Origin of the sequence: Streptomyces sp. NPDC090088, from assembly GCF_044747345.1 — a bacterium.
Lineage (GTDB): Bacteria > Actinomycetota > Actinomycetes > Streptomycetales > Streptomycetaceae > Streptomyces.
This window is the reverse complement of sequence record NZ_JBIVDZ010000001.1, coordinates 1,344,115-1,400,003: the sequence shown is the minus strand read 5'-3', so window position 1 is coordinate 1,400,003 and position 55,889 is coordinate 1,344,115. Positions and strand designations below refer to the sequence as shown.

At 71.8% G+C, this 55,889-nt stretch carries 55 protein-coding genes (2 of these 55 only partly in view); 33 read left to right on the top strand and 22 right to left on the bottom strand.

Annotated features, from left to right (window positions below; translation table 11 throughout):
* The 6 genes from lpdA to ACIPSJ_RS06145 form a co-directional block, all read left to right on the top strand.
* On the top strand, positions 1-902 hold the 3' portion of the coding sequence (gene lpdA, locus ACIPSJ_RS06170) for a dihydrolipoyl dehydrogenase (protein ID WP_355726858.1). It extends 487 nt beyond the left edge of the window; the window shows 902 of its 1,389 coding nt (coding positions 488-1,389); its start codon lies off the left edge, out of view; its stop codon occupies positions 900-902.
* A 60-nt stretch (positions 903-962) separates the two neighbouring features.
* The gene (sucB, locus tag ACIPSJ_RS06165; RefSeq protein ID WP_401343914.1) at positions 963-2,783 is read left to right on the top strand and encodes a 2-oxoglutarate dehydrogenase, E2 component, dihydrolipoamide succinyltransferase; all 1,821 of its coding nucleotides are present in this window, start codon (positions 963-965) and stop codon (positions 2,781-2,783) included.
* A 159-nt stretch (positions 2,784-2,942) separates the two neighbouring features.
* Positions 2,943-3,566 carry a GntR family transcriptional regulator gene (locus tag ACIPSJ_RS06160; RefSeq protein WP_359225980.1) on the top strand — a complete coding sequence of 208 codons (624 nt, stop codon included), beginning with the start codon at positions 2,943-2,945 and terminating at the stop codon, positions 3,564-3,566.
* 475 nt (positions 3,567-4,041) lie between these two features.
* The gene (gene aceE, locus ACIPSJ_RS06155) at positions 4,042-6,744 is read left to right on the top strand and encodes a pyruvate dehydrogenase (acetyl-transferring), homodimeric type (protein WP_401343911.1); all 2,703 of its coding nucleotides are present in this window, start codon (positions 4,042-4,044) and stop codon (positions 6,742-6,744) included.
* Between the two features lie 170 nt (positions 6,745-6,914).
* Complete coding sequence (locus tag ACIPSJ_RS06150; RefSeq protein WP_359225976.1) at positions 6,915-7,904, top strand: WYL domain-containing protein; 990 nt, start codon at positions 6,915-6,917, stop codon at positions 7,902-7,904.
* A 56-nt stretch (positions 7,905-7,960) separates the two neighbouring features.
* Positions 7,961-8,479, top strand: a complete 519-nt coding sequence (locus tag ACIPSJ_RS06145; RefSeq protein ID WP_359225985.1) for a DUF4240 domain-containing protein — start codon at positions 7,961-7,963, stop codon at positions 8,477-8,479.
* 3 nt (positions 8,480-8,482) lie between these two features.
* Here the strand turns inward: ACIPSJ_RS06145 and ACIPSJ_RS06140 are convergent, their stop codons facing one another.
* Positions 8,483-8,731, bottom strand: coding sequence for a hypothetical protein (locus ACIPSJ_RS06140; RefSeq protein ID WP_359225974.1), 249 nt, complete (start codon positions 8,729-8,731; stop codon positions 8,483-8,485).
* Positions 8,732-8,803: 72 nt separating this feature from the next.
* The gene (locus tag ACIPSJ_RS06135) at positions 8,804-9,673 is read right to left on the bottom strand and encodes a peptidoglycan recognition protein (protein ID WP_401343908.1); all 870 of its coding nucleotides are present in this window, start codon (positions 9,671-9,673) and stop codon (positions 8,804-8,806) included.
* Between the two features lie 191 nt (positions 9,674-9,864).
* Between ACIPSJ_RS06135 and ACIPSJ_RS06130 the strand changes: the two genes are divergently transcribed.
* A complete protein-coding gene (locus tag ACIPSJ_RS06130) occupies positions 9,865-11,049 on the top strand; it encodes a MarP family serine protease (protein WP_359225970.1) in 1,185 nt (394 codons plus the stop codon).
* 21 nt (positions 11,050-11,070) lie between these two features.
* On the opposite strand, the gene ACIPSJ_RS06125 is transcribed toward ACIPSJ_RS06130, so the two are convergent.
* Complete coding sequence (locus ACIPSJ_RS06125) at positions 11,071-11,559, bottom strand: GNAT family N-acetyltransferase (RefSeq protein WP_359225968.1); 489 nt, start codon at positions 11,557-11,559, stop codon at positions 11,071-11,073.
* 74 nt (positions 11,560-11,633) lie between these two features.
* On the opposite strand from ACIPSJ_RS06125, the gene ACIPSJ_RS06120 reads away from it, so the two are divergent.
* Together ACIPSJ_RS06120 and ACIPSJ_RS06115 are read left to right on the top strand one after the other, a co-directional pair.
* Positions 11,634-12,527, top strand: a complete 894-nt coding sequence (locus ACIPSJ_RS06120) for a TIGR01777 family oxidoreductase (RefSeq protein ID WP_401343904.1) — start codon at positions 11,634-11,636, stop codon at positions 12,525-12,527.
* 160 nt (positions 12,528-12,687) lie between these two features.
* A complete protein-coding gene (locus ACIPSJ_RS06115; RefSeq protein WP_401343901.1) occupies positions 12,688-14,043 on the top strand; it encodes an NAD(P)/FAD-dependent oxidoreductase in 1,356 nt (451 codons plus the stop codon).
* Positions 14,044-14,296: 253 nt separating this feature from the next.
* Here the strand turns inward: ACIPSJ_RS06115 and ACIPSJ_RS06110 are convergent, their stop codons facing one another.
* Positions 14,297-15,778, bottom strand: a complete 1,482-nt coding sequence (locus ACIPSJ_RS06110; RefSeq protein WP_359225962.1) for a regulator — start codon at positions 15,776-15,778, stop codon at positions 14,297-14,299.
* A 247-nt stretch (positions 15,779-16,025) separates the two neighbouring features.
* Here ACIPSJ_RS06110 and lipB point away from each other — a divergent pair, with 247 nt between their 5' ends.
* The 6 genes from lipB (at position 16,026) to ACIPSJ_RS06080 (ending at position 21,435) form a co-directional block, all read left to right on the top strand.
* Positions 16,026-16,829: a lipoyl(octanoyl) transferase LipB gene (gene lipB, locus ACIPSJ_RS06105; protein WP_359225960.1), complete on the top strand. Its 804-nt coding sequence runs from the start codon at positions 16,026-16,028 to the stop codon at positions 16,827-16,829.
* Positions 16,830-16,904: 75 nt separating this feature from the next.
* Positions 16,905-17,870 (top strand): lipoyl synthase, encoded by a 966-nt coding sequence (lipA, locus tag ACIPSJ_RS06100; RefSeq protein WP_359225959.1) that lies wholly within the window; start codon positions 16,905-16,907, stop codon positions 17,868-17,870.
* A gap of 249 nt (positions 17,871-18,119) precedes the next feature.
* Positions 18,120-18,317, top strand: a complete 198-nt coding sequence (locus ACIPSJ_RS06095; RefSeq protein ID WP_089101191.1) for a hypothetical protein — start codon at positions 18,120-18,122, stop codon at positions 18,315-18,317.
* Between the two features lie 69 nt (positions 18,318-18,386).
* Positions 18,387-19,088, top strand: coding sequence for a DUF4191 domain-containing protein (locus tag ACIPSJ_RS06090; RefSeq protein WP_355726032.1), 702 nt, complete (start codon positions 18,387-18,389; stop codon positions 19,086-19,088).
* Between the two features lie 150 nt (positions 19,089-19,238).
* Entirely contained in the window at positions 19,239-20,324 is a 1,086-nt protein-coding gene (locus tag ACIPSJ_RS06085; protein ID WP_359225956.1) for a right-handed parallel beta-helix repeat-containing protein, read from the top strand.
* A gap of 115 nt (positions 20,325-20,439) precedes the next feature.
* Positions 20,440-21,435, top strand: a complete 996-nt coding sequence (locus ACIPSJ_RS06080) for a methyltransferase (RefSeq protein ID WP_393794113.1) — start codon at positions 20,440-20,442, stop codon at positions 21,433-21,435.
* Positions 21,436-21,510: 75 nt separating this feature from the next.
* Here the strand turns inward: ACIPSJ_RS06080 and ACIPSJ_RS06075 are convergent, their stop codons facing one another.
* The 7 genes from ACIPSJ_RS06075 to ACIPSJ_RS06045 form a co-directional block, all read right to left on the bottom strand.
* A complete protein-coding gene (locus tag ACIPSJ_RS06075) occupies positions 21,511-21,843 on the bottom strand; it encodes a TcmI family type II polyketide cyclase (RefSeq protein WP_355726025.1) in 333 nt (110 codons plus the stop codon).
* Between the two features lie 33 nt (positions 21,844-21,876).
* Positions 21,877-22,356 carry an SRPBCC family protein gene (locus tag ACIPSJ_RS06070; RefSeq protein ID WP_359225952.1) on the bottom strand — a complete coding sequence of 160 codons (480 nt, stop codon included), beginning with the start codon at positions 22,354-22,356 and terminating at the stop codon, positions 21,877-21,879.
* 1 nt (position 22,357) lies between these two features.
* Positions 22,358-22,609 (bottom strand): acyl carrier protein, encoded by a 252-nt coding sequence (locus ACIPSJ_RS06065; RefSeq protein ID WP_355726020.1) that lies wholly within the window; start codon positions 22,607-22,609, stop codon positions 22,358-22,360.
* A gap of 67 nt (positions 22,610-22,676) precedes the next feature.
* Positions 22,677-23,921 (bottom strand): ketosynthase chain-length factor, encoded by a 1,245-nt coding sequence (locus tag ACIPSJ_RS06060; protein ID WP_355726018.1) that lies wholly within the window; start codon positions 23,919-23,921, stop codon positions 22,677-22,679.
* Entirely contained in the window at positions 23,918-25,186 is a 1,269-nt protein-coding gene (locus ACIPSJ_RS06055) for a beta-ketoacyl-[acyl-carrier-protein] synthase family protein (RefSeq protein ID WP_359225948.1), read from the bottom strand. The genes ACIPSJ_RS06060 and ACIPSJ_RS06055 overlap by 4 nt, the downstream gene beginning before the upstream one ends.
* Positions 25,183-25,596 (bottom strand): cupin domain-containing protein, encoded by a 414-nt coding sequence (locus ACIPSJ_RS06050; RefSeq protein ID WP_355726012.1) that lies wholly within the window; start codon positions 25,594-25,596, stop codon positions 25,183-25,185. The genes ACIPSJ_RS06055 and ACIPSJ_RS06050 overlap by 4 nt, the downstream gene beginning before the upstream one ends.
* Before the next feature lie 39 nt (positions 25,597-25,635).
* Positions 25,636-26,706: a SchA/CurD-like domain-containing protein gene (locus ACIPSJ_RS06045; protein WP_359225945.1), complete on the bottom strand. Its 1,071-nt coding sequence runs from the start codon at positions 26,704-26,706 to the stop codon at positions 25,636-25,638.
* A gap of 212 nt (positions 26,707-26,918) precedes the next feature.
* On the opposite strand from ACIPSJ_RS06045, the gene ACIPSJ_RS06040 reads away from it, so the two are divergent.
* Positions 26,919-28,550, top strand: a complete 1,632-nt coding sequence (locus ACIPSJ_RS06040) for an FAD-dependent monooxygenase (protein ID WP_359225943.1) — start codon at positions 26,919-26,921, stop codon at positions 28,548-28,550.
* A 90-nt stretch (positions 28,551-28,640) separates the two neighbouring features.
* Here ACIPSJ_RS06040 and ACIPSJ_RS06035 read toward each other — a convergent pair whose 3' ends face one another.
* Positions 28,641-29,108 (bottom strand): RDD family protein, encoded by a 468-nt coding sequence (locus ACIPSJ_RS06035; protein WP_401343891.1) that lies wholly within the window; start codon positions 29,106-29,108, stop codon positions 28,641-28,643.
* A gap of 211 nt (positions 29,109-29,319) precedes the next feature.
* Between ACIPSJ_RS06035 and glnA the strand changes: the two genes are divergently transcribed.
* From glnA to ACIPSJ_RS06015, 4 genes are all read left to right on the top strand, one after another.
* Positions 29,320-30,729, top strand: coding sequence for a type I glutamate--ammonia ligase (gene glnA / locus ACIPSJ_RS06030; RefSeq protein ID WP_355726002.1), 1,410 nt, complete (start codon positions 29,320-29,322; stop codon positions 30,727-30,729).
* Between the two features lie 102 nt (positions 30,730-30,831).
* Complete coding sequence (locus tag ACIPSJ_RS06025; protein WP_359225939.1) at positions 30,832-31,089, top strand: hypothetical protein; 258 nt, start codon at positions 30,832-30,834, stop codon at positions 31,087-31,089.
* 144 nt (positions 31,090-31,233) lie between these two features.
* Positions 31,234-32,154 (top strand): zinc metalloprotease HtpX, encoded by a 921-nt coding sequence (gene htpX / locus ACIPSJ_RS06020; RefSeq protein WP_355725996.1) that lies wholly within the window; start codon positions 31,234-31,236, stop codon positions 32,152-32,154.
* Positions 32,155-32,156: 2 nt separating this feature from the next.
* The gene (locus tag ACIPSJ_RS06015; RefSeq protein WP_401344592.1) at positions 32,157-32,741 is read left to right on the top strand and encodes a hypothetical protein; all 585 of its coding nucleotides are present in this window, start codon (positions 32,157-32,159) and stop codon (positions 32,739-32,741) included.
* Positions 32,742-32,762: 21 nt separating this feature from the next.
* Here the strand turns inward: ACIPSJ_RS06015 and ACIPSJ_RS06010 are convergent, their stop codons facing one another.
* From ACIPSJ_RS06010 to ACIPSJ_RS05995, 4 genes are all read right to left on the bottom strand, one after another.
* On the bottom strand, positions 32,763-33,047 hold the full coding sequence (locus ACIPSJ_RS06010; RefSeq protein ID WP_401343888.1) for a hypothetical protein: 285 nt from the start codon (positions 33,045-33,047) through the stop codon (positions 32,763-32,765).
* A 268-nt stretch (positions 33,048-33,315) separates the two neighbouring features.
* Positions 33,316-34,656 carry a DUF2252 domain-containing protein gene (locus ACIPSJ_RS06005; protein ID WP_401343886.1) on the bottom strand — a complete coding sequence of 447 codons (1,341 nt, stop codon included), beginning with the start codon at positions 34,654-34,656 and terminating at the stop codon, positions 33,316-33,318.
* An 84-nt stretch (positions 34,657-34,740) separates the two neighbouring features.
* Positions 34,741-35,973, bottom strand: coding sequence for a transposase (locus ACIPSJ_RS06000; RefSeq protein ID WP_359225983.1), 1,233 nt, complete (start codon positions 35,971-35,973; stop codon positions 34,741-34,743).
* Between the two features lie 394 nt (positions 35,974-36,367).
* Positions 36,368-36,682 carry a hypothetical protein gene (locus ACIPSJ_RS05995; RefSeq protein WP_401343883.1) on the bottom strand — a complete coding sequence of 105 codons (315 nt, stop codon included), beginning with the start codon at positions 36,680-36,682 and terminating at the stop codon, positions 36,368-36,370.
* Positions 36,683-36,912: 230 nt separating this feature from the next.
* Here ACIPSJ_RS05995 and ACIPSJ_RS05990 point away from each other — a divergent pair, with 230 nt between their 5' ends.
* From ACIPSJ_RS05990 to ACIPSJ_RS05950, 9 genes are all read left to right on the top strand, one after another.
* Positions 36,913-37,281, top strand: a complete 369-nt coding sequence (locus ACIPSJ_RS05990) for an arsenate reductase family protein (protein ID WP_401343880.1) — start codon at positions 36,913-36,915, stop codon at positions 37,279-37,281.
* 119 nt (positions 37,282-37,400) lie between these two features.
* Entirely contained in the window at positions 37,401-38,117 is a 717-nt protein-coding gene (locus ACIPSJ_RS05985; RefSeq protein WP_401343877.1) for a hypothetical protein, read from the top strand.
* A gap of 287 nt (positions 38,118-38,404) precedes the next feature.
* Positions 38,405-39,436, top strand: a complete 1,032-nt coding sequence (glnII, locus tag ACIPSJ_RS05980; RefSeq protein WP_359225926.1) for a glutamine synthetase — start codon at positions 38,405-38,407, stop codon at positions 39,434-39,436.
* Positions 39,437-39,694: 258 nt separating this feature from the next.
* Complete coding sequence (locus tag ACIPSJ_RS05975) at positions 39,695-39,817, top strand: hypothetical protein (protein ID WP_355729704.1); 123 nt, start codon at positions 39,695-39,697, stop codon at positions 39,815-39,817.
* Positions 39,818-39,935: 118 nt separating this feature from the next.
* Entirely contained in the window at positions 39,936-40,526 is a 591-nt protein-coding gene (locus ACIPSJ_RS05970) for a winged helix-turn-helix domain-containing protein (protein WP_355729705.1), read from the top strand.
* A gap of 66 nt (positions 40,527-40,592) precedes the next feature.
* The gene (locus ACIPSJ_RS05965; protein ID WP_401343872.1) at positions 40,593-41,603 is read left to right on the top strand and encodes an NAD-dependent epimerase/dehydratase family protein; all 1,011 of its coding nucleotides are present in this window, start codon (positions 40,593-40,595) and stop codon (positions 41,601-41,603) included.
* Positions 41,604-41,776: 173 nt separating this feature from the next.
* Positions 41,777-43,057, top strand: coding sequence for a sensor histidine kinase (locus ACIPSJ_RS05960; protein ID WP_401343869.1), 1,281 nt, complete (start codon positions 41,777-41,779; stop codon positions 43,055-43,057).
* Entirely contained in the window at positions 43,042-43,692 is a 651-nt protein-coding gene (locus ACIPSJ_RS05955; RefSeq protein WP_359225918.1) for a response regulator transcription factor, read from the top strand. The genes ACIPSJ_RS05960 and ACIPSJ_RS05955 overlap by 16 nt, the downstream gene beginning before the upstream one ends.
* 174 nt (positions 43,693-43,866) lie before the next feature.
* Positions 43,867-45,438, top strand: coding sequence for a DUF1996 domain-containing protein (locus ACIPSJ_RS05950; RefSeq protein WP_359225916.1), 1,572 nt, complete (start codon positions 43,867-43,869; stop codon positions 45,436-45,438).
* A 111-nt stretch (positions 45,439-45,549) separates the two neighbouring features.
* Here the strand turns inward: ACIPSJ_RS05950 and ACIPSJ_RS05945 are convergent, their stop codons facing one another.
* A complete protein-coding gene (locus ACIPSJ_RS05945; protein ID WP_359225143.1) occupies positions 45,550-45,957 on the bottom strand; it encodes a hypothetical protein in 408 nt (135 codons plus the stop codon).
* Between the two features lie 157 nt (positions 45,958-46,114).
* Between ACIPSJ_RS05945 and ACIPSJ_RS05940 the strand changes: the two genes are divergently transcribed.
* From ACIPSJ_RS05940 to ACIPSJ_RS05925, 4 genes are all read left to right on the top strand, one after another.
* Complete coding sequence (locus ACIPSJ_RS05940) at positions 46,115-48,043, top strand: hypothetical protein (protein WP_401343864.1); 1,929 nt, start codon at positions 46,115-46,117, stop codon at positions 48,041-48,043.
* A gap of 79 nt (positions 48,044-48,122) precedes the next feature.
* A complete protein-coding gene (locus tag ACIPSJ_RS05935; RefSeq protein ID WP_401343861.1) occupies positions 48,123-49,028 on the top strand; it encodes a metal-dependent hydrolase in 906 nt (301 codons plus the stop codon).
* Complete coding sequence (locus ACIPSJ_RS05930; protein WP_401344590.1) at positions 49,028-50,059, top strand: PDR/VanB family oxidoreductase; 1,032 nt, start codon at positions 49,028-49,030, stop codon at positions 50,057-50,059. The genes ACIPSJ_RS05935 and ACIPSJ_RS05930 overlap by 1 nt, the downstream gene beginning before the upstream one ends.
* 56 nt (positions 50,060-50,115) lie before the next feature.
* Entirely contained in the window at positions 50,116-50,805 is a 690-nt protein-coding gene (locus tag ACIPSJ_RS05925; RefSeq protein WP_401343859.1) for a TetR/AcrR family transcriptional regulator, read from the top strand.
* 66 nt (positions 50,806-50,871) lie between these two features.
* On the opposite strand, the gene ACIPSJ_RS05920 is transcribed toward ACIPSJ_RS05925, so the two are convergent.
* From ACIPSJ_RS05920 to lanL, 5 genes are all read right to left on the bottom strand, one after another.
* Positions 50,872-51,228: a 5-carboxymethyl-2-hydroxymuconate Delta-isomerase gene (locus tag ACIPSJ_RS05920; RefSeq protein WP_401343856.1), complete on the bottom strand. Its 357-nt coding sequence runs from the start codon at positions 51,226-51,228 to the stop codon at positions 50,872-50,874.
* Positions 51,229-51,277: 49 nt separating this feature from the next.
* Positions 51,278-52,162, bottom strand: coding sequence for an ABC transporter permease (locus ACIPSJ_RS05915; protein WP_401343853.1), 885 nt, complete (start codon positions 52,160-52,162; stop codon positions 51,278-51,280).
* Complete coding sequence (locus ACIPSJ_RS05910) at positions 52,159-53,271, bottom strand: ATP-binding cassette domain-containing protein (RefSeq protein WP_401343850.1); 1,113 nt, start codon at positions 53,269-53,271, stop codon at positions 52,159-52,161. Before ACIPSJ_RS05910 ends, ACIPSJ_RS05915 begins: the two co-directional genes overlap by 4 nt.
* 76 nt (positions 53,272-53,347) lie before the next feature.
* Positions 53,348-53,503, bottom strand: coding sequence for a VenA family class IV lanthipeptide (locus tag ACIPSJ_RS05905; protein ID WP_165939227.1), 156 nt, complete (start codon positions 53,501-53,503; stop codon positions 53,348-53,350).
* Positions 53,504-53,549: 46 nt separating this feature from the next.
* A protein-coding gene (gene lanL, locus ACIPSJ_RS05900; RefSeq protein WP_401343847.1) for a class IV lanthionine synthetase LanL crosses the window boundary here: on the bottom strand, positions 53,550-55,889 show its 3' portion. 405 nt of this gene lie beyond the right edge of the window; 2,340 of the gene's 2,745 nt are visible here — the last part of the coding sequence; its start codon lies beyond the right edge, outside the window; it ends in the stop codon at positions 53,550-53,552.

The following is a 55,889-nucleotide window of genomic DNA, read 5'->3' as shown; positions in this document are numbered from 1 at the left end:
ACCACGCCCTCGTCCTGGACCGCGTGCCCAAGTCCGCGATCATCCTGGGCGGCGGTGTCATCGGCGTCGAGTTCGCCTCCGCGTGGAAGTCCTTCGGTGCCGACGTCACCGTCGTCGAGGGCCTCAAGCACCTCGTCCCGGTCGAGGACGAGAACTCCTCCAAGCTTCTTGAGCGCGCGTTCCGCAAGCGCGGCATCAAGTTCAACCTGGGCACCTTCTTCTCGAAGGCCGAGTACACCGCCGACGGCGTCAAGGTCACCCTCGCCGACGGCAAGGAGTTCGAGGCCGAGGTCCTGCTGGTCGCGGTGGGCCGCGGGCCCGTCTCCGCCGGTCTCGGCTACGAGGAGCAGGGTGTCGCCATGGACCGGGGCTACGTCCTGGTCGACGAGTACATGCGGACCAACGTCCCGACCATCTCCGCCGTCGGCGACCTGGTCCCGACGCTCCAGCTCGCGCACGTCGGCTTCGCCGAGGGCATCCTGGTGGCGGAGCGCCTGGCCGGTCTGAAGGCCGTCCCGATCGACTACGACGGCGTGCCGCGGGTGACGTACTGCCACCCCGAGGTCGCCTCCGTCGGCATCACCGAGGCCAAGGCCAAGGAGATCTACGGTGCGGACAAGGTCGTCGCGCTGAAGTACAACCTGGCGGGCAACGGCAAGAGCAAGATCCTCAACACCTCCGGCGAGATCAAGCTCGTCCAGGTGAAGGACGGTGCCGTGGTCGGCGTCCACATGGTCGGCGACCGCATGGGCGAGCAGGTCGGCGAGGCCCAGCTGATCTACAACTGGGAAGCGCTGCCCGCCGAGGTCGCCCAGCTCATCCACGCCCACCCGACGCAGAACGAGGCGCTCGGCGAGGCCCACCTGGCCCTGGCCGGCAAGCCCCTGCACTCGCACGACTGACCCTCGGTCGACACAAGCGACGACTCAGACTTCCGCAATTCGTAAGGAGCAACCGAAACCATGGCGGTTTCCGTAACCCTTCCGGCGCTCGGCGAGAGCGTCACCGAGGGCACTGTCACCCGCTGGCTGAAGGCCGAGGGCGAGCGCGTCGAGGCCGACGAGCCGCTGCTCGAGGTGTCGACCGACAAGGTCGACACCGAGATCCCGGCCCCCGCCTCGGGCATCCTGGCCTCGATCAAGGTCGCCGAGGACGAGACGGTCGAGGTCGGCGCCGAGCTGGCCATCATCGACGACGGCACCGGTGCCCCGGCTGCCGCTCCGGCCCCGGCCGCCGAGCCCGTCGCCGCGCCGGCTCCGGCCGCCCCGGCCCCCGCGCCGGTCGCCGAGGCCCCCGCCGCTCCCGCCCCGGCCCCCGCCGCCGCTGCCCCCGCCGCTCCGGCCGGTGGCGCGTCCGGTACGGACGTGGTCCTGCCCGCGCTCGGTGAGTCCGTCACCGAGGGCACCGTCACCCGCTGGCTGAAGCAGGTCGGCGACGAGGTCGGCGAGGACGAGCCCCTGCTCGAGGTCTCCACCGACAAGGTCGACACCGAGATCCCGGCGCCGGTCGCCGGTGTCCTGCTGGAGATCGTGGTCGGCGAGGACGAGACCGCCGAGGTCGGCGCCAAGCTCGCCGTCATCGGCGCCCCGGGTGCCGCTCCGGCGGCTGCCCCGGCCGCTCCGGCCCCGGCGCCCGCCGCCGCCCCCGCTCCGGCCCCGGCCGCCCCGGTGGCTCCCCCGGCTCCGGCGCCCGCCCCGGCCCCGGCTGCTCCGGCGCCCGCCCCGGCCCCGGCTGCTCCGGCGCCCGCCCCGGTCGCCGCCGCTCCGGCTCCGGCCGCCCCGGCCCCCGCGCCGGTGGCCGCCGCCCCCGTCACCCCGGCGCCGGCTCCGGCCGCTCCGGTCGACGAGGGTGCCTACGTCACCCCGCTGGTCCGCAAGCTCGCCGCCGAGAACGGCGTCGACCTGGGCGCCGTCAAGGGCACCGGCGTCGGCGGCCGGATCCGCAAGCAGGACGTGCTCGCCGCCGCCGAGGCCGCGAAGGCCGCCGCCGCCGCTCCGGCTCCCGCCGCTGCCGCTCCGGCCGCCACCGCCGCCAAGAAGGCCCCGGCGCTGGAGGTCTCCCCCCTCCGCGGCCAGACCGTCAAGATGCCCCGCATCCGCAAGGTCATCGGCGACAACATGGTCAAGGCGCTGCACGAGCAGGCGCAGCTGTCCTCGGTGGTCGAGGTCGACGTGACCCGCCTGATGCGCCTGCGCGCCCAGGCCAAGGACTCGTTCGCGGCCCGCGAGGGCGTCAAGCTCTCCCCGATGCCGTTCTTCGTGAAGGCGGCGGCCCAGGCGCTGAAGGCCCACCCGGCCGTCAACGCCCGGATCAACGTCGAAGAGGGCACGATCACCTACTTCGACACCGAGAACGTCGGTATCGCGGTGGACTCGGAGAAGGGCCTGATGACCCCGGTCATCAAGCACGCGGGCGACCTCAACATCGCCGGTATCGCCAAGGCCACGGCCGACCTGGCCGGCAAGGTCCGCGCCAACAAGATCACCCCGGACGAGCTGTCCGGCGCGACCTTCACCATCTCCAACACCGGCTCGCGCGGCGCGCTGTTCGACACGATCATCGTGCCGCCGAACCAGGTCGCGATCCTCGGCATCGGTGCCACGGTCAAGCGTCCGGCCGTCATCGAGACGGAGGAGGGCACGGTCATCGGCGTCCGCGACATGACGTACCTGACCCTGTCCTACGACCACCGCCTGGTGGACGGCGCCGACGCGGCCCGTTACCTGACGGCCGTCAAGGCGATCCTGGAGGCCGGCGAGTTCGAGGTCGAGCTCGGTCTGTAGGCCTCAGCAGGTCCCCCACGGTGCCCCGTCCGGAGTTCCTCCGGACGGGGCACCGTCGTGTAAGTCTCGTCTCACCTGCATGAAAGCGCCCCCGTGCGCCTCTCCCGAAAGGCGGTCCGGCCTTATTGTCTAAACGTCAAACGCCCTTAAGGAGCTCCCATGACCGCGCCCGTCGTCCACTCGCTGCGCGAACAGATCCGCGAGCACATCGTGGAGGGAATCGTCAGCGGGCGCTGGAAGCCGGGCGAGCGGATCGTGGAGCGGCGGATCGCCACGGAGCTGGAGGTCAGCCAGACGCCGGTGCGGGAGGCGCTGCGGGAGCTGGAGTCCCTCCGGCTGATCGAGTCCGCGCCGAACAAGGGCGTGCGGGTGCGGAACCTGACGGCGGCGGACCTCGAGGAGAGCTACCCGGTGCGGGCCGGTCTGGAGGCGATCGCGGCGGAGCTGGCGGCGGAGCGGCTGGCCGAGGACTGCTCGGCCCTCGAACCGCACGTGGCGGCGCTCTACGAGGCCGACCGCAACGCCGACGGCACGGGCCAGGTCCGCCACACGGTCGGCTTCCACCGCGAGCTGGTCCGGGCGGCCGGCAACTCGGTCCTCCTGCACACCTGGGAGGGCCTGGGCATCGAGGTCTTCACCGCCCTCTCCATCCGCTGGCTGGGAACGGTCCAGCAGTCGTACGCCGAAGAACACCAGGAACTGGTCGCCGCCTTCCAGCGCCGCGACCCGCGCATCGCCGACATCGTCAAGTCCCACGTCCTGGGCTGCGCCCCGAGGCCGTGAGCCCACGGGGCCCCGGCAGGCCCGGCACCGCCGAAAATCGCCGTCCCAACTGATCGCCGTCGCGGCGGAAAAATAAGGGCGCGCGGGGAGAAGAGCCGACCCGAACAGCGCCCCGTAAGGGGCGCGGGGAACTGCGCGATCAGCCAGGACGGCGCGGCACCCGACCGACGACGGCCACCCGCAGACAGGGCACCAAGCCCCGCCCACACAAGAGCAACCCCTCGCTCAAACACCGCCCCACCTGCGCAAACGCCCACTGAATCACGTCACCCGGTGCCATCGCCGAAGGCACCCCGTGCCGACTTTCTCGGAATCGAGAAGTTTTGCCCTTGAACCCTTTGATCGATCATCGATCAGGGAGTTAGAGTCGCCGACGGGCTCGCACCCGGGCCCTCTGCCCTGTCCTGCCAAAGACCAAGGGCACCCCGAACCCTTACCGATGAGGGAACCCCCTTCGACTGAGGAAGGCGGCGACATGACCGACCCCCAGGCCATCCAGCCGAGCGCGCTCGACCAGCTCCCCGACCGGGACCCGGAGGAGACCGCCGAATGGCAGGCCTCACTGGACGCCGTGGCCAGGGAGGCCGGGCCGCACCGCGCCGCGTACCTGATGCGCCGCACGCTGGAGCGCGCCGAGGCGGACGGCATCGCGCTGCCGAAGCTGCTGGAGACGGACTACGTCAACACCATCCCCACCGCCGCCGAGGCCGCCGTGCCCGGTGACGAGGAGATGGAGCGGAAGATCACCGCGTGGAACCGCTGGAACGCGGCCGCGATGGTCACCCGGGGCTCGAAACACGGCGTCGGCGGCCACATCGCCACCTTCGCCTCCGCCGCCTGGCTGTACGAGACCGGCTTCAACCACTTCTTCAAGGGCAAGGAGGCCGACGGGTCCGGCGACCAGCTCTACATCCAGGGCCACGCCTCCCCCGGCATCTACGCCCGCGCCTTCCTCGACGGCCGCCTCACCGAGGCGCACCTCGACAACTTCCGCCAGGAGGCCGGCGGCAACGGCCTCCCGTCGTACCCGCACCCCCGCCGCCTGCCCTGGCTGTGGGAGTTCCCGACGGTGAGCATGGGCCTCGGCCCGCTCTCGGCCATCTACCAGGCCCGCTTCAACCGGTACCTGACCGCGCGTGGCATCAAGGACGTCTCGCAGTCCCACGTCTGGGCGTTCCTCGGCGACGGCGAGATGGACGAGCCCGAGTCGACGGCGGCGCTCGCACTCGCCTCCCGTGAGGGCCTCGACAACCTCACCTTCGTCATCAACTGCAACCTGCAGCGCCTCGACGGCCCGGTCCGCGCCAACTTCAAGATCGTGCAGGAGCTGGAGGCCCAGTTCCGCGGCGCCGGCTGGAACGTCGTCAAGACGCTGTGGGGCACGGCCTGGGACGAGCTGTTCCAGCTCGACACCACCGGTGCGCTGGTACGCCGCCTCCGCGAGGTACCGGACGCGCAGGTGCAGACGTACCAGACCCGCGACGCCGCCTACATCCGCGCCGACTTCTTCGGCAAGGACCCGGCGCTCGCCGAGATGGCGAAGCTGCTGAGCGACGACAAGATCCTGGAGTGCTTCCACCTCTCGCGCGGTGGTCACGAGGCGCGCAAGGTGTACGCCGCCTACAAGGCCGCCGTCGAGTTCAAGGGCGCGCCGACCGTGATCCTGGCCCAGACGGTCAAGGGCCACACCCTCGGCGACGGCTTCGCGTCGAAGAACGCCAACCACCAGATGAAGAAGCTGACGGTGGACGAGTTCAAGACGATGCGGGAGCTGCTGGAGCTGCCGATCCCGGACAGCGCCTTCGTCGACGGGGTCGTGCCCTACGGCCACCCCGGCGCCGACTCCCCCGAGGTGCGTTACCTCCAGGAGCGCCGCGCCGCCCTCGGCGGTCCCGCCCCGGCCCGCCGCACCCACGCCCTGGCGCCCCTGCCCGCCCCCGCCGACAAGGCCTTCGCCTCCTTCGACAAGGGCTCCGGCACGCAGAACGTGGCGACGACCATGGCCTTCGTCCGGCTCGTCAAGGACCTGGTCCGGGACAAGGAGACCGGCAGGCGCTGGGTGCCGATCGTCCCCGACGAGGCGCGCACCTTCGGCATGGAGAGCCTCTTCCCGTCGCTGGGCATCTACTCGCCCAAGGGGCAGACGTACGAGCCGGTCGACCGCGACCAGCTGATGTACTACAAGGAGGCCAAGAACGGCCAGATCCTCAACGAGGGGATCACCGAGGCCGGTTCGATGGCCGACTTCATCGCCGCGTCCAGCGCGTACGCGACGCACGGCGAGGCGATGATCCCGTTCTACATCTTCTACTCGATGTTCGGCTGGCAGCGCACGGCCGACCAGATGTGGCAGCTCGGCGACCAGCTCGGCCGCGGGTTCCTGGTGGGTGCCACGGCCGGTCGTACGACGCTGACCGGCGAGGGGCTCCAGCACGCGGACGGCCACTCCCCCGTCATCGCCGCGACCAACCCGGCGGCGCTGTCGTACGACCCGGCCTTCGCCTACGAGATCGCGACCATCGTCAAGGACGGTCTGCGCCGGATGTACGGCGAGCCGGCCCCCGGCGAGGACCCGAACGTCTTCTACTACCTGACCGTCTACAACGAGCCGCTCCCGCAGCCCGCGAAGCCGGCCGGGCTCGGTATCGACGAGGGCATCGTCAAGGGTCTGTACCGCTTCAGCACGGCGGAGTCCGCGGGCGTCACCGTCCCGGCCAACGCCCCGCGCATCCAGCTGCTCGGCTCCGGTACGGCGATCCACTGGACGCTGAAGGCGCAGCGGCTGCTCGCCGAGGAGTGGGGCGTGGCGGCCGACGTCTGGTCGGCGACCTCCTGGACGGAGCTACGCCGGGACGCGCTGGAGGCCGACGCGGCCCTGCTGCGCGGCGAGGAGCGGGTGCCGTACGTCCGTCAGGCGCTGCAGGGTGCCGAGGGTCCGGTGCTGGCCGTCTCCGACTACATGCGCCAGGTCCCGGACCAGATCGCGCAGTGGGTCGAGCAGGACTGGTCCTCGCTGGGCGCCGACGGCTTCGGTCTCTCCGACACCCGTGAGGCGGCCCGCCGCCACTTCGGCGTGGACGCGGAGTCCGTCGTCGTGGCGGCCCTGGCACAGCTGGCCAGGCGCGGCGAGGTCAAGGCCGCGGCGGTGAAGGAAGCCCGCGAGAAGTACGGGCTGTAGCAAAACCGACGCCATCACGACAGCGCGGTCCGGATCGCCGGGCCGCGCTGTCGTGGTCGTTCACCGCTTCTTTCTCTCCGCCGCGACGGCGCCCGGCCACGACGGCGGATTCCGGCGGTGCCGGACCGCTCGCGGGCCCGCTGTCAGTGCTCCCCGGCATCATGAGACGTATGCGCGCCGCCCGACTCATCAAGATGGTGCTTCTCCTGCAGTCCCGGTCCGCCATGACCGCCGCCGAGCTGGCCGGAGAGCTGGAGGTGTCCGAGCGGACGGTGATGCGGGACGCGCAGGCGCTGTCGGAGGCGGGCGTTCCGGTGTACGCGGACCGGGGGCGCGGGGGCGGGTACCGGCTGGTCGGCGGGTACCGGACGCGGCTGACGGGGCTGGGCCGGAGCGAGGCCGAGGCGCTGTTCCTGAGCGGGGTGCCGGGTGCCCTGCGGGAAATGGGTCTGGAGGACGCGGCCAGTGCGGCCCGGCTGAAGGTGTCCGCCGCGCTGCTGCCGTCGTTGCGGGACGCTTCACGGACGGCTTCCCAGCGCTTCCACCTGGACGCGCCGAACTGGTTCACCGAGCCGGAGACCCCGGCGCTGCTGCCCGACGTGGCCGACGCGGTGTGGGACGACCGGCGGGTCGTCGCGCGCTACCGGCGCGGGGAGTCGGAGGTGCGGCGGGAGCTGGAACCGTACGGGCTCGTACTGAAGGCCGGGGTCTGGTACCTGTGCGCGCGGGTCGCCGAGAGCGACTCCTACCGGGTGTACCGGATCGACCGGTTCGCCTCCGTGGAGGCCGGCGAGGAGCGGTTCGGGCGGGACGAGGAGTTCGACCTGCCGGGTTTCTGGAACCAGCGGGCGGAGCAGTTCGCGCACTCGCTCCTGCACGCCGAGGTGGTGGTGCGGCTGTCGGCGGTCGGCGTGCGCAGGCTGGCGTACGCCGTCGATCCGGTCGCCGCCCGGCAGGCGCTCGCGGGCGCCGGTGCCCCGGACGCGCGCGGGTGGGTGACGGTGACCCTGCCCGTGGAGAACGAGGAGGTCGCGCACGGCCAGCTGACCGCGCTCGGCCCGGAGGCCGAGGTGCTGGCGCCGCCCCGGCTGCGGGCGCGCTTCGCGGCCGACGCGACCCGGCTGGCGGAGCTCTACGCGCGGCAGGGCGACGGAGGATAACAATCCGCACCACTCCGCGTGCGGCCCCGGCGCCCAGGCACGATGCTTGACCCGTGATGGACGAGACGGAGTTCTGGGAGCTGGTCGACGCCACCCGTGAGGCCGCCGAGGGCGACCCGGAGGACCAGGCCGACCTGCTCGTGGAGCGGCTGCTCCAGCTGGAGCCGGACCTGGTGCTGGACTTCGCCCGTCACTTCGAGGCCCGCTACAACCGCGCCTACCGCTGGGACCTGTGGGGTGCCGCCTGGGTGCTGCTGGACGGGGCCAGCGACGACGCGTTCGACTTCTTCCGGTGCTGGCTGATCGGCCAGGGCCGGGACGTCTACGAGGGGGCCGTGCACGACCCGGACACCCTGGCGGAGTTGCTGGACGACTTCGACGAGGAGATCGACGGCGACGGCGAGGAGCTGGGGTACGCGGCGGACGAGGCGTACGAGCAGCTCACCGGGACCGTGGCCCCGGACCTGGGCATCGCCCCCGCGCCCTCCGAACCGGAGGGCACCCCGGTCGACTTCGAGAACGAGCGGGCGCTCGCCGAGCGGTTCCCCCGGCTCTGGGACCGCTTCAAGGAGTGAGCGCTAGGCGGCCGTACGGCGGCGGGTGGCGTCCGACGGGATGTACGCCTGCGTCTGTTCGGCCTTGACCGCGTGGTGCATCGGCGCCGCGTTGGCCTGGTCGAGGGCGGACGCGGTGACCGCGGCCGGGCCGAGGACGACCGTCGCGACCGCGCAGACCACCGCCCAGGGTCCCCGGGACGACCTGACCCGGCCGGCCTTCTCCGTACCCTGCGTGGTCTCCGTACGGGCTTCGGTACGACTGCTGTTCATGATCCCCACCTCCAGTCGGCTGCTGATGTCCTTGACGGTAGGGCGTGGGGATCTGAGCAGCCTGCGTGCCGCCTATGGCGTTCCTGTGGACGCTTTCGCGGGTGTTCCATGGGGTGTCGGGACCGGGGACGCCGAGGTCGCCGCAGTCGTCGCGGGCACCCTGCCCTGCAGCCGGGCGGCCGCCTCCCTGATCTCGGGGAGGCGCTCGGTGAGGGCGGCGCCGGGGCAGTTGGTCCGGTAGCCGTCCTTGTGGGCGGCCACGGCGGGCAGGGCGACGGCGGTGCCCTCCCGGTAGCGGCTGAGGCCGTTGCTGGAGACCAGGCGGGCGCCGGCGCGCGGGTCGATGTCGGCGAGGCCGAGCTTCCAGGCGGTGAGGGCGGCGATCGCGTCGGTCACCGCGCGCGGCACGGGCACTCCGGCGGTGAAGGTGCCGAGCGCGGCGATGCCGGCGGTGCGGTGGTTGAAGCCCTGGGTGTGGGCGCCGGTGACGGCACGGTCGACGCCGCCCGCGCGGCCCTCGTAGATGGTGCCGCAGCGGTCGACGAGGAAGTTGTAGCCGATGTCGTCCCACGCGCGGTCGCCGGTCTGGCCGGTGTAGAGGCGGCGGATGATCTCGGGTGCCTGGGCGCAGGAGTAGCCGTTGGGCGAGTCGGTGTGGTGCACGAAGACGGCGACGACCCGGTCGTCGTAGCGCGGGGGCGGCTGGGTGCGGCGGACGGTGGCGTCCAGCCAGGCCGAGCGCGGCACGATGTGCGGCCGGGGCGCCCGGTAGCGGGTGGCGGGGCTGGCGGGCGCGGGGGCGGCCAGCCGGATCGCGGCGGGGCGGTCGGCGCCCTGGGCGCACAGCACCAGCGCGAGCGCCGCGGCGAGGCCGGGCAGGCAGCCGAGCAGGGTCAGGACGGTGAGCCGGGTGCGCCGCCCCGCTCTTGGGAAGACACGCATGGCACTCACTCTCGGGTCGATCCACCGCGCCCGCGATGTGTGCTGTGCCACCTGGTGGAACCATCGTCCTGGTCCGGGGCGTTTCAGGAGGTACACGCACGCGTGGCCGGTTCCCGGGGGCCCCGCGCGCGTGAACTGATCACCGGGCCTGTCCCGGCCGTATGAGAGGGCACCGAGAGAAAGGCGGCTCCGTGGACCTGCTCGACCTGGCGCTGGTACTGGTGGTCCTCGTCTACGCGGCGTCCGGCTACCGGCGCGGGCTGGTGGCCGGCTGCGTCTCGCTGGCCGGGTTCGTCGGCGGTGCGGTGATCGGCGTGTGGGTGCTGCCGTGGGTGATGGAGCTGGTCACCCGTGGCACGGCGACGGCGACGGTGGTCGCGGTGCTGACCGTGCTGGTGCCCGCGGTGGTGGGGCACGAGCTGGCGGGGCGGCTGGCGCTGCGGCTGCGCCGGGAGCTGGACGAGGGCCCGCTGCGGGTGGCCGACGGGATAGGCGGGGCGTTCGCCAACTCGGTGGCGGTGCTGATCGTGGCCTGGGTGGCGGCGAGTGTCCTCGGTGCCTCCTCGTCGCCCGCGGTGACGACGGCGATCCGGGACTCGAAGCTGCTCGGCGCGGTGCAGAACACCATGCCGGACACCACTCCGGCCTGGTTCTCGCGGGCCACCTCGGCGCTGACCGAGGCGGGTTTCCCGCAGGTCTTCAACCCGTTCGAGAACGAGTCGACGGCCGAGGTCGCCAAGCCCTCGGGCGACAACGTCACGGCGGCCGCCACCGACGCGGCCAAGCGCAGCACGGTCAAGATCGAGGGTTCCTCCGGCACCCAGGGCCGCGAGGGCAGCGGGTTCGTGTACGCGCCGGAGCATGTGATGACCAACGCCCACGTGGTGGCCGGCATCTCCAACCCGAGTGTGCGGATCGGCGGGGTCGGGCCGGCGTACGACGCGGAGGTCGTCCTCTTCGACCCGGACCGGGACGTGGCGGTGCTGTACGTGCCGCAGCTGCGCGCGCCGGTGCTGCGGTTCGACACCACGGCGGCGCGCGGGAACTCGGCGGTGGTGGCCGGCTATCCGCAGGACGGCGACCTGAACCTGCAGGCGGCCACGGTGGCGAACAAGGTGCAGGCGACCGGCCAGAACATCTACAGCGACGCCACCGTGACCCGGGAGATCTACTCGATCCGCTCCACGGTCCGCCCCGGCAACTCCGGCGGCCCGCTGCTGACCACCGGCGGCAAGGTGTACGGCGTGGTGTTCGCCCGCTCCACCTCGGACAACGAGACGGGGTACGTGCTGACCGCCGACGAGGTGGCCACCGACGCGCAGCGCGGGGCGGACGCGACCCGGCCGGTGGACACGGGCGAGCTGATCACGTCCTGACCCTCACGGTCGGCACGGCCGTCACAACGACCGGCCCATGACCACGTCGTCGACGTACGCGCCGTCCAGGAGGAACTCCCCCGGCAGCACGCCCTCGACGGCGAAGCCCTCCGACTCGTAGAGCCGGCGGGCCGGGGCGTTGTGCCCGAGGACGCCCAGCCTGATCCGGCGGGCGCCCCGGCGGCGGGCCTCGTCCATGACCGCCCGCAGCAGCGCCCGGGCGACCCCCCGGCCGCGGGCCTCCTCGGCGACGGCGAGGCCCTGGATCTGCCGGACGTGCGCGTTGGAGGCGACCTTGTAGGCGAGGCCGAGGCGCACATAGCCGACGATGCGCCGGTCGAGTTCGGCGACCAGGGTGTCCTCGGGGGCGTGCCGCTCGCTGAAGAAGGGGTCGTAGGGCGGCTGCGGGGCGGGCGCCACCGAGTGCAGGTACGACCAGGTGGCGCGGTCGAGGACGGAGAGCTCCTCGTCGTCGTCGGGCAGGGCGGTGCGTATGTACGGCTCTGGCATGCGGATCACCCTAGGACGCCCGTGCCCCGGACCCCATCGGGTTTTCCGTCGTGCGCACCGGCATGCTGGGACCCATGGAACGTTCTCGTATCGCGGTGGCCGGTGCGTCCGGCCTCATCGGCAGCGCCCTGGTGCGGTCCCTGCGGGCGGACGGGCACGAGGTGGTGCGCCTGGTGCGGCGCGCCTCCCGGGGCGCCGGGGAGGTCTGCTGGGACCCCGAGGGGCAGTACGTGGACGCGGCCGGGCTGATCGGCTGCCACGCGGTGGTGAACCTGGCCGGGGCCGGGATCGGCGACCGGCGCTGGACGGCGGCGTACAAGCGCGAGATCCGGGACAGCCGGGTCCTCGGCACGGCCGCGCTCGCGGAGGCCGTGGCGGCCCTTCCGGAGCCGCCCCGGGTGTTCGTGAGCGGCAGCGCGATGGGCTTCTACGGCGACACCGGTGACCGGGCCGTGGACGAGGACGCGCCGCCCGGGGACGGCTTCCTGCCGTCGCTGTGCGTGGAGTGGGAGGAGGCGGCGGCCCCGGCGCAGGAGGCGGGCGTACGGACGGTGTTCACCCGCACGGGCCTGGTGGTCGCCCGCGGCGGCGGGGCCTGGGGCCGGCTGTTCCCGCTCTTCCGGGCGGGACTCGGCGGCCGGCTGGGCGACGGCGGCCAGTACTGGTCGTTCATCGCGCTGCACGACGAGGTGGCCGCGATCAGGTTCCTGATGGACACCGAGGGCCTGTCCGGGCCCTTCAACCTCACCGCGCCGCAGCCCCTGACGAACCGTGAGATCACCGCGGCGATGGCCCGGGTGCTGCGCCGCCCGGCGCTCTTCCCGGTCCCCTCCCCCGTGCTGCGCGCCGCGCTGGGCGAGATGGCCGGGGACGTCCTGGGCAGTCAACGGGTGGTGCCGAAGCGGCTGCTGGAGTCGGGGTTCACGTTCGCGTTCCCGGGCATCGAGGACGCGATTCGTGCAGCCTGACGGCCCATGTGACCGTATGCGACCGGCGTGCGACCGTGCCCTGTTCATGCGCGACTGCCCTTGACCGATCACCGTCTTAACCTCGACCCGAACTCGGGTATCCCCGGAGCGGGTTGGGGGCATCACGTCTCCACCGGACGCGCAATCGAGGAGGGGCCTCGTGCATGAGCCCGCGTACCAGGCGGACGTCGTCATCGTGGGAGCCGGTGTCTCCGGACTCTCCGCGGCTCATCGGCTGAACAGCGCAGGAGTAACGACCGCGGTCCTAGAGGCCGCCCCTTACGTCGGCGGACGGATGTCGACCGAGAAGGTCGACGGCTTCCGGCTCGACCGGATCGGGCAGCTCCTGTCCACGTCCTACCCGGAGCTACGGCTCACACCGGGACTGGACGCCCTGGTTCTGCGCCGGTTCGCGCCCGGCGTGCTGCTGCATCGCGACGGGCGCAGGCACCGGGCGGGCGCTCCGGCGGGCGCAGGGAGCGCGAGGGGCGCACTGTATGCGGTGCGCGCCCTGGCAAGCGCCCCCAGGGGCTCCGCGGTGGCCCCGGCGCGGGCGACCGCGCCGATGGGGAGCGCGGTCGACCAGGCCCGCCTGGGCGCGGCGCTGGGCCGTATGGCCGCCACCCCCGTCGAGCGGCTCCTGGCCCGCCCCGAACTCCCCGCCGCCCAGGCCCTGGCGGAACGCGGGATACCCGCCCGCACGATCGACGGCTTCCTGCGCCCGCTGCTCGCGGCCCTGCTCTGCGACCCCGGGCTGACGACGTCCAGCCGCTGCGCGGACCTCGCCCTGCGCTCCTTCGCGAGCGGCCGGCTGTGCGTGCCGGAGGGCGGCGCCGACGTCCTCCCCGACCTCCTCGCCCGCGCCCTCCCGCCCGGCACGGTGCACACCGGCGTACGGGTCACCTCGGTCTCGACGACCTCGGTGACCACCGCCGAGCACGGCGTGATCCGCTGCCGGGCGGTCCTGCTGGCCACCGACGCCCGCGCCGCCGCCGGACTCCTCCCGGGCCTGCGCGTCCCGGACTTCCACCAGGTGACGGTGGTCCACCACACCACGGACGAGCCGTCGGCCCTCACCACCGGCACGTCCCTCCTCCTGGACGCCGACCGGGGCGGCCCCGTCGCCCACACCTCGGTCGTCAGCAACATCGACCCGAGCCGGGCGCCGCAGGGCCGCGCGCTGATCTCCTCCACGGTCCTCGGCACGCCCCCCTCCGACATCGACACCTCGGTCCGCATGCACCTCGCCCGCCTCTACGGCACCTCGACGCGCCGCTGGGAGACCCTCGCCGTCCACCACACCCCCGAGGCCATCCCCGCCATGCGCCCCCCGCACGACCTCCACCGCCCCGTCCGCCTCCTCGCCGGCCTCTACGTCTGCGGCGACCACCGCGACACCAGCACCGTCCAGGGAGCCCTCCACTCGGCCCACCGGGCCACGGCCGCCCTATTGGCCGACCTCGGAGCAGCGGGTTCCCTGAACACAGCGGAACCTTTGCAACGCCGGGCCGCATAACGCGCCCCTCAGGGGCGCGGGGCTGCATCTGATATGCGGCTCCGCCGCGCGGGCGCGACCAGCCACGACGGCGCGGCACCGAGCCGACCACCGCCACCCGCAACGGCGAGCGGCAGCGCCCGGCTCGGCACCGCCGAACAACACCGCCGTGGCTGATCACCGTCGCGGCGGAAAAGTTCGGCGGCGGAAAAAGTTCGGCGGCGGAGGAAAGTGCCCGCGGCCGAGAAAAGCGGCGGAGAAAGCTAACCGTCGGCTAGCCGAGCGCAGCGACCTTGTCGCGGTAGCCCTTCACCGGTGCCGCGTCCTTGTAGGGCTCAAGGCGCCGTTCGAAGTCCTTGACGTATTCGAGCGCGCGGACCGACCGCATCTCCGCGGCCGCCCCCGCCGCCTCCACCCCGAGCGCGCACGCCTGGTCGAGTTCGCCGAGGCCCAGGCGGGCGGTGGCGAGGACGACGCGGCAGAAGAGGCGGCTGCGGGCGTAGGAGGGCGCACGGAGCTGCAGGGAGCGCTCGGCGTGCTGGGCGGCCGCGCGGAACTGCTGGAGGTCCCGGTGGCAGTGGCCGAACTCGTCGGCCAACTGCGCCTCGTCGAAGAAGCGCGCCCAGTAGGGGACGTCGTCGCCGGGACGGGCCGCCTCCAGGGCGCGCTCGGCCCGGACCAGCGCGCCGGTGCACGCCCGTACCTCCCCCAGGACCCCGTGCGCCCGGGCCTCGGCCGCGTGCAGCAGCGCCTGGACGACCGGCGGAGCGCTGGTGCCGACGCCCTGCTGGGCCACCCGGGCCAGTTGGACCGCCTCCCGGCCGTGGCCGAGATAGACCGCCTGGCGGCTCATGGTGACCAGGACGTAGGAGCCGTAGGCGCGGTCCCCGGCCGCCTGGGCGAGCCGCAGGGACTGCACGAAGTAGCGCTGGGCCAGGCCGTGCGCGGCGATGTCGTACGACGTCCAGCCCGCGAGCCGGGTCAGGTCGGCCGCCGCGCCGAACAGCCGGCGGCCGGTCTGCTCGCCGTACGTGCCGCGCAGCATCGGCTCGCACTCGTGCTCCAGGTAGCGCACCAGCGCCTGGCGCGCGTGCCCGCCGCCGTAGGCGTCGTCGAGGGTGCGGAAGAGTTCGCCGACCGAGCGGAGCGCGGCGATGTCGCCGCCGGTGACCTTCTGGCCGGGTCCGCGGTCGGCCTGCCCGCGCGGCCGCCCCGGCACGGGTGCCGGCTGCTTGGGCAGCGCGGCGGGGCGCAGCTGCGCCGGCACCCGGACCGTCGCCGTCGCCCCCGGTGCCGGCTCGCCGCGGGCCACCTTGTCGTCCGCGCGGCCGATCAGCCAGTCCCGGCTGGGCACCACGAGCCCGGCCGGGGTGAACGCGATCTTCCGGAGCTCGGCGTGGCTGCCGGAGTCCTTGCGCCACAGCCCGCTGACGATGTCGACGGCCTCCTCGGGGGTGGCCGCGAACTCCAGCCCGGCGTACACCGGGGCGCACGCGTCGAGCCCCAGGTCCTGCGCGGTCAGCCGGCGGCCGAGGCGCCGGGTGAAGACCTCGGCGATCAGGGCGGGGGTGGTGCCCCGGGGCTGCTGGCCGCGCAGCCACCGGGTGACGGATGTCTTGTCGTATCTGAGATCCAGCCCGTGTTCGAGACCGAGCTGGTCGACGCGACGGGCGAGACCCGCGTTGGAGAACCCCGCTTCTGCGATGAGCGCGGCGAGCTGGCGGTTGGGGGTGCGCTGCGCGGGTCGGTCCGTCATCTGGGGTGGGGTCTCCTGCCTTCTGGCTCAGCTCGGTGGCTTGTGCCCGGATTGCCGGTGAGCAGCCCTTTTGGCGCTCTTGGACGGCGCGAATGTAGCGGAGAGTGAGCACCCGATCGCACACTTCGACGTTCATTCATCCGATCGTGTGAGGATTGCCCCCGGGGCTGACGCGCGACGGCCGGACGTACAGTGGCTTGGGCGCGTTATGTGCCTGACACACCCGTCGCCGAGGGAGGCGCTTGCCGTGAGTGAGTTGCGGTTCGTCCGCATGGGGTTCGGGGCGGATGCCGTCGAGTACCAGGAGGCGTGGGACGAGCAGCGCCGGGTGCACGCGGCACGGTTCGCCGACGAGGCGCCCGACACGGTCCTGCTGCTCGAACACCCCCCGGTGTACACGGCGGGCCGCCGCACCGCGGACAACGAGCGGCCGCTCGACGGCACCCCGGTCGTCGACGTGGACCGCGGCGGCAAGATCACCTGGCACGGCCCGGGCCAGCTGGTGGGCTACCCGATCCAGAAGCTCCCGCGCCCGGTCGACGTGGTCGCGCACGTACGGCGTCTGGAGGAGGCGCTGATCCGGGTCTGCGCCGAGTTCGGCGTGGAGACCACCCGGGTCGAGGGACGCAGCGGGGTGTGGGTGCTCGGCGACCCGGTCGAGCAGCGGCCGCAGGCCCTCGGAGGGCTCTCCCTGGACTTCGACCCGCGGCTGCAGGACGAGGAGTTCGACCCGCGCCTGAACGGCCCGGAGTACGCGCCCTCCAACGCCGGCCAGCGCCGCGAGGACCGGAAGATCGCCCAGATCGGCATCCGCGTCGCCAAGGGCGTCACCATGCACGGCTTCTCGTTCAACGTGAACCCGGACATGAAGTGGTTCGACCGGATCATCCCCTGCGGCATCCGGGACGCGGGCGTCGCCTCCCTCGCGGGCGAGCTGGGCCGGGACGTGACCATCGACGAGGTGCTGCCGGTGGTGGAGCGGCACCTGAAGGACGTACTGGAGAACGCGGAGCTCGCGCCGAGGGTGATCGAGAAGACACCGGCGGCCTGACTCCGCCCAGCGGGCTTTCGAATCCACGGGCGTACGCTGGAGCACGCCGAAGAATCAATCGCTAGGGAGCCGGTCGTGTCCGCAGTCTCACCCGACGGACGCAAGATGCTGCGCCTGGAGGTCCGCAACAGCCAGACCCCCATCGAGCGCAAGCCCGAGTGGATCAAGACCCGGGCGAAAATGGGCCCCGAGTACACGAAGATGCAGAACCTCGTGAAGAGCGAGGGCCTGCACACGGTCTGCCAGGAAGCCGGCTGCCCGAACATCTACGAGTGCTGGGAGGACCGCGAGGCGACGTTCCTCATCGGCGGCGACCAGTGCACCCGGCGCTGCGACTTCTGCCAGATCGACACCGGCAAGCCCGAGGCCCTGGACCGTGACGAGCCGCGCCGCGTGGGCGAGTCCGTGGTCACCATGGACCTCAACTACGCCACCATCACCGGCGTCGCGCGCGACGACCTGGCGGACGGCGGCGCCTGGCTGTACGCGGAGACGGTCCGTCAGATCCACGCGCAGACGGCACAGCGCGAGGAGGGCCGCACCAAGGTCGAGCTGCTCGCGCCCGACTTCAACGCGGTCCCGGAGCAGCTGGCCGAGGTCTTCTCGTCCCGCCCCGAGGTCTTCGCGCACAACGTCGAGACCGTGCCCCGGATCTTCAAGCGCATCCGCCCCGGCTTCCGCTACGACCGCTCGCTCAAGGTCATCACGGCCGCCCGCGACTACGGCCTGGTCACCAAGTCCAACCTGATCCTCGGCATGGGCGAGACCCGCGAGGAGGTCAGCGACGCGCTGCGGCAGCTGCACGAGGCCGGCTGCGAGCTGGTCACCATCACGCAGTACCTGCGCCCGAGCGTCCGCCACCACCCCGTGGAGCGCTGGGTCAAGCCGCAGGAGTTCGTGGAGCTGAAGGAGGAGGCCGAGCAGATCGGCTTCTCCGGTGTGATGTCCGGGCCGCTGGTCCGCTCCTCCTACCGGGCCGGACGCCTCTACCAGATGGCCATCGAGAAGCGGGGCTCGTTCGTCGCCGTACAGGCGGTCTGACGGCGGCCTCACACCCCCGGGCTCCGGGCGTGTGAATTCACGCACAAGCCACTACCGGTCAGTAATGACCGAATGGACGCGGTCCTGACCGTCCTCGCTGATGAGGACATACGTCAGGGCCGCGTCAGCGTTCCGGGCCCTCGCATCAAGGCTTCATTGCCGTTTGACCGGTCGGTCACGCCCTGGTAACACCGAACAGTGACCCTGGTATCACAGCTCGTACACCCACTTCGAGGGGGGACCTCCACCATGCAGGCCGCGCCCGTTCGCGCCACCGCGATCCCGTCCTTCACCGACGCGCTGCGCGCCGTCGAGTCGCTCCTGATGAGCGGCGGCCAGCGCACCGCACGCCAGAACGCCTGGACCTCCGTGCTGGAGGACCGCCGTCGCGCAAAGGACCGGGTCGAGGCGCAGCACTTCCTGGAGCAGGCCGCCGGCCGCTCCTGACGCCCTTCCGCCGCCCCCGTCCGGGCACTGCCGTCGTCGGCACTCCCGGGGCCACGTAGACTTCGGGGCATGGCGAGGCAGGAACCGGCAGCGGACGCTGCGAATGCGGGACGACTGAAGCAGATCGTCCTGACGTACAAGATGACCCGCAAGGCCGACAAGACGATCGGTCTTGTACTCGCGGGTGTCGGTCTCGGCACCCTTGCCGTCTTCCTCGTGATCGGCTTCCTGATCGGCCACCCGGTCTATCTGGGCATCCTGGGCCTGCTGCTCGCCGTCCTCGCGACGGCGATCGTCTTCGGCCGCCGGGCCGAGCGGGCGGCCTTCGGCCAGATGGAGGGCCAGCCGGGCGCCGCGGCCGCGGTGCTGGACAACATCGGGCGGGGCTGGACGACGACGCCGGCGGTGGCGATGAACCGCAGCCAGGACGTGGTGCACCGGGCGGTCGGCAAGGCCGGCATCGTCCTGGTCGCCGAGGGCAACCCGAACCGGGTGAAGACCCTGCTGGCCGCCGAGAAGAAGAAGATGGCCCGCATCGTGGCCGACGTACCGGTGCACGACGTGATCGTGGGCACGGCCGAGGGCCAGGTCGAGCTGAAGAAGCTGCGCACCACGATGCTCAAGTTCCCGCGCGTCCTCACCGGCCCCCAGGTCACCACCACCAACGACCGGCTCCGCGCCATGGGCGACCTGATGTCCAACATGCCGCTTCCCAAGGGCCCGATGCCCAAGGGCATGCGCATGCCGAAGGGCGGCGGCAAGGCCCGCTGACCTCGCACTCTCGACTGCCACGACGATGGGGGCACCCGGATCACTCCGGGTGCCCCCATCGTCGTCGTACGTCCGCCCCGGCCGCGGGGACACGCCACCGAACGGAGCATCGGGCGGTTTATCGGGTGATCTGCTCCTAATCTTCCCCATGTGACAAAACGCCATATCACATACCTCGCGTGCAGTGCCGCCCTGTGCGGCTCCCTCCTCGGCGCCGCTCCGGCGTCCGCCGCACACCGCACCCTGATGGTGCACCCCGGTGAGTCGATCCAGAAGGCGGTGAACGCCGCCCAGCCCGGCGACACGGTCCTGGTGGCGGCCGGCACCTACCGCGAGAGCGTCAAGGTGACCACCCCCGGAATCACGCTGCGCGGCATGGGCGCGGGCACCGTGCTCAAGCCGGCCAAGAAGGTCAAGAGCAGCGGGAAGAAGGCCGCCGCCCAGAAGTCCTGCGCCGAGATGGGCAACGGCATCTGCGTGGTCGGCGCCAAGAACAAGCGCCTCGAGGACGTCACCATCGCCCGGATGACCGTCACCGGGTTCTCCCGGATCGGCGTCATGTCGGTGGGCACGGCCAACCTGCACGTGCACGGCGTGGCCGCCGTGAAGAACGGGCAGTGGGGCCTCGCCGAGGAGCGCTCGGTGCACAGCACCTACCGCAACAACGTGGCCCGGGAGAACGGCGACGCCGGCCTCTTCCTCGCCAACTCCGTCACCACGGAGAAGGGCGCCACCGACACCGAGGGCACGGTGATCGAGCACAACCTGCTGGAGAAGAACCGGATCGGCGTCACCGTGCGCCGGCTGCGCAACCTGACCGTCTCGGACAACTCGGTCACCGGCAACTGCGCGGGCGTGTTCGTCGTCGGCGACGAGAACAAGCCGAAGGCCGGTCACATCACCGTGGCCGACAACCAGGTCGTCAAGAACAACAAGTACTGCAAGAAGACGGCCCGGCTGGCCTTCCTGCAGGGCTCCGGCATCGTGCTGACCGGCACCGAGGACACCCTGGTGACCGGGAACACGGTCACCGGCAACTCCGGCAAGTCCCCGCTGTCCGGCGGCGTCGTGCTCTTCAAGAGCTTCGTGGGCGCCAGCAGCGACAAGAACCAGGTCACCCGCAACAAGCTGTCGGGCAACGCCCCCGCCGACCTGGTCAACCAGGAAGCCACCAAGCACGGCAACTCCTTCAAGCAGAACACCTGCAAGAAGTCCAAGCCCGCGGGTCTGTGCTGACCGGTCGGCCGTACGACACCCCCACAAGGAAGGAAGGCGGCACATGACCGCACCAGCACGTGACCTCTCGGCGCCGCTGAAGCAGGCGCAGGCGGAGGACGCACCGCCGCCGTCGATGCGGCTGCGCGAGCTCGTGTTCGGGGCGGCGTGTGCCGCCGCCGTGCGCGCGGCCGCACGGCTGCGCGTCGCCGACGCGCTCGGGGACGCCCCGATGACCGTGGAGAGCCTGGCGGCCACGGTGAGGACGGACCCCAAGCCGCTGCGCCGGCTGCTGCGCGCCCTGTCCTGCTACGGCGTCTTCGCCGAGCGCCCGGACGGGACGTTCGCCCACACCGACACCTCCCGGCTGCTGCGCGAGGACGACCCGCACAGCCTGCGCTACATCGCCCTGTGGTGCACCGAGCCGTGGACCTGGGACGCCTGGCCGAAGCTGGACGAGGCCGTGAAGAGCGGCCGCAACGTCGTCGAGGACCTCTACGGCAAGGAGTTCTTCGTCTATCTGAACGAGGACGCGCCGGAGTCGGCGGACGTCTTCAACCGGGCGATGACCACCTCCAGCGAGCAGTCGGCCCGTGAGGTCGCCGCGCTGCTCGACCTGTCCGGCAGCCGTTCGGTCGCCGACCTCGGCGGCGGGCAGGGACATGTGGTGGCGAGCCTGCTGGACAAGTACCCGGCGATGAAGGGGTACCTGCTGGATCTGCCGAAGGTGGTGGAGAAGGCGCTGCCCCGGCTGCGTCCGGGCGGTGACCTGGAGGACCGGGCGCGCATCGTGCCCGGTGACATCCGGGAGGCCGTGCCGGTCGACGCGGACGTCTACGTCATCAAGAACATCCTGGAGTGGGACGACGAGTCCACCGCGCGGCTGCTCGCCAACGTGATCGCGGCGGGCGGCCCGGGCGCCCGGGTCGTGGTGATCGAGAACCTGGTCGACGACACCCCGTCGATGCGGTTCAGCACCGCGATGGACCTGCTGCTGCTCCTGAACGTCGGCGGGGCCAAGCACACCACCGACAGCATGGTGCGCCGGCTGACCGACGCGGGGCTGACCGTCCGGGACATCAGTCCCGTCAACCCGTATCTGCACGCCTTCGACTGTGTGGTGCCCGCCTGAGCGGCGGCTCCCCCGCACACGCCGGTGCCGGGCCCGCGTCGTACGCGGGTCCGGCACCGTTGGCTGGACGGCGGTTCAGGAACCGCCGTCGCGCTCCCAGAGGTAGAAGCGCTGCGCCATCGCGTCCTTCGGGGAGCGCCAGGTCTCCGGGTCGTACGCGCTGACGTACGCCGTGAGACGGTCGCTGACGTCCCTGAACTCGGGGTGCGAGGTGACCTTGGCGATGGCCGGTCCCGGCTCGCGCTCGGACTCGATGAGGTGCATGTACACATCACCGAACTGGAAGAGGCTGCGCCGGGTGACCCCGACGAGGTGCGGCAGCTCTCCCCGGTCGGACTCCGCGAACACCTTCGCGATGTCGGGCGCGGAGCCCGGTGCCATACGGGCGACGATCAGGGCCTGGTGCACGTGTCTCTCCGTTCCTGTCCTGCGGCGGCCGGTTCAGTCGGCCAGGGCCGGGTCGGGGCGCCGGCCGGTGGCCGCCTTCTCGATCTTGTCCCGGATCAGGGCCATCTGGACCTTGGAGTTCCGGTTGATGTTGTCGGTCATCCACTCGTCGTCGACGGGGGCTTCCGGCTTCATCGCGAAGTCCTGGGTCCAGACCATCCGGGTGCCGGCCGGTACCTCCTCGTACCGCCAGTGGATGTTCATGTGCGCGAAGGGGCCGGTCTCGACGCGGCGGGCCCGGACGCTCAGGCCGGGGCGGTCGGTCTCGCGCTCGGAGACCCAGCTCCACACCTTGCCGTTCTCGTCGGGGTGCATGGTCAGCCGGAAGGTGACCTTGTTCCCCTCCTCCTCCAGGATCTCGGCGCTGGCGTACTCGCTGAACAGCTGGGGCCAGTTGGCCACGTCGTTGGTCATGTCCCAGACCAGGTCGACGGGCGCTGCGATGGTGATCTCGTTCTGGGTGTGTCCGGTCATGTCAGGCTCCCGCGGGCATGGCGCTGTTGACGAGGTCGAGGAACTGGCGGGGCGTCTTGCACCGCTCGGCGTCGACCGGCATGGGCACGCCGTGCCGGTTCTCCAGCTCGCCGACGATGCCGAGCAGGCCGAGCGAGTCGACGCCGAGGGCGTCGAAGCCGCTGTCGGACCGCTCCTGCAGGTCGGTCGGGGAGACGGTGACGCCGGCGGCCTTCTTCATGAGTTCGGACAGTTCGTCCACGGTGATGCTCATAGAGAACTCCTTCTTCTCCGCTGCCTTCGCTGCTGGGCAGCTGGTTTTCTCCGGATGTTTCTCCGGATCACCCGGCCGCGCCGTGGCGCAGCACGAGCGCCGAGTTCGACCCCATGAGTCCCCGGCTGAGGACCAGCGCCGTGCGTGGTGCGGCGGCGCGGGCGCTGCCGGTCACGAGGTCGAGGTCGTGGCAGATGTCGAAGACACCCGGGGTCGGCGGGATCAGGCCGTGTTCCATCGCGAGCACCGCGGCGGCGGTGTCCAGGACGGGGGCCGCGCAGTAGCCCCGGCCGATCCCGGTCTTGGGTGCGGTGACCGGCACGCGTCTGCCGTGCGCGCCGAGGGCGTCGGTGATGGCCAGCGCCTCCGCCCGGTCGGCCTCCGGGACGCCGAGGGCGTCGGCGAAGACCACGTCGACCTCCTCGGGGGCGCAGCCGGCCTCGGCCAGTGCCCCGCGGATGGCCTGGGCGAGCCCGGCCCGGGACTCGGCCCAGCGGGAGGCCCCGGTGAAGGTCGAGGCGTGCCCGTCGAGGGTGGCCCGGACCGGCAGCCCGCGCCGGCGGGCCGAGCCGGTGTCCTCGACGACGAGCATGGCGCCGCCCTCGGCCGGCACGAACCCGCAGGCCTGCTCGGTGAAGGGACGGTAGGCCCGGGCCGGGTCGGTCTCCCGGCTGAGCTCCTCGTAGCCGAGCTGGCAGACCACCGAGTACGGAGCTATCGGCGCCTCGGTGGAGCCGGCCACGATGACGTCCGTGCCGCGCCGCACCGCGCGGGCGGCGTGGGCGAGGGCGTCCAGACCGCCGGCCTCGTCGGCGGCGACCACCGAGCAGGGTCCCTTGAAGCCGCGCCGGATGGAGATCTGGCCGGTGCTGGCCGCGTAGAACCAGGCGATGGACTGGTAGGGGCCGACGAACCGGCTGCCCTTGCCCCACAGTTGCTGGAGCTCGCGCTGGCCGAACTCGCCGCCGCCGGAGCCGGCCGCGGTGACCACGCCGATGTCGAACGGCGAGCCTTCGGTGTCGGCGCGGCCGAGCCGGGCGTCCTCCAGTGCCAGGTCGGCCGCGGCCATCGCGAAGTGCGTGAAGCGGTCGGTCTGGACGATGAGGCGTTCCTCGACGGCGGCCGCCGGGTCGAAGTCACGGACCTCGCCGGCCACCTTCATGGGCAGGTGCTCGCAGCCCTCGCGGGTCACCTTGTCGAGGACGTTGCGTCCCTCCTGGACGGACTTCCAGAAGGTCTCGGTGCTGGATCCGTTGGGCGCGACGACACCGATGCCGGTGACGGCCGCCCGCCGGGCAGGCGGTTCGCTCATCGTGTCCGTCCTCTCTGCCGGGTCAGGATCACCGCGGACTGGAAGCCGCCGAACCCGCTGCCCACGGACAGGACGCCGCCGAGCTTCCGTTCGCGGGCGACCCGCGGCACGTAGTCGAGGTCGCACTCGGGGTCGGGGGTCTCGTAGTTCGCGGTGGGCGGGACGACCTGGTGGGCCAGGGCGAGCACGCAGGCGACGACCTCGATGGCGCCGATCGCGCCGAGCGAGTGGCCCACCATGGACTTGATGGAGCTCATCGGCGTGCTGTACGCGTGCTGTCCGAGCGCCTTCTTCACGGCCGCGGTCTCGTGGCGGTCGTTCTGCCGGGTGCCGGAGCCGTGCGCGTTGACGTAGTCGATGGCGGTGGGGTCGAGGCGGGCATGGTTCAGGGCGGTCTCGATGGCGCGGGCCATCTCCAGGCCCTCGCTGGTGAGACCGGTCATGTGGTAGGCGTTGCCGAAGGTGGCGTAGCCGTCGAGGAGGCAGTAGATGTGCGCGCCGCGGGCCTTGGCGTGCTCCTCCTCCTCCAGGACGAGCACCGCGCCGCCCTCGCCCATGACGAACCCGTCACGGCGGTTGTCGAACGGGCGCGAGGCGTGCTCGGGGTCGTCGTTGTTCGGGGAGGTGGCCTTGATCGCGTCGAAGCAGGCCATGGTGATCGGGGAGATCGGGGAGTCCGAGGCACCGGCGATGCAGATGTCGGCGCGGCCCTCCTGGACGGTGTGGAAGGCATAGCCGACGGCGTCCAGGCCCGAGGTGCAGCCGGTGGAGACGGTCTGCACCGGACCCTGGGCGCCGAAACGTTCCGCCACCGCGGAGGCGAGGGTGCTCGGGGAGAACGCCCGGTGCAGCTGGGGCTGCGCCTGCCGGTGGTCCACGTCCCAGCGCTGACCCGCGCCGCTCACCAGGACGTAGTCGTGCTCCAGGCGGGTGGTGCCGCCCACGGCCGTCCCCAGGGAGACGCCGACCCGCCAGGGATCCTCCCGGCCGAGGTCGAGCCCCGAGTCCCGGACCGCCTCGTCGCCGGCGACCAGGGCGAACTGTATGTAACGGTCCGCCCGCTCGATCTCCTCGGCGTCCAGGCCGTGCGCCGCCGGGTCGAAGTCGCACTCGGCGGCGATCCGCGACCTGAGGCCGGAGGGGTCGAAGAAGGTGATGCCGCGCGTCGCGGTCCGGCCGGAGGCGAGCAAGTCCCAGAACGCCGGTACGCCCACACCCCCCGGAGCCACGATGCCTATGCCCGTAACCGCCACGCGCCGGGTCACGACCGGACCTGCCCCACGGCGACGGCTTCCGTCTCCTCCGTGTCGACGTGACCCTGGCTGGGGCGCGGGGCCAGCGGGCCGAGGTGGAAGACGATCCGGGCCTCGACATTGCCGACGTTGCGGAAGCGGTGCTTCATGTTGATCGGGATCATCAGTCCCTGCTCGGGCCGCAGCGGGTGCGGCTCGCCGTCCAGGTCGACCTCCAGGTCGCCGCAGACGACGTACACGAACTCCTCGGAGTACGGGTGGTAGTGCTCGCCGATGCGGTCGCCCGGCTGCACGATGGCCACGCCCATGAAACCGCTGGTGGAGCCCACCGTGGCGGGGGTCAGCATGGCGCGCAGATCGCCGCCGCGCTTGGTGTTGGGCTCGACCTCGCTGAGGTCCACGATCTTCGGAATGGGCTGCATGTCTGCGTTCCTCCCTGGGGGTGATGCGGCGGTGGGGGGTCAGGCGTCCGGCGAACGGCGGTCGGTGATCAACTGCATGCGCACCGCGTCGCCGTCCAGCAGGGCGGTCAGGGCGTGCGCCGGGGTGACGTCCACGGGCGTGCCGGGCCGCTGCTCGACCAGCCGTACGACGACGTCGTCGCGCTGGAAGACCGTGCTGTGCAGCACCGGGCTCGCCGGGTCCTCGGCCGCGCCCTCGTCCTGCTGCGCGAGCAGCTCGGCCAGCCGCATCCCGCAGCCGGGACGGGCCGGGTAGTACAGCGCGTGGCGCTCGCCCTCGGCCGGGTCCTCGGCGCCGACGTGGTGGACGGCCGGCAGCGCCGCCCGGGTGAAGAACACCCGTGCGGAGTCCTGGTCGTCGAGGTCGCGGTCCTGCTCCAGATAGGGGTTGATGGCCTCCTCGACGGCCCGCACCTCGGGCTGCCGGGCGACGTGGCGCAGGGCGGCCATCAGGTCGCCGCGCACCTCGATGGCGCGCACCACCCGGTTGCCGTGCATGAAGAGAGAGGTGCGGCACAGCCGGGTGGAGTCGTCGACCTTGGCCTCGGGCGAGGCGTAGTCCGCGAGGATCCTCGCGACCTCGGCCTCGCTGCCCGGCCGGACCGTGAAGGTGAGCGCGTGGCGGATCACGCCGTCGCCCATCCGCGGCTCGGCCTGCAGGGTGCGTACGGAGTCCGCCGCCGGGCCGCCGGTCTCGCGGACGACGTGGAAGCGGAGCGAGCGGGTGTCGCGGACGCAGTTGTGCAGCGGCTTCACCATCTCCACGTGCTCCTCGCTGTTCACCCAGGCGAGGAACGGCGGGGCGCTCTCCCACTCGCTGGTGATCAGCCACTGCGAGGGGTTCTCGATGGACTGGCAGAGCTGGTCGCTGACGTGACCGGGCACCTGGGCGACCTGGTTGCACAGTTGCTCGTAGGCCTCCAGGAACTGCTGCTGTGCGCCGTCGTAGACGTCCACCAGCAGGACGACCCGGAGCCGGGAGCCGTCGAACACGGACTGGGAGACCCGGGTCGACAGCGGGCGGGTCGTTCGGGCCGGCTTTTCCGAAACCTTTTCCGAGAGCGTCGTCATGCTTCGTGCATCTCCTTCGCGGGGGCAGCGGCGGGCGCCTTCGCCGATGACGCGGCGTCAGCGCTTCTTGATCCTGTGCCGGTCCTCCGAAGCGCGCGACTCGCGTGAACCAGGTGGGTGATTGAGCACGCGGAACCCCTCCCGAGGGGGCCCGGACGGGCATGGACGTTGCAACGCACCTGACGCACCAACACCCGCCTCTGGAGTGCCCGATGCACCAGAAAACCGATCACCAGGTCCCCGTCCTCGTGGTGGGCGGCTCCCTCGTGGGCCTGTCCATGTCCCTCTTCCTGGGCCGACTGGGCGTCCGCCACATGCTCGTCGAGAGACACTCCGGGACCTCGATCCACCCACGCGGGCGGGGCAACAACGTGCGGACGATGGAGCTGTTCCGGAAGGCGGGCATCGAGCCCGACATCAAGGCCGCGGCCTCACTCCTCGCGGAGAACCACGGCATCCTGCAGACCCCGACGCTGGTCGGCGACGCCGGCGAATGGCTGTTCAAGGAGATCGACCCGGGCGGCGGGCTCGCCCGGTTCAGCCCCACGGGCTGGTGCCTGTGCAGCCAGAACGACCTGGAGCCGGTACTCCGCCAGGCGGCCGAGTCCCTCACCGGCGAGCTGCGCTACTTCCACGAGATGGAGTCCTTCGAACAGGACCCCGAAGGAGTGACGGCGTACGTCCGCGACCGTGACTCCGACCGGATGTACACCGTCCGGGCGGACTACCTGGTCGCCGCCGACGGCCCGCGCTCCCCGGTCCGCGGCCGGCTCGGCATCGGCCAGACGGGCCCCGGCGACCTGTTCGCGAACGTCAGCATCACCTTCCGCTCCAAGCTGCTGGCCCACACGGTCGGGGACCGCCGCTTCATCTGCTGCTACCTCACCGACCCCGAGGCCGACGGCGCCCTCCTCCCCGTCGACAACAAGGAGCGCTGGGTCTTCCACGCGCCCTGGCACCCCGAACGCGGCGAGACCCTCGACGAGTTCACCGAGGAGCGTCTGACCCGGCACATCCGGCGCGCCGTCGGCGTCCCCGACCTCGACGTCGAGATCACCGGCCGGGCCTCCTGGCGGGCGGCCGAACGGGTGGCCGAACGGTACGCGTCCGGGCGGGTCTTCCTGGCCGGCGACTCCGCGCACGAGATGTCCCCGACGGGGGCCTTCGGCTCCAACACCGGCATCCAGGACGCCCACAACCTGGCGTGGAAGCTGGCGGCGGTCCTCGACGGCTGGGCCGGCCCCGGGCTCCTGGACTCCTACGACGCCGAGCGCCGCCCGGTCGCCCTCGCCACCAGCGCCCGCGCCTCCGCCCGCTCGGTGGAACACAGCCACCCGGGCTTCGCGCCCGCCCCCGGCATCGGCGGCGGCAAGCGCGGCGGCATCCTCAACATCGTCCTCGGCTACCGCTACCCGAAGGGCGCGGTGCTCGGCGCCGACCCCGGCCAGCCGGTCGTACCCGATGGGATGAACCTGACCGGCCGGCCGGGCAGCCGCGCCCCGCACCTGTGGCTGCGCCGCGCGGGCGACCGCGTCTCCACCCTCGACCTCTACGAACGCTCACTGGTCCTGCTCAGCGACGCCGCCTCCCCCTGGCACATGGCGGCCCGCCGGATCGCCGACACGGAGCGGGTACGCCTGGACGCGTACGGCATCGGGCCGACGGGCGACCTCGTGTACGACACGGAGGACACCGACTGGGCGGCAGCGCACGGCGTCACAGCGGAGGGCGCGGTACTGGTACGCCCGGACGGCTTCGTGGCCTGGCGCGCGGACGGCCCGGCGGAGGGCGACGCGGAGGCGGAGCTGCGGGAGGTATTGGGGCAGGTTCTGCGAAAGAGGTAGCGCCCCCGCAGGGGCGCGGGGCCGTATTGACATGCGGCTCCGCCGCGCGGGCGCGCTCAGCCCCCACCGGCCGGCTGCCGAAGAACTACCTCAGACCCGTACCTCTACGGTCTTCGCCAGCCGGTCGTGCAGCCCCCTGCCGTCCCGGTCCCACACCAGCGCCGGAATCGCGAGGCACAACAGAATCGTGCGGGCCACGGCGCGCAGCGGCTGCACCCGCCCCGTCTCGACACCGACGACCCGCAGCCGGAACAGTCGCTTACCCGGCGTGAAACCGACCGTGCCCACCGTGAGGACGCCAAGGATCAGGAAGACGAGCAGCGCCCAGTTGCTGGTGGCGGGGCTGTAGCCGTCGGTGATCAGGCCGTATGCGATCAGCACGCACAGCGCCCAGTCCACGACCAGCGCGCCGAGCCGCCTGCCGGGGCGGGCGATGGAGCCCGGTCCCTGCTCCGGCAGACCGAGCTGCTCGCCCCGGTACCCGAACTCCGCGCCCGCCTCTTCCATGGCCGCGCGGGGTCCGGAGAGCCACGATCCGATTGCTTGCCTGTTGTCCACCCGTCCACGGTACTGGGCCCGGCCGGGTCCCTGGGTCGGCGGGGTGCCACGGGCTACCGTGGAAGCGAGCCCGGTTAACTTCAGCGAAACAAATGGGTCACGCCCGAGAAATCACCCGTCCCTAGGGTCGAGGACAGCGTGTGCCACCGCACTGGCCGCACAAACGAACTACCACCCCGGCACGGGAACGGCCGGGAGTAGGAGGAGCTGGATGTTCCAGAACGCCGACGAGGCCAAGAAGTTCATCGCGGACGAGGACGTCAAGTTCATCGACGTCCGTTTCTGCGACCTGCCGGGCGTCATGCAGCACTTCACGCTGCCCGTCGAGGCGTTCGACCCGGACGAGGAGCTCGCGTTCGACGGTTCGTCGATCCGTGGTTTCCAGGCGATCCACGAGTCCGACATGGCGCTGCGCGCGGACCTGTCGACCGCCCGGGTGGACTCGTTCCGCCGGGACAAGACGCTCAACATCAACTTCTTCATCCACGACCCGATCACGGGCGAGCAGTACTCCCGTGACCCGCGCAACGTGGCGAAGAAGGCCGAGGCCTACCTCGCGTCGACCGGTATCGCGGACACCGCGTACTTCGGTCCCGAGGCCGAGTTCTACGTCTTCGACAGCGTCCGTTTCGCCACCTCGGCGAACGAGAGCTTCTACCACATCGACTCCGAGGCGGGTGCCTGGAACACGGGCGCGCTGGAGGACAACCGCGGTTACAAGGTCCGCTACAAGGGCGGCTACTTCCCGGTCCCGCCGGTCGACCACTTCGCCGACCTGCGTGCCGAGATCTCCCTGGAGCTGGCCAAGTCCGGCCTCCAGGTCGAGCGCCAGCACCACGAGGTGGGCACCGCCGGCCAGGCGGAGATCAACTACAAGTTCAACACGCTGCTCGCCGCCGCGGACGACCTGCAGCTCTTCAAGTACATCGTGAAGAACGTGGCCTGGCGCAACGGCAAGACCGCGACCTTCATGCCGAAGCCGATCTTCGGTGACAACGGCTCGGGCATGCACGTCCACCAGTCCCTGTGGGCCGGCGGCTCCCCGCTCTTCTACGACGAGGCCGGTTACGCGGGCCTGTCGGACACCGCCCGCTACTACATCGGCGGCATCCTCAAGCACGCCCCCTCCCTCCTCGCCTTCACCAACCCGACGGTGAACTCGTACCACCGTCTGGTCCCGGGCTTCGAGGCCCCGATCAACCTGGTGTACTCGCAGCGCAACCGCTCCGCCGCGATGCGTATCCCGATCACGGGTTCGAACCCGAAGGCCAAGCGCGTCGAGTTCCGCGCGCCCGACTCCTCCGGCAACCCGTACCTGGCCTTCTCGGCCCTGCTGCTCGCGGGCCTGGACGGCATCAAGAACAAGATCGAGCCGGCCGAGCCGATCGACAAGGACCTCTACGAGCTGGCTCCCGAGGAGCACGCGAACGTCGCCCAGGTCCCGACCTCCCTCCCGGCCGTCCTCGACCGCCTGGAGCGCGACCACGAGTTCCTGCTCGCCGGTGACGTCTTCACGCCCGACCTGATCGAGACGTGGATCGACTTCAAGCGCACCAACGAGATCGCCCCGCTGCAGCTGCGTCCGCACCCGCACGAGTTCGAGCTGTACTTCGACGTGTGATCGACGCCTGAGCCGTTCCTCGACGCCCCCGTTCCGGTTTCTCCGGGCGGGGGCGCCGTCGTATCGTGCGTCGGTACTGATGTTCGAGACGGGGGGAAGCGGATGACGCAACAGGGGGACGAGGAGCGCGAGTTCGATCTGCGCTGGGCCGATCAGGCGGAGCACAAGGAGCCGTCCGCGCGGGCGCGGATGCTGGCCGCCCGGTGGAAGGAGAATCCGCCGGACCCGGCGCCGTTCCGGGCGGATCCCAGGCCGGTGGCGCCGCGGCGCTCGCCCTGGATGTCGACGGCTCTGGTGCTGGGGTGCGTGGCGGCGGTGATCCTGCTGCTGGGGTACATACAGACACGGGCGCCGTACTAGCCGCGGAGTACCAGCCGCGTAAAAGGGGGACCCGGGCTCACAGGGAGCTTTTGCCGCCACTAGGGACGTTCGGAACCTTTCCATGGGCCCGGACAGGTGCACACTGGACAGCGGGACGAGTGCCTGACTGCGGGGTGAGGCGAGATGCAGAGCCGCTTCCGGAGCGACCGGCGGCTGACCGTACGGATGACGGTCACGCTGTTCCTGCTCGGGTTGTTGTACGTCGGCTTCGTTGCCGCGTTGATCGTGCTGCTGAAGTCGTGGCTGCTGGTCGTGGTGCTGGTGGGCGCGATGTTCGTGGCGCAGTTCTGGTTCTCCGACCGGATCGCGATGTTCGCCATGCGCGGGCGGGTCGTGGAGCGGGAGGAGTACCCGGAGCTGCATGCCGTGGTGGACCGGCTGTGCGCGATCGCGGACATGCCGAAGCCGGTGGTCGCCGTGTCCGACATGGACATGCCGAATGCGTTCGCGACCGGGCGGAACCCCGATCACGCGGTGGTCTGCGTGACCACGGGCCTGCTGCGGCGGCTGGAGCCCGCCGAGCTGGAGGGCGTGCTCGCGCACGAGCTGTCGCACGTGGCGCACAAGGACGTCGCCGTGATCACGATCGCGTCCTTCCTGGGCGTGATCGCTGGGCTGATCGTGCGGTTCGCCTTCTACTCGCAGCTCTTCGGCGGAGGCCGGCGGGACCAGAACACGGCCGCCGTGTTCGCCGCCGTCATCGGGGTCTCCGCGGCCGTGTACGCGATCAGCTTCCTGCTGATCAGGGCACTGAGCCGGTACCGCGAGCTGGCCGCCGACCGCGCGGCCGCGCAGCTCACCGGCCGGCCGTCCGCGCTGGCGTCGGCGCTCACCAAGGTCTCCGGCGACATCGCCCGGATCCCGACCAAGGACCTGCGCACCGCCCAGGCCTTCAACGCCTTCTACTTCACTCCGGCCACCGGCAAGGAGCCCGGCATCGAGCGCTTCTTCTCCACCCACCCGCCCCTGGAGCAGCGGCTTGAGCAGCTGGGCCGGATCTCGGCGGAGCTGGGCGAGGCGGCGACGCCCGGGAAGGCCGGGTGAGCATGGGGTTCCTGGACATCCTGCTCGGCCGTACGAAGCCCGTCGCACCTGACCTCGACCAGCTGTTCGCGCTGCCCTCGGCGGCGGTGACACTGCAGGCCGCGGCCGGGTTCACGCCGACCGGCGAGGGCGCGGTGTGCTTCGCCACGGTGGAGGGCGCGGCCTTCGAGCAGACCCACCGGGAGGTCCAGGCACTGCTCGACGCGGACGCGGACCGCGCGGGTCCGCCGGTGGAGCTGCACCAGGACGACTACGGATACTCCTGGCTGATCTCCCGGCGCACCCCCGACCAGCTCCCGCAGCTGGTCAACGACCTGCACGCGGTGAACAGTTCGATGGAGGTCAACGGCTTCGGCCCGCAACTGCTCTGTTCCCTGGCCGCCTTCGAGGACGAGCGCGAGCGCAGGCTCGCGCTCGTCTATCTCTACAAGCGGGGCACCTTCTATCCCTTCGCCCCGCTGCCCGGACCCGGTCAACGGCGGGACAGCGCACTGGAGTTGCAGGTGAAGGCGGCACTCGCGAACGACCTGAGGACCGAGCAGGACCTCAGCCGCTGGTTCCCGGTGTGGGGTGCCCCCGGCCTCTGACCGGCCGGGAGCACCTGCCCGCTACTTGCCCTTCTCGTTCTGCTGGCGCCGGACCTCGAAGGGGCGCTCGCGACGGTAGCGGCGCTCCCACTTGGCCTGCTGGTCACGGCGTTCGCGGTAGGTCTTGTAGTCGCCGGCCATGCCCCCTCCCCCGCCGGACGAACCGCCCGACGAGGAGGCCGACGACGAGTTCCGCCCGTACTGGACGTACAGGAAGAGCAGGGCGACGGCGGCGAGCCACCAGTTGTGGTTGCCGAAGCCGAGGATGACCAGAACGACGGTTCCGGATAGGACGATGGTGCCCATGACGGGTCTCCGTGGCGTGGGTGTGTGAGCGGTCGACGGATCCGACGGCACGCGGGGGACGGGCGGCCGTCCGTCGGTGCGTAGCAGAGTAGCCCCGAGTCCACGGGCTGCGGCCGCCCCTGCGGAAAGCGGTGGTCGACGACTCCGCAACGCTTGTCCAGCGTAGGGAGACGGTCACTCGGTGTGCATCCGGTTTTCGGGACCGGCGAACGGCTTCGCGGGGTGCGGGAGTTCGTGCGGATGCCGCTGGGGCGGCCCGTCGGCCGGCTCAGATCCCGGGAGCCGCCGTCAGGACGCCCGCGGTGACGGCCGCGTCGAGGGTGGCGTGGTCGGTGGCGGTCTGGTCGGCGTAGGCGAGGGCGAAGTCGGTGACCGCGTGGTCGAAGGTGTCGGTGCCGCCCAGATAGGCGGCGACGGCGATGCGGTCGCCGGAGCGGGCGTGGGCGCGGGCCAGCGTCTTACCGCACAGGGCGGCGTAGGCGCGCAGGCCCTTCGGGTCCATGGCGGCGACCTCCGCGGCACCCTTCATGTCGCGCAGCTGGCGCCAGTAGAAGGCACGGCCCTGGGGGCCGGTCATCCAGCCGAGGAAGATGTCCGCGGCGGCCTGCAGCAGCCGCTGCCCGGCAACGACCCGGTGGCCCGGGTGGGCGTACGGCCCGCTCGGCAGATGCTGCTCCAGTACGGACGTCCGGGCCTCCTTGATCTGCAGGAAGAGCGGGTCGTCGGCGTCCCGGCCGGCCAGCAGGACGATGAAGCAGCGGGTGCCGACGCTGCCGACGCCGACGACCTTGCGGGCCGCGTCGACGAAGCGGTAGCGGTCCAGGAGGAGCCGGCGCTCCCCGGCGAGGGTGGAGCGGTAGTCGCTGAAGATCTTGCGCAGCGAGGCCATGTCGGAGGCGCCGGCGGGTTCGAGCAGCGGCGGGTCATGGATGATGCGGCGCCGGCCGCCGACCACCTCGGTGAGCGTGCCGAGCGCGTGCAGGCTGGTGCGGCGCCGGGCCCGGGTGAGGCTGTCCTCGATCCGGCACCGGCGGCGCGCGGAGCGGACCAGGGGCAGCAGTCCGTCGGCGTCGGTCCGCTCGTACCAGACGGCCAGCTCGCCGAGGCCCGCCAGCCGCCGCATCGCGGTCCGGTACCCGGCCACCGCCGCCCGGGTCGCGGCCCGGGCCTGCGGATCGCTGTGCCCGTTCTCGCGGGCGGCGACGGCAACGGAGACGGCGAGCCGTTTGACGTCCCACTCGAAGGGGCCGGGGAACGTCTCGTCGAAGTCGTTGAGATCGAAGACCAGGGCCCGTTCCGGGGAGGCGTACAGCCCGAAGTTCAGCAGATGCGCGTCTCCGCACAGCTGCACGGCGAGTCCGGAGTGCGGCTGGGCGGCGAGGTCCGCCGCCATCACGGCGGCCGCGCCGCGCAGGAACGCGAACGGCGAGGCGGCCATCCTCCCGTACCGGATGGGCAGCAGCTCGGGCACCCGGTCGCGGCCCTGCCGTTCCAGGACGGTGACGGGGTCGGGCCGGTCGACGGACGGCAGCCAGAAGGCGTGCGTGGAGCGGGGGGCGCGTTTCCGGGCGGCCCTGCCGCGGGCGGCCCGGTCGGCGGGTGTCGTCATACGTCGCGCCCCTTCTGTCAGCTGCTCCATCACCTGCTGATCGCATTGAATGCTCCCCTCCCTGAAGGGGAGGGGATTCCTGGCTCAGGCTGCCGGGCGGAACTGCGTTCCGTCTGGTCTTATGCCCTCGGCACCAGCAGGGCTCAAACCCGCCCTGACGAGCATCACGCGTGCGGAGTTCTTGTCTCTGGGCGAGACGTGTCCGCACGCGGTGCAGGTGTAGGTGCGTTCACCCAGCGGGAGTTGGTGCTTGGTTCTCGCACCGCACCCTCCGCAGTCCATCGTGGTGTACGCGGGATGGACAAGATGCACGATCCTGCCGTGCTTGCGGGCCAAATGGAGCAGGGCCTGCTTGGTGGCGCCGATGGCGGCGTCCGCGGCCTTCTTCGACATGGTCGACCTGGCCAGGAACCTGGGCTTGAAGTCCTCCACCGCGAGAACATCGTGGTCGGTGACGACCTGCTTGGCCCACTTGCGGGCGGTGTCCTCGCGCTGCCGGGCGACCTTCTTGTGCGCCTTGGCGCGCAGGTGTTTCGCCGCCCGATAGCCCTTGGACGCGGGCTGCCCCTTCCTGGGTTTGCGGCGGGCCATCATCCGGTCGTACCGGGACAGCTTCGCCGTGGCCTTCTTCCCGTGCTCGGGATGCGGCAGATCGTGCGGATCGGAGGTGGTGGTGGCGATCTCCCTCACACCCCAGTCCACCCCGATCACCGCGTCCGTTTCCGGCAGGGGTTCGACGGCGGCGGGGACGACGAAGCTCGCGTACCAGTGGCCGAGGCTGTCCTGAACGACGCGGACGCTGGACGGGGTGGCGGGCAGCGGACGCGACCACACCACGCTCAGCACGATGCCGCCCGCCAGATGCAGCCGGCCGTCCCCCTTCAGCTGGAAGCCGCGCCGGGTGTAGTTCAGCGTCGGGCGCGTCTCGTGCCTCTTCTTGAAGCCCGGCATCCCGGCCCGCTGCCGCACCGGCAGCCGCTCCATGACGTCCTTGAGCGCCCTGGTGCGGGACTTCCCGAAGTCCCGGATGATCTGCTGCTGCGGCACCGAGGAGCCCGCCCGCAGCCACGGCGTCACGGCCCGTGCCCGGGTGAGCATCTTGTCCAGTTGGGCCGGACCACACGTCTGCTTGTCCTGTGGATGCGCGACGTTGTGCTGGTGGACGGCCTTCGACCGGGCTACGGCCTCGTTCCAGATCCACCGGCACCTGCCCCACTCCGCGCCCAGCGCTGCCTCGGCGGTGGCGCACACCCGCAGCCGGTAGGTGAAGCGGGCATGCCCCGCCCCCTCACCGCCTGTTGCCGCCCTGGCCGCCATCTCCTCACCCCCCGCCCGTGCCGTTGTTCCGGTCATGCGTCCCCACTGGGAAACGACCATACGAGCGAGGTCCGCACACCTGCCCACACTTCCCGCCACGATCACCCCCGCCAGCGATAACGGGTACACGCGTTCGCGTTCGCCCCGGCTCCGCCGGGCCTTCGCGATCGGCGCTCCGCGCCGGAAGCCGGGATGCGGCGACGCTCCGCGCCGCTGCCACAGGATGCGATTCCTCCCCGACGTGAACGCCGGGGCATCCTCGCAAGACGTCAGGTGAAAGCGAGCGGGCGGGGCATCCGCATGCCGAGCCCGCCGAACAGGTGACACGGCGCGCCCGGGGACGCATGGGCGGCACCGAGCACCGTGGAAACACACGGCACCCGGCGCCACGGGCTCATCGTGAGTAACGCATCAGGGCCCGGACCATGTGGCACGTCGTGTCGGACGGCGGGTGGATGCCGACGTCCTGCGCGGTGCTCCGTATCGTCTCGTTGCGGGCCTGGTTGGGCAGGTAGACGCCGGAGTCGAGCAGGGCGATGGCGAGGCGCATGGCCTTGAGGCGGCGGTTGTGCGTGACATACCACTCGCGTGGCCGCCCGGCCGGCAGCGGGCGCTTCTCCGCCGGCGCGTAGGGCGAGTCGAGCAGGACGGCGCGCTTGGCGGTGGACTGGGTCGGCAACGGCTTCGGCTTCAGTGCGGCAGCGGGCACGGGCATCCTCCTGTCGCGGACGGAGAGCCTCCGGACGCCCCGGCGACTCTCTCGAACACTGCTTCCAGTGTACTGGCCACCACTGACAACGAGACAGCCCGCGAGGCGCTGAACAGCCCAGGTGGGAAAGGGTATTTCGACTGGGGCGGAATGGACTCGGGATACTCCCACGACACTCCCCCAAATCGAACAGAGCGGCTCCGGACGGTGGCTCGCGTACCGTCGTGCGCATGGAGATCTGGATCAACCCAGCCTGCTCGAAGTGCCGTAGCGCGATCGGCCTGCTGGAGGCCGAAGGGGCCGACTACACCGTCCGCCGCTACCTGGAGGACGTGCCGGGCAAGGACGAGATCAGGGCCGTACTCGAACGGCTCGGGCTGGAGCCGTGGGACATCACCCGCACCCAGGAGGCGGTGGCGAAGGAGCTGGGGATGAAGGAGTGGGCGCGGGACGCGGCATCGCGGGACCGGTGGATCGCGGCCCTCGCCGAGCACCCCGGACTCATCCAGCGGCCGATCATCACCGCCGACGACGGGACGGCGCTCGTCGCCCGCACCGACGAGGCCGTACGGGAAGCGCTGGCCAGGAAAGAGAGCTGAACAATCCTCAACACAGGTGTGACACAGGTTACTTCAGCAACTCCGGTAACCGCTGAGTAACGCCGTTCGATATCTCGTACCTACCGACGTACGCTCCCCCACTTCCTCAGGAGGCGCGCATGTCGCGTAGGAGAACACTCAGCGGAAAGAAGAAGGTCGCACTGCTGGTCAGCGCCGCCGCGGTGGCGGGCGGCGGGGCCTTCGCCCTGGCGTCCACCTCGAACGCCGCGCAGACACCGCAGAACGCCAGGACGCTGTCGTCGGCCGCGGACTCGACCGTCTGCTCGGGGCTGGCCACGGCCCTCGGCAACAACGAGAAGTTCATCGCCGGGCAACAGGCGAACCCGGACGCGCAGTCGGCGGCCCGGATCGCCAACCGGCAGGCGGTCATCGAGCAGATCAAGGTCCAGCAGAAGGCGTCCGGTTGCGTCGTTGGGGAGTCGGCTCAGGGCTCCCAGGCGGCGAACGGGACGCAGACGGGCCAGACCGGTCAGACCGGGCAGCAGGCGGCCACGCCGGCGCCCTCGAAGAGCGCGGCCACCGGCAACACCGGCAACACCGGCAACACCGGGGGTGCCGCCGCCTCCGGTCAGCAGGTCTGCAAGGGCTCGACCGTCACGCTCTCCGGCGAGGCCGGCGCGCCTGCCGCCTCCAGCAACCAGTTCCCGGCGGGAACCACGCTGAAGGTCACCAACCTGGACAACAACAAGTCCACGACGGTGAAGGTCACCTCGGTCTCCGGCAGCTGCGTGCTGCTCAACAACGCGGCCTTCGAACAGGTCCGGGAACCCGGCAAGTTCCTGATCCGCCGCGCCGTGATCGAGAAGGTCGGCTGACCCGAACAACACGCCGAGGCACGGTCGCCGGCTTTCACGGAGGGAAAGCCGGCGGCCGCCGCGCGCGGACGACATCACGGCGTCCGAAATGGGCTCCGTACCCCGCCCGCACCGGCCTCACAACGTGAGTCGCGCCACAGAACCACCAGGTAACACGGGGTTCACATTCGAGCAATGATCGGGAAATCGCCTGTTGACAGGCTCGCGCACATCAACGCTGGCGCCCCAGTGCCGTAGCGCCGCAGCACCCGCATGTGCGCCCGACCCACCCCCGAAGGATGTGGCCCGTGACCTTCAAGGCTGAGTACATCTGGATCGACGGCACCGAGCCGACGGCCAAGCTGCGTTCGAAGACGAAGATCATCTCGGGCGCCCCCGCCGGTCTCGACGCGCTGCCGATCTGGGGCTTCGACGGGTCGTCCACGAACCAGGCCGAGGGGCACTCCTCGGACCGTGTGCTGAAGCCGGTCTTCACCTGCCCGGACCCGATCCGCGGCGGTGACGACATCCTCGTCCTGTGCGAGGTCCTGGACATCGACATGACCCCGCACTCCTCCAACACGCGTGCCGCGCTGACCGAGGTCGCCGAGAAGTTCGCCGCGCAGGAGCCGATCTTCGGCATCGAGCAGGAGTACACCTTCTTCGACGGGTCCCGTCCGCTGGGCTTCCCCGAGGGCGGCTTCCCGGCCCCCCAGGGCGGCTACTACTGCGGTGTCGGCGCCGACGAGATCTTCGGCCGCGAGATCGTCGAGGCGCACCTGGACAACTGCCTGAAGGCGGGCCTCGCGATCTCCGGCATCAACGCCGAGGTCATGCCCGGCCAGTGGGAGTTCCAGGTCGGCCCGGTCTCCCCGCTGGACGTCTCCGACCACCTGTGGGTCGCCCGCTGGCTGCTCTACCGCACCGCCGAGGACTTCGGCGTCTCCGCCACCCTCGACCCCAAGCCGGTCAAGGGCGACTGGAACGGCGCCGGCGCGCACACCAACTTCTCCACCAAGGCGATGCGCGAGGGCTACGACGCGATCATCACCGCCTGCGAGTCGCTCGGCGAGGGCTCCAAGCCGCTCGACCACGTCAAGAACTACGGCGCCGGCATCGACGACCGCCTGACCGGTCTGCACGAGACCGCCCCGTGGAACGAGTACTCCTACGGCGTCTCCAACCGCGGTGCCTCGGTGCGTATCCCGTGGCAGGTCGAGAAGGACGGCAAGGGCTACATCGAGGACCGCCGTCCGAACGCCAACGTCGACCCGTACGTCGTGACGCGGCTGATCGTCGACACCTGCTGCTCCGCCCTGGAGAAGGCCGACCAGGTCTGATCCACGGACAGTTCGCCGGAAGGGGCGCCCACCGTACGCGGTGGGCGCCCCTTCCGTATGCCCGTGCGCGCGTCCGCACCGCCGCCGGTCCGTCCGCAGTGTGGGACGGCGGTCCGGACAAGGGGATCGGTCCCATCCGGCCGACCAGGCACAAACGCCTGATGGGCTGGGGCGGGCAGCGTCAACATCTCGCCAAGGAGGCGTCCAAGCAGTGAGAGGAGGGTCCTGTTTCCGGGCTGTGTCTGCTTCAATGGGCCCATGGCCAGCTTCCAGAAGGACACCGCGACGGGTCGCCATGACCTGGAGCCGTTCTGGCCTTCCCGTCAGCACCACGACTTCGACCGGGTGTGTTGCCGCGCGATGAACGCGCGGGCCCTCTAAAGCCGTACACCCCGGCCTTCGGCCAGCGCGGAACGCAGTACGTCCCCGGCGCGCCCGACCACGAATCGCGGCCGTCGTCCCGACCGACGAACTCCTCGCGCGAAAGAGCTGACGTCTCATGGCGACCACTCGTTCTCTCTCCCCCGCTCCCGCCCTCGCCTCCTCACCGGCCCGGCACCGGCTGCGTGCCGTCGACCGGGACGAGGTCGTGGACATGACGGACCTGCTGCCGCCGGGCGCCACCTGGCTGCCCGCCCCGCAGCACACCCTGCCCACCCTGCCGGGCCAGCCGCCGATGATCGGCTACCTGGTGCTGGTCCCGGCGGACCAGCAGCCGCCGTTCCTGCCGGTCGCCGTCCCGGACCGCCCGGAGCCGGCCGCCGCGCCGGACCCGGCGGCCGGGCAGGGCGGCCCGCGGCCGCTCGTCACCGTCGACACCGCGCAGCGCACCGCCCAGGTCGACGGGCGCGAACTCGACCTCACCTACCTGGAGTTCGAGCTCCTCGCCCATCTGGTGACGCACCCGAACCGGGTGCACACCCGCGACCAGCTGGTCACCACGGTCTGGGGCTACGGCCATGTCGGCGACGGCCGCACGGTCGACGTCCATGTCGCCCGGCTGCGCCGCAAGCTCGGCGCGGAGCACCGCAAGGCGATCCAGACGGTGCGCCGGGTCGGCTACAAGTACACCCCGCCGACCGGCCGCTGAGGAACCCGCTCTGCCCTCGGCAGAGTCCCGTTCCCCCGGGCGCCGCGGCCGGGCACGATCACCGGCATGAGACTTCTTGTGCTGGGCGGTACGGAGTTCGTGGGACGGTCGGTCGTCGAGGCGGCGCTCGGGCGCGGCTGGGAGGTGACCGTCCTCAACCGGGGACGCAACCGGCCCACGCCCGGGGTGCGGTCGCTGCACGGCGACCGCACCACGCCCGGGGGCCTCGCCGCCCTCGACGACGGCACCGAGTGGGACGCGGTCGTGGACACCTGGTCGGCCGCGCCCCGGGCGGTACGGGACACGGCGCGGCTGCTGCGGGGCCGCGCCGGACGGTACGCGTACGTGTCGAGCCTCTCGGTGTACGCGTGGCCGCGCCCGGCCGGTTACACCGAGGAGGCGACCCTGGTGACGGGGGCCGCGGCGGACGCGGAGCAGACCGAGTACGCGCAGGACAAGCGGGGCGGTGAGCTGGCCGCCGTCGAGTCCTTCGGTCCGGACGGCTCGGTCCTCGTACGCGCCGGGCTGATCCTCGGGCCGTACGAGAACGTCGGCCGGCTGCCGTGGTGGCTGAACCGGATCGCTCGCGGGGGCCCGGTGCTGGCGCCGGGCCCCCGCGAGCTGCCCGTCCAGTTCGTGGACGCCCGTGATCTCGCCGAGTGGACCCTCGGCGCGGTCCAGCGGGGCCTGTCCGGGCCGTACAACCTGATCGGCCCGCGCGGCATCACCACGATGGGCGGGCTGCTGGAGGCCTGCCGGCGGGTCACCGGCTCGGACGCCGAGCTGCGCTGGACGGACCCGGAGCCGATCCTCGCGGCCGGCATCGAGCCGTGGACCCAGCTGCCGGTGTGGGTGCCGCAGGGCAGCGAGTCGTACGACGGTGTGCACCGCGCGGACGTGACGCGGGCGCTGGCCTCGGGGCTGGTGTGCCGGCCGGTGGAGGAGACGGTGGCGGACACGTGGCGCTGGCTGCGGGAGGTCGGGGGTGCGGGGCCGGTGCGGGCGGATCGTACGGCGCCGGGGCTGGACCCGGAGGTCGAAGCGCGGGTGTTGGGGGTGTCGGGGGGTGGGTTGTGATGAGTGTGCGGGCCGGTGGGGGCTGGTCGCGCCCACGCGGCGGAGCCGCATGTCTGGCACGGCCCCGCGCCCCTGACGGGGCGCTGTAGTCACGGGGGTGTATCTGGCACCACCTCCGTGGACGGGGGTTTGGGCCAGTGACCTCTCTCCAGGTGGTCCGCGAGACTGGCGCCATGACGACGAACACGAACGGTGGCGGCTTTCGGGCGAGAGCGCGGGAGGTGTTGCCGGCCGCCGTGCGGGGGCTGGTGCTGGCGCTGGTGATCCTGCCGGTCTCGGTGCTCTGTTTCACGCTGACCGCCATCTCCCTCGCGCTGATCCCGATCGGCGTCGGGGTGGTCACGACGCCGTGGGTCCTGGGCGGGGTGCGGGACGTGGCGGACGTGCGGCGGCGGCTCGCGTACGAGTGGTGCGGGGTGCGGATCCGGTCGGGGTACCGGGCGGTCCCGGAGGGTGCCAACCCGTGGACCCGGACGCTGGCGATGATCCAGGACCGGCAGGTCTGGCGGGATCTGCTGTGGCTGCCGGTGGACATGACGGCCGGGTTCGTGACCGCGCTGCTGCCGGCGGTGCTGCTGGTCTACGCGGTCGAGGGGTTCGCGTTGGCGGCCGGGCTGTGGCGGGTGCTCGCGGACGGGGAGACGTACTGGTACGAGTTCGTGCCGGTCAGTGACCAGCCGACCGCGCTGGCCGCCGCCGCGCTCGGCGCCGTCGTCCTCGTCGTCGCCTTCCGTTACACCCCGGCCCTGCTGACCGCCCACTTCCGGCTCACCGCCGCCGTCCTCGACCCGGGCAAGGGCGAACTCGTGGAGCGGGTACGGGTGCTGACCGAGACCCGCAAGGACGCCGTGGACACCTCGGCGGCCGAGCTGCGCCGGATCGAGCGGGACCTGCACGACGGGGCGCAGGCTCGGCTGGTCGCCATGGGCATGGACCTCGGGACCGTCGAGATGCTGATGGACCGGGATCCGGAGCAGGCCAAGCGGCTTCTCGCCCAGACCCGGCAGGCGTCCGTGGAGGCCCTGGGCGAGCTGCGGGACCTGGTCCGGGGGATCCATCCGCCGGTGCTGGCCGAGCGCGGGCTCGGTGACGCCGTACGGGCGCTGGCGCTGCGGCTGCCGGTGCCGACGGAGGTGACGGTGGAGCTGCCGGGCCGGGCGGACGCGCCGGTGGAGTCGGCCGCGTACTTCGCGGTGAGCGAGGTGCTCACCAACGCGGTCAAGCACTCCGGCGCCGACCGGATCTGGGTCGACGTGCATCACGTGGAGGAAGGGGGCGGCATGCTGCGTGTGACGGTCACCGACCACGGCCGGGGCGGCGCGGTGATCGGCGCCGGGTCCGGGCTCGCCGGGGTCGAGCGGCGACTGGGTACATTCGACGGCGTCCTCGCCGTCAGCAGCCCCGCGGGCGGTCCCACCATGGTCACCATGGAGATCCCGTGCGCGTTGTCCTAGCCGAAGACCTGTTCCTTCTCCGGGATGGGCTGGTCCGGCTGCTTGAGGCCTACGGCTTCGAGATCGCCGCCGCCGTCGAGTCCGGCCCCGAACTCACCCGGGCGCTGGCCGAGCTGGAGCCGGACGTGGCCGTGGTGGACGTACGGCTGCCGCCCACGCACACCGACGAGGGGCTGCAGTGCGCGCTCAGGGCGCGGCGGGACCGGCCGGGGCTGCCGGTGCTGGTGCTCTCCCAGCACGTGGAGCAGCTGTACGCGCGGGAGCTGCTGGCGGACGGCAGTGGCGGGGTCGGTTATCTGCTGAAGGACCGGGTGTTCGACGCGGAGCAGTTCGTGGACGCGGTACGGCGGGTCGCGGCCGGCGGTACGGCCATGGACCCGCAGGTGATCCAGCAGCTGCTGTCGCGGCGGGCGGACGACCGGCCGCTCGGCGGCCTGACGGCGCGCGAGCTGGAGGTCATGGAGCTGATGGCGCAGGGCCGTTCGAACGCGGCGATCGCCGCGCAGCTCGTGGTCACGGAACGGGCCATCGCCAAACACACCTCCAACATCTTCACCAAACTCGGACTTGAGGTGTCGGACGACGACAATCGGCGCGTCCTGGCGGTGCTGGCCTACCTGGACCGCGATCGCTGATTTTCCCGGAACTTCCGCAGCTCAAACGGTAGTTGTGCCGCAAGTGCGTAACAAAACTCTGATGAATTTGTGAGGCGGCTGAACACCTCTGAGATGAGGTGCGTATGAGAAGGCGCCGCTTCACTCCTGTCGGGCGCCTCGATGCCGCCCCGCAAGGAAGGTCTGAGGAGTTCCATGGGACGCAACATACGCAAACGCCGTTCGCCGCTGGCCGTCAAGGCCATTGCCGCATCGGCGGCCATAGCGCTTGGCGGGGGCGGGCTGCTCTGGGCGCAGATGAACGCTTCGGCTCACGAGTCGAACAACTCTGCCCAGAACTACACCAAAGCCGCTGCCGCCACGGTCGCGACCATCGCCTGCCCGGACGTCGGCCAGAAGCTGACGAGCGTGCCGGCCAAGGCCAAGCAGGGGGTGGCGACGGAGCTGGCCAACCTCGACAAGCAGATCACCGAGGCCTACTCCCGGCTCGCCTCCACCCGCCAGGCGCAGGCGAACGACGCCAACTTCGTGCAGAACGCGATCGTCGGCCCCCTGAAGGAGAAGCGGGCGGCCACGATCGACCGGATCCGGCTCGACATCACGCGGGTCGGCGGGCAGTTCAACAGCTCGCTGGCGCAGCTCGCGGCCTGCACCACGCAGACCGCGAACCAGACCACCGCCGGCGGTGGCCGGGGCAACAACGGCGGCCGCGGGAACAACAACAACGGCCAGAACAACAATGGCGGCCAGAACAACGGCGGTCAGAACAACGGCGGCGGCCAGGCCACCGCCGCCCCGAGCGCCAGCGCGAGCACCCCGGTCGACGTGGGTATCGGTGGACAGGCCGGCAACGGCCCGACCGCCGCGGACTTCGTGGACATCACGAAGGTCGCCGCGAACGTCCAGGGCAAGCCGCAGAACGGCCAGCAGGCCTCGACCGGTTCCTTCACCACCAGGTGTGGTGTGAACGCGAACAAGAACCACAACACCGACAACGTGATCGTGGCGCCCGGCGTGACCAACGGCGCGCACCACCTGCACGACTACGTCGGCAACCAGAAGGTCGACGCGTTCGCGACCAACGACACGCTGATCGCGGACCAGACCAGCTGCCAGAACCAGAGCGACCTGTCGGCGTACTACTGGCCGGTCGTCCGTGAGCAGGACGGTTCGCAGGACTTCGACCAGAACGCGGCCGGCGGTGGCACCGAGGGCAACGTCGGCAAGATCCTGACCCCGGTCCAGGCGCAGATCAAGTACGTCGGCTCCCCGGCCAGCAAGGTCACCGCGATGCCGCAGTTCCTGCGCATCATCACCGGTGACGCCAAGACCACGACCAACGGTCTGGCCAACGCCAACGCGCACTGGAGCTGCACCGGCTTCGAGAACAAGGTCCAGCTGACCGAGCAGTACCCGATCTGCCCGCAGGGCAGCCAGGTGGTCCGCACCTTCGCCTTCCAGAGCTGCTGGGACGGCACGAACATCGACAGCGCCAACCACCGCACGCACGTCGCGTTCGCGGACCCGGCGAGCGGTGTCTGCGGTAACGGCTTCAAGGCGATCCCGCAGCTGACGATGCGTCTGGTCTACAACGTCACGCAGCCCAGCATCGTCAACGGCCAGGTGAAGAACGCCTACGCGGTGGACGGCTTCCCGGAGCAGCTGCACAAGTCGGCGACCGACCACGACGACTTCATCGCGGTCTTCAAGAACAACCTGGCGACCACCATCGCCAACTGCATCAACTCCGGCAAGAAGTGCCAGTAGTCGGAGCACCGGCTGACCGGTAGCCGGTAGCACGAAGAAGCGGGCGGTGGGATTCTCCCACCGCCCGCTTCCGTGTGTCCGCCCGCTTCCGTGAGTGCCGCGCGGCCTCAACTAGCTGGTGTGCGTGCTGTGGTCGGTGCCGATCTCCTCCCAGCCGCCCAGCGTGGGCTGCAGCGCCTTGACCACCTTGTCGGTGCCGACGGCGACCCACTTGCGGCCGACGAGGTAGTAACCGCCGTAGTCCTTGGCGTCGTTGATCCACTCGCGCTGGCCGCGGTCGGTGGCGAAGGTGGCGAAGACGAACTTGCCGGCGGAGGTCTTGCAGATGGCCTGGCGGACCTCGTCGGAGTCGATCTGCATGTCGGGGGTGCACTTCACCTTGGCGGCCAGGCTCTCCAGGCTGCCGGTCGCCGTGGCCGGCACCTTGACCTCCGCCTTGCTGTCTCCGGATCCACAGCCCGCCAGCGCCAGTACGGCCACGGCGCCGGCCACGGCGAGCATCGGTCGGGTCAACCTCATCTGTTCCTCCGGTCGCATTGCCGGCCCCGGTGCCTTCGGGGGCCCGTCCCCTTCGATACGGCTGTGGGGCGCGAAGCGCTCACATCGTGCCGATACGGATACGGCAGTGTCACCTGTGTGGCGGTGACCAACCAACGGGTCGCTCGTTCTTCAGGACGTGCAGTCACAGCATGTAGCCCAGCGTCACGCAGCCGGCGCCACCGGAGCCCTCGGTCCGGCGGTCGATGTCGAGCAGGCCGAGGCCGCGCTCGTCGAGCACTACCCGCGGCTGGTCCGGCTCGCCTATCTGGTGCTGCCGCCGGGTCTCGCGCGCGGCCGTCGCGTGCTGACCGCACACTCCCTGGTCCAGCGGGCCCTGCCCCGCAGCCGCCGGCAGGCCCCGGTGATCCCGGCCCAGTCGACCGGCCGCGACACCGACCCCGGGTACGCCCTGGTCCGCCTCGAAGTGGTGCGTACGGCGCTGGAGGCGGGCGTGCCGCTGAAGTTCAGCGCGTGGCCCAAGCGCGCCCAGCTGCCGCCGCTGCTGCCCCAGGTGTGGGGGCTCCGGCTCTTCCCGCGCTCCGGCGGCGCCGACGAACTCGCCCTGGACCAGCGGCTCGCGACCCTCTCCGGCCCGGCCCGGGCGGCCTACGCCCTGCGCGGTCTTGAGCAGCTCCCCGACGGCGACGTCCGCAAGATCCTGCGCGCGGCCGGGGTCGAGCACCCGGAGGGCGCGCTCGCCGAGGCGAACGGCGTCCCGGCCGAGTATCCGCTGCTGGACTCTCCCGAGTTCGACCCCTGTTCCCTGCAGGCCCGGCCCACCGACCTGATGCGGCGCCGCCAGCACACCAAGGCCGCGCTGGCCGCGGCCGCCGCGCTCGCGGTGTGCGGCGCGCTGGTCGTGCTGCCGAGCGGCGGCTGGGGCGCCGACGGTGCCGCGGCCCCGCCGTACGCCCAGAACGCGGCCGCCGAGGCGGCCCTGGACCCCGCCCAGGTCACGAAGATCCCCGCGACCGCCTGGCGGACCGCCGCCCGCGCCGACTTCTCCGTCTGGCCCGCGCGCGGCGCCCTCACCGGCAACACCTCGCTGCTGCGCCGCGCCCTCGCCGTCTGGGCCCGCCCCGGCGCCACCGTCCGCGTCTCGGCCACCCCGGGCACCCAGACCGGCGGCCCCGCCGGACCGCCCCAGCTGCTGTACGCGGGCGTGGTCGACAGCGCCCGGGTGGTGGTCTTCTACGACGGTCTGCGCATCGCCCGCTACGCCGAGCCGAAGGACGGCACGGCGGGCGCGGCCCTGGACTTCGCCCGTGTCGACGGCGCGACCGACGCGGAGGCCGGCGCGCTGGTCCTCGGCCGCGCCGACGGCAACGTCCGCTATCTGACGGCCCCGTGGGTGACCAGGGCGGCCGAGCGGGACCTGATGAAGCCGACCTCGGGGGCGATGGACCTCGGGCTGACCGACGGGGTGACCGGGCCGATGGCCAGTCCGGCGATGCAGCAGGGGGCGTGCACGTCCTGGAACGTGCTGCAGCTGACCGACGCGGACGGCACCCGGCTCTCCACCGACCTCGGCGAGCTGGTCCCGGCGCATCTCACCTCGGGGCGCCCCGGGTACACCGGCGAGGCGTCCGGTGCGGCCGGGCTGCGTGACTGGGCGCCGTTCGCCTGCTCGCTGGCCGCGGAGCGCTCCGCCGGGGTGCGCGGCGTCAACGCCTGGGCGTTCGCCGAGCAGACGCTGCCGGAGGCCGGCGGCACCGGGGCGTGGGTGTGCACCCGCGCGGAGACCTGGCGGGGCGACGGGACGGTGGCGCTGGCGCAGTTCCGGACGCCGGGCAGCCCGTACGGGGCGGTCGCGGCCAAGGGGTCCGATGTGACGGCGTGCGGTCCGCGCGATCCGCAGGTGCTGGCCGGGGTGCTGTGGAAGTCTGGGGGCGGGCAGTGGTACCTGCTGGCCGCGGGCGGCCGCGACACCGCGTCGGTCCGGGCGACCGGCGGGGTCACGGCCTCGGCCGACGGGACGCAGCTGGTGGCCAGGGCGAAGCAGGGGGCGCAGGCCGACCTGACGGGGACGCTGGAGGACGGGACCGAGATCAGCGGGCTGCACTGAGCACCCCTTGCTGACATCGGTGTAAACAAGCTCCGTCCCAGGGGTTCTCAGCGGACCTACCCGTCAGTACATTGACGCCATGTCCAACAAGCAGCCCCAGCCGGTCGCGTCCGAGCACATGGCGCTCAAGGCCCGCAATGTGTCCTTCGCCTGGGAGGACACCCCGCTGCACTGGGTGCCCGGAGACCCCTTCGCCACGCACACCATCAATGTGCTGCATCTGCTGCTGCCGGCCGGTGAGCGGTGGTTCGTGCACGTCTACAAGCAGGTGCTGCCGCTCATCCGTGACGAGCGGCTGCGCGAGGACGTCATCGGGTTCATCGGGCAGGAGGCGATGCACTCCCAGGCCCATGACGAGGTGCTGCCCCACCTCAGGGAGCTGGGACTCGACCCGACGCCGTACACCGCGCAGGTCGACTGGTTCTTCGAGAAGCTGCTCGGCGACCGGACGCTGCCGCCCGGGCGGGCCCGGCGCTGGTGGCTCCTGGAACGGGTCGCGCTGATCGCGGCCATCGAGCACTACACCGCCTTCCTCGGCGACTGGGTGCTCAACGCCGACGAGCTGGACCGGCGCGGCGCCGACCCGATGATGCTGGACCTGCTGCGCTGGCACGGCGCCGAGGAGGTCGAGCACCGGTCGGTCGCCTTCGACCTCTTCGTGCACCTCGACGGCGGCTACCGGCGCCGGGTGCGGACCTGGGCGACGGCGTTCACGGCGATCGTCTTCCTGTGGCAGCGCGGCGCCCGCTTCTTCATGGCCAACGACCCGACGCTGACCGAGGGCCAGGCCCGGTTCCGGGACTTCTACCTGGCGGGCCGGCGCGGCACGCTGCCGGCCACCGGCGACATGCTGAAGTCCATCCCGCGCTACCTCAGCCGCACCTACCACCCCTCCCAGGAGGGCTCCACCGAGCAGGCCGTCGCCTACCTGGCCTCCTCCCCCGCCGCACTGGCCGCCGAGCACGCCGAGAAGGGGGCCGCGTGATGACACCGAGGCTGCGCACCGTCGTCGCCGTCGCGGGCGCCGCGCTGCTGGTCCAGCGGGCGATGCGGCGCCGGATCGAGGCGTCCCCGCTGTGGCCGATGCCGGCGCTGGACCCGCCGACCTCCGGGCAGCCGCGGTCCCGGGCGCTGCGACTGCTGGTCGCCTCGCACCGGACGGTCGCCGACGGGGTCGTGCAACTGCGCCTGGAGGGGCGGCGGTTGCCGGGCTGGGAGCCCGGCGCCCATCTCGACGTCGTGCTGCCCTCGGGACTGGTCCGGCAGTACTCGCTCTGCGGGGACCCGGCCGACACCTCCTCGTACACGATCGCCGCGCGGCTGGTCGCGGACGGGCGGGGCGGTTCGCGGGAGGTCCACGAGCAGGTGGTCGAGGGCATGGAGCTGGAGGTGCGCGGGCCGCGCAACCGCTTCCCGCTCGTCGGGGCCGCGTCGTACGTGTTCGTCGCCGGGGGCATCGGCATCACCCCGATCCTGTCGATGGTGCGGGCCCTGCCGGAGGGTACGGAGTGGCGGCTGCTGTACTGCGGGCGCAGCCGGGCCTCGATGCCGTTCCTGGCGGAACTGGCCGGCGACGACCGGGTCACGGTCCTCGCGGAGGACGAGGACGGGCGCCCGGACCTCGACGCGCTGACGGTTCCCGAGGGCGCGGCGGTGTACTGCTGCGGTCCCGAGGGGCTGATGGCGGCGGTGGAGGAGCGGTTCCCCGCCGTACGGCTCGAACGGTTCGCGCCGCGCACCGGCACCGGCGGCGACCATCCGTTCGAGCTGGAACTCCGGCGCAGCGGGCGGACGTTGACCGTCCCCGCCGACACGACGGTGCTGGCGGCGGTGCGGGCGGAGCTGCCCGACACGGCCTACTCCTGCGCCCAGGGGTTCTGCGGGACCTGCCAACAGCGGGTGCTGGAAGGGGAGGTGGAACACCGGGACGAGCTGCTGACGGACGCGGAGCGCGCGGACTCGATGTTGATCTGTGTATCGCGGGCGCGAAGTGGGAGACTTGTGCTGGATCTGTGAACGCCCGTGCCGGGTCAGGTCCCTGGGAGGCCGGATCCGATCGGTAAGGTGTTCGCATGAGTACCGGGGTACGCCGCAGAATGGGAGTCGACGAGCGGCGGCAGCAGTTGATCGGCGTCGCCCTCGAACTGTTCAGCCGCCGCTCGCCCGACGAGGTCTCCATCGACGAGATAGCCGCGGCCGCGGGCATCTCGCGGCCGCTGGTCTACCACTACTTCCCCGGCAAACTCAGCCTGTACGAGGCCGCGTTGAAGCGTGCCTCGGAGGATCTCGCGGAGCGGTTCGACGAGCCGCGGGAGGGGCCGCTCGGGGCCCGGCTGCTGCGGGTGATGCGCCGCTTCTTCGACTTCGTCGACGAACACGGGCCCGGTTTCGCCGCGTTGATGCGCGGCGGCCCGGCGGTCGGCTCCTCCGCGACCAACGCCCTCATCGACTCCGTGCGGCAGGTCGCCTACGAGCAGATCCTCTCGCATCTGGAGGTCACCGAGGCCCCCGCCCGCCTCGAACTCGTCATCCGCTCCTGGATCTCGCTCGCCGAGTCGACCGCGCTGATCTGGCTGGACGGCCGCCGGATTCCGCGCGGCGAGCTGGAGATCCAGCTCGTCCATGACTTCGCCGCGCTGACGGCGGTCAGCGCGGCGTACGACGAGGAGATGAGCGCGCTGGTGAAGCGGATGGTGCAGGACGAGCCGGGCGACGGGCCGTTCGCGGATCTGGCGGGGCGGCTCATCGCGTTGGCCGGCTGAGTCGTCGGCTGCGGGTCTGTGGGGGCTGGTCGCGCAGTTCCCCGCGCCCCTTTCGGGGCGCTGCAGCTAACCCTCGTACTTCCGGTACGAGGGGTCCAGGTCCCTGACCTCTGCCGAGGCGTGGAGGACGTGGCCCTGCGGCTTCAGGTGGTCGCGCAGCAACTCCAGGGTCGCCTCGGTGAGTTTCGCCTTCGTCTCGTCGGTGCGGCCGGCGAGGAGGCCGAAGGTGACGTGGACGATGATGTGGCCGCCGTCCTCGTCGTAGGAGTAGGCCGTGGCGTCGGCGGCGCGGAAGAGGGTCTTGCAGGCCTCGGGCTTGGCGGCCGCGATCTCGACGACGGCGGTGTGCAGTGCCTTGGCGAAGCCGGCCCGGTCGAAGGCGGCGTCCGCCGTGGCGGAGTAGTCGACGGTGATCTGCGGCATGAGCACTCCTGTTCTACGGCAACTGGGTCCAGCCTAGAGCCAGGGCCCGTCATTCGGGGCGGCCGAAGCGGTGGGCGGCCCAGAGCAGGGCCAGTACTCCGCCGGCCAGCAGGAGGCCGCCCTCCAGGAGCAGGGGAGGCTGCCGGCCGGCCCACTCGATGCCCACGGCGGTCGACTGGTGCGGTACCCGCAGCGCGATGCAGCGGCGGAGCAGGTCCACTCCATAGGCGAGCGGATTGACGGCGGACAGGGTGTGGGCCCAGCCCGGCAGGTTCGCCAGCGGGAAGAAGCCGCCGGAGAGGAACAGCAGCGGCATCATCACCAGGCCGAGCAGCATCTGGAAGATCTCGGGCCGGTCGAGGCTCACGGCCAGCAGCAGGGACAGGGCCGTGATGGTGAAGGAGGCCAGGACCAGGGCGGCGAGCAGCAGGACCAGCAGGAGCGGGTCGTAGGGCAGGCCCACGGCACCGCCGAGGCCCAGCAGGACGGCGCCCTGGACCGTGGAGACGAGGGTGCCGCCGGCGCAGCTGCCGAGCAGGAGGGTGGACCGGCTGACCGGGGCCAGCAGGAGTTCGCGCAGGTAGCCGCTCTGCCGGTCGGTGATCAGGCGGATGCCGACGATGATGGCCGGCGCCTGCACCGTCATGATCAGCATGCCCGGGAAGAGGTAGGCCTGGTAGCCGACGCCCAGCGAGGAGTCGGGGATCAGGGCCGCCAGGCCGCCGCCCAGGACGAAGAGGTAGAGCACCGGCTGGAGCAGCATCAGGGCGGTGTGGACCCGCTGGACCGACAGGCGCAGCAGATCGCGGTGGACCAGGGCGTGGACCGCGCGCAGTTCGCGGCGCAGGCGGGCCCGGGGCGTGGGGTCGGTGGAGCCGGGGTCGTCGGGGGCCTCGGCGGCGGTGTCCGGGGCCGGGCGGGCGGGTGCGGTCACGGGGCCTCCTCGGCCGGTGCCGTGGGGCCGTCCGGGACGGGGGCGGCCGGTGTCCGGTGCGGCCCGGGGACGTCGATGCTGCGGCCGGTGTGGTGGAAGAAGACGTCGTCGAGCGTGGGCGGTGTCGCGGACGCGGCGTGCACCGCGATGCCGTGGGCCTGCAGCGCCACGCACAGACGCGGGATCCAGGCGCTGCCGTCGGGCACCCGCAGGGACACCCCCGCGTCGTCCAGGGTGACGGCGCGGCCCGGCGGTGCGGTCAGGCCCACGACCTGTCGTGCGGCCGCGTCGTCGCCGGTGCGCAGCACCACCCGGTCGTCGCCGACCGCGGCCTTCAGCGCGAGGGGCGTGCCCTCGGCGACCAGCCGGCCCTGGTCGATGATGCCGAGGCGGTCGCAGTTCTCCGCCTCCTCCAGGTAGTGGGTGGTGACGAAGAGCGTGCAGCCGTACCGGTCGCGCAGCAGGCGCAGGTGGTCCCAGACCTGGGCGCGGGCGTGCGGGTCGAGTCCGGTGGTCGGCTCGTCGAGGAACAGCACCCGGGGCGCGTGCAGCAGGCCGCGGGCGAGTTCCAGGCGGCGGCGCATGCCTCCGGACAGGGTGCGCACCGGGGAGCGCCGCCGGTCGGCCAGCCCGACCGTGTCGAGCATCTCGGCGACGCGCGGCCGGGCGTGGCGGCGGCGCAGTCCGTAGAGGCGGGCGTGGATGTACAGGTTCTGTTCGGCGGTCAGGTCCGGGTCCAGGGCGCTGTGCTGGAAGAGCATCCCGACGGCGCCGCGGACCCGGTCCGGCCGGCCGAGCACGTCGATGCCCGCCACCGTGGCCCGTCCGGCGGTGGGGCGGGCCAGCGCGCACAGCAGGGCGAGGGTGGTGGACTTCCCGGCGCCGTTGGGGCCGAGGAAGGCGTACGTCTCCCCTTCGAGCACGTCCAGGTCCAGGCCGCGGACGGCGTGGGTGGTGGTTCCGTCCGGGCCCGGGTAGCTCTTGACCAGGCCGCGCGTGCTGATGGCGGACACCGGCCGGGCGGCGGACTGGGGGGCGTCCGGGTGGCGGACGGCGGCGGTCGGCGTGGTGGTCCGGGTGCGGGCGTCGTCACCGGCGGGTGGCTGCATGGTCGGGTCCTCGTCCACGGGGGTGCGGCTCCGGCCGGTGGCCGCCCGAGGGCGCCCACCGGCCGGAGGTTCTCGGTTACGCGCAGCTGATGCCGACGCAGACCGTGTTGAGCAGCGTCAGCAGGCCGACGCACGCGCACGTCCCGGAGAACGATGCTCCGTCGAAGTCGACCGGGTCGGTCTCCGGAAGGGCGTGCAGCTCGGCCAGCAGCTCAAGGGCCTGGTTCTCCATGACTTTCTCCTTCTGTGAGCGGTTGCGACAGGTGGGTGCCTGTCGCTCATCCCGGCTGCTGGACGGACCAGTGCCGGGAGTCTGTGTGGCGGGTCCTCAGGAGGAACGCCAGGATTCCTGCGGAGCCGTCGCTCCAGCTCGTCGAGACGTCCCCGTACTCGTTGGGGAAGACGACGTGGCTGCCGCGGTGGGCCCGTTCGGCGACGATGAGGCGGGCCAGGTCCTCGGCCATCGCCCGGTAGGCGGGATCGCCGGTGGCCTCGGCCATGTCGAGGAGGAAGTCGCCGTTGCCCGCGAGGCCGTGGCACTGGGCGACGGCGGCCCGGGAGGCGCGCTCCACGACGGCGTGCGCGGCGCCGCGGGCGAGTTCGCCGAATCGTTTGTCCCCGGTCCGCTGCCAGAGCCGGACCAGGAAGGAGCCGATGCCCGCCGAACCGTGGCACCAGTAGGGGGCCGTGGGCGGGTCCGAGGCCTGGGCCGGCCACTGGGCCGTGTGCCCGACCGGTACGGCGTGGGCCACCAGGTGTTCGCCCGCCGCCAGGGCCAGCTCCAGGTGTTCCGGCCGGCCGGAGACGGCCGCGGCGGTGAGCAGGAAGCTGCCGATGCCGGCCGAGCCGTGGGCGAAGCCCAGGTAGCGCTTGCCGGCCTCTTCGGAGACGGCTTCCGCGGGGACGGGCCAGCTGACTCCGGACGGCTCGGGCTGTGCGGCGGCGGCCAGCCGGTCGGCCGCGTCCACGACCAGTTCGGCCAGGCGCGGGTCACGGGTGCGGTGCCACAGGTGGGCGGCGGCGAGTCCGCTGCCCGCGCAGCCGTGCGTGATGTCGTGACTGGGCGTCGGTTCCAGTGGGGCCAGCGCCAGGGCCAGGGCGTGGTCGGTGAGCGCGCGGTCGTCGACGGCACGTCCGGCGTCGTACAGCGCCCACGCGATACCGCGGCCGCCGAAGTGCAGGCCGGGGCGGATGGACCGGGTGTCGGTGCGGTCGACGATCCAGTGGCCCGCGGCGGAGATCGCCTCCGGCAGCCGGGGGTCGCCGGTGAGCTCGAAGTACCGGGTGAGGACCGCCAGTACGCCCGCCGCGCCCTGCTGCACGGTACAGGGGTCGGTCTCCCCGGCCAGGGTGGACACGGGCCACAGCCGCCGGCCGTCGTCCGGGGTCATCGAATCGACGAGGTGGTCCACCATCCCGGCAACCGTGACCCGCGTCCCCACCCCCGGATCGCCCGTCCGCACCGACCCTGCGGCGGAACTCCCCGGGCCGGTTTCGGGCTGCTTCGTCCCCGCCGCGGGCTGCCCCGGCCGTGCCAGACCGTCGGCGGGCTGTTGCGGCCGTGCCGGGTCCGCCGGGTGGAGAGCGGCGCGTGCCCTGGCGGGGTTCCAGCGTCCGTCGGGGTCGTCCTTCATCAGTCCGAGGAGCATCTCCGGCAGGCCGGGCGGCAGACGCAACGTTTCGTCGCAGGCGGCGAGCCAGTCGGCGAACCGCTGTTCGTCGGGCCTGCCGGCCGGTTCCTCGGGCAGCAGGTTCGGCACCTTCCCGGCGAGCACGAAGCAGACGGTGGCGCCGAGGCTGTAGTAGTCGGCGGTCCGGGAGACCGGAGCGTCCGTGAGGCGTTCGGGGGCGCTGAAGCCGGGGGTCCCCACCCGGGTCGGGAGCGGGGCGTCGTCCTCCAGGACGGCGAGCTCCAGGTCGATGAGGCGCAGTTCGCCGTCGGGGCGGACCATGACGTTGCCGGGCGTGAAGTCCCGCAGTACGCAGCCGTGGGCGTGGGCCGCCGCGACCAGCTCCACCAGCCGTCCGGCCTGGGCGAGCGCGTCCGCCCGGTAGCGTTCGCCGCCGACGTCGCGGAAGCGCTCGGCGACCCAGTTGCGCAGCGGCATGCCCGGGACTTCCTCCTGGGCGAGGAACAGGTGCCCGCCCGTCTCGAACATGGCGAGCGGTTCCGGCGCCAGCCCCGTGCCCTTGAGCTTCTCCAGCGTCGCGGCCTCGGCCCGCAGCCAGTCGCGGACGTCGGAGCCGGACGCGTCGCCCTCGACGTGCGGCCGGGCCTCCTTGATCACCACGGGTGCGCCCGTGGTGACGTCGGTCCCGCGGTAGACACCGCCCTTGTTGGTGTGCCGGATCGCCTCCCGTACCGAGAACCGGCCGCCGAGCAGCACCGGGCCGCCGGCCGGCTTCTTTTGGCGTGGTGGCGAAGGCACCGCGGCGGGAAAGGGGCTGACCGCCCAGGCGGGCGGAGAATACTGTCCGGTGCGCCTGTCCTCCACGGGATTGCCGTCCGGGTCCTCGATGAACCACACCAGCAGTCCCTGGTCCGAAAGCCGCCGCCGGCCGACGAAGGCGCCGTAGCGGTAGTGCACCAGGCTGTTCGGGGCATAGGGCTGGTCGGA

Coding starts and splice junctions, on each gene's coding strand:
- glnA (WP_355726002.1), top strand. CDS start 29,320: ATGTTCCAGAACGCCGACGAGGCCAAGAAGTTCATCGCGGACGAGGAC.
- ACIPSJ_RS06070 (WP_359225952.1), bottom strand. CDS start 22,356: ATGACCGGACACACCCAGAACGAGATCACCATCGCAGCGCCCGTCGAC.
- ACIPSJ_RS05975 (WP_355729704.1), top strand. CDS start 39,695: ATGGCCAGCTTCCAGAAGGACACCGCGACGGGTCGCCATGACCTGGAG.
- ACIPSJ_RS05985 (WP_401343877.1), top strand. CDS start 37,401: ATGTCGCGTAGGAGAACACTCAGCGGAAAGAAGAAGGTCGCACTGCTG.
- ACIPSJ_RS05950 (WP_359225916.1), top strand. CDS start 43,867: ATGGGACGCAACATACGCAAACGCCGTTCGCCGCTGGCCGTCAAGGCC.
- ACIPSJ_RS06135 (WP_401343908.1), bottom strand. CDS start 9,673: ATGCGTGTCTTCCCAAGAGCGGGGCGGCGCACCCGGCTCACCGTCCTG.
- ACIPSJ_RS05945 (WP_359225143.1), bottom strand. CDS start 45,957: ATGAGGTTGACCCGACCGATGCTCGCCGTGGCCGGCGCCGTGGCCGTA.
- htpX (WP_355725996.1), top strand. CDS start 31,234: ATGCAGAGCCGCTTCCGGAGCGACCGGCGGCTGACCGTACGGATGACG.
- ACIPSJ_RS06090 (WP_355726032.1), top strand. CDS start 18,387: ATGGCGAGGCAGGAACCGGCAGCGGACGCTGCGAATGCGGGACGACTG.
- ACIPSJ_RS05905 (WP_165939227.1), bottom strand. CDS start 53,503: ATGGAGAACCAGGCCCTTGAGCTGCTGGCCGAGCTGCACGCCCTTCCG.
- ACIPSJ_RS06045 (WP_359225945.1), bottom strand. CDS start 26,706: ATGACGACGCTCTCGGAAAAGGTTTCGGAAAAGCCGGCCCGAACGACC.
- ACIPSJ_RS06145 (WP_359225985.1), top strand. CDS start 7,961: ATGGACGAGACGGAGTTCTGGGAGCTGGTCGACGCCACCCGTGAGGCC.
- ACIPSJ_RS06080 (WP_393794113.1), top strand. CDS start 20,440: ATGCGGCTGCGCGAGCTCGTGTTCGGGGCGGCGTGTGCCGCCGCCGTG.
- ACIPSJ_RS05960 (WP_401343869.1), top strand. CDS start 41,777: ATGACGACGAACACGAACGGTGGCGGCTTTCGGGCGAGAGCGCGGGAG.
- ACIPSJ_RS06015 (WP_401344592.1), top strand. CDS start 32,157: ATGGGGTTCCTGGACATCCTGCTCGGCCGTACGAAGCCCGTCGCACCT.
- ACIPSJ_RS06095 (WP_089101191.1), top strand. CDS start 18,120: ATGCAGGCCGCGCCCGTTCGCGCCACCGCGATCCCGTCCTTCACCGAC.
- ACIPSJ_RS06120 (WP_401343904.1), top strand. CDS start 11,634: ATGGAACGTTCTCGTATCGCGGTGGCCGGTGCGTCCGGCCTCATCGGC.
- ACIPSJ_RS06050 (WP_355726012.1), bottom strand. CDS start 25,596: ATGCAGCCCATTCCGAAGATCGTGGACCTCAGCGAGGTCGAGCCCAAC.
- ACIPSJ_RS06000 (WP_359225983.1), bottom strand. CDS start 35,973: ATGGCGGCCAGGGCGGCAACAGGCGGTGAGGGGGCGGGGCATGCCCGC.
- ACIPSJ_RS06160 (WP_359225980.1), top strand. CDS start 2,943: ATGACCGCGCCCGTCGTCCACTCGCTGCGCGAACAGATCCGCGAGCAC.
- ACIPSJ_RS05935 (WP_401343861.1), top strand. CDS start 48,123: ATGTCCAACAAGCAGCCCCAGCCGGTCGCGTCCGAGCACATGGCGCTC.
- ACIPSJ_RS05910 (WP_401343850.1), bottom strand. CDS start 53,271: ATGCAGCCACCCGCCGGTGACGACGCCCGCACCCGGACCACCACGCCG.
- ACIPSJ_RS05965 (WP_401343872.1), top strand. CDS start 40,593: ATGAGACTTCTTGTGCTGGGCGGTACGGAGTTCGTGGGACGGTCGGTC.
- ACIPSJ_RS06125 (WP_359225968.1), bottom strand. CDS start 11,559: ATGCCAGAGCCGTACATACGCACCGCCCTGCCCGACGACGACGAGGAG.
- ACIPSJ_RS06060 (WP_355726018.1), bottom strand. CDS start 23,921: ATGAGCGAACCGCCTGCCCGGCGGGCGGCCGTCACCGGCATCGGTGTC.
- sucB (WP_401343914.1), top strand. CDS start 963: ATGGCGGTTTCCGTAACCCTTCCGGCGCTCGGCGAGAGCGTCACCGAG.
- ACIPSJ_RS06010 (WP_401343888.1), bottom strand. CDS start 33,047: ATGGGCACCATCGTCCTATCCGGAACCGTCGTTCTGGTCATCCTCGGC.
- ACIPSJ_RS06150 (WP_359225976.1), top strand. CDS start 6,915: ATGCGCGCCGCCCGACTCATCAAGATGGTGCTTCTCCTGCAGTCCCGG.
- ACIPSJ_RS05930 (WP_401344590.1), top strand. CDS start 49,028: ATGACACCGAGGCTGCGCACCGTCGTCGCCGTCGCGGGCGCCGCGCTG.
- ACIPSJ_RS05925 (WP_401343859.1), top strand. CDS start 50,116: ATGAGTACCGGGGTACGCCGCAGAATGGGAGTCGACGAGCGGCGGCAG.
- ACIPSJ_RS05920 (WP_401343856.1), bottom strand. CDS start 51,228: ATGCCGCAGATCACCGTCGACTACTCCGCCACGGCGGACGCCGCCTTC.
- ACIPSJ_RS05990 (WP_401343880.1), top strand. CDS start 36,913: ATGGAGATCTGGATCAACCCAGCCTGCTCGAAGTGCCGTAGCGCGATC.
- ACIPSJ_RS06025 (WP_359225939.1), top strand. CDS start 30,832: ATGACGCAACAGGGGGACGAGGAGCGCGAGTTCGATCTGCGCTGGGCC.
- ACIPSJ_RS06005 (WP_401343886.1), bottom strand. CDS start 34,656: ATGACGACACCCGCCGACCGGGCCGCCCGCGGCAGGGCCGCCCGGAAA.
- ACIPSJ_RS06110 (WP_359225962.1), bottom strand. CDS start 15,778: ATGACGGACCGACCCGCGCAGCGCACCCCCAACCGCCAGCTCGCCGCG.
- ACIPSJ_RS06040 (WP_359225943.1), top strand. CDS start 26,919: ATGCACCAGAAAACCGATCACCAGGTCCCCGTCCTCGTGGTGGGCGGC.
- ACIPSJ_RS06065 (WP_355726020.1), bottom strand. CDS start 22,609: ATGAGCATCACCGTGGACGAACTGTCCGAACTCATGAAGAAGGCCGCC.
- aceE (WP_401343911.1), top strand. CDS start 4,042: ATGACCGACCCCCAGGCCATCCAGCCGAGCGCGCTCGACCAGCTCCCC.
- ACIPSJ_RS06140 (WP_359225974.1), bottom strand. CDS start 8,731: ATGAACAGCAGTCGTACCGAAGCCCGTACGGAGACCACGCAGGGTACG.
- ACIPSJ_RS05970 (WP_355729705.1), top strand. CDS start 39,936: ATGGCGACCACTCGTTCTCTCTCCCCCGCTCCCGCCCTCGCCTCCTCA.